At 71.1% G+C, this 57,671-nt stretch carries 50 protein-coding genes and 1 pseudogene (2 of these 51 cut by a window edge); 12 read left to right on the forward strand and 39 right to left on the reverse strand.

Going from position 1 to position 57,671, the window contains the following annotated elements:
• The 12 genes from EDF28_RS10750 to hrcA form a co-directional block, all read right to left on the reverse strand.
• Nucleotides 1-1,339, reverse strand: the 5' portion of a protein-coding gene (locus tag EDF28_RS10750; RefSeq protein WP_123938273.1) for an ABC transporter permease. Its footprint begins 62 nt before the window's first position; only the first 1,339 of its 1,401 coding nucleotides appear in the window; its start codon is at nt 1,337-1,339; its stop codon lies off the left edge, out of view.
• A complete protein-coding gene (locus EDF28_RS10755; protein WP_111085736.1) occupies nt 1,336-2,088 on the reverse strand; it encodes an ABC transporter ATP-binding protein in 753 nt (250 codons plus the stop codon). The genes EDF28_RS10750 and EDF28_RS10755 overlap by 4 nt, the downstream gene beginning before the upstream one ends.
• Nucleotides 2,089-2,199: 111 nt before the next feature.
• Nucleotides 2,200-2,889 carry a response regulator transcription factor gene (locus EDF28_RS10760; RefSeq protein WP_111085737.1) on the reverse strand — a complete coding sequence of 230 codons (690 nt, stop codon included), beginning with the start codon at nt 2,887-2,889 and terminating at the stop codon, nt 2,200-2,202.
• A complete protein-coding gene (locus tag EDF28_RS10765; protein WP_260154869.1) occupies nt 2,886-4,196 on the reverse strand; it encodes a sensor histidine kinase in 1,311 nt (436 codons plus the stop codon). The genes EDF28_RS10760 and EDF28_RS10765 overlap by 4 nt, the downstream gene beginning before the upstream one ends.
• Nucleotides 4,197-4,263: 67 nt before the next feature.
• Nucleotides 4,264-5,202 (reverse strand): GTPase Era, encoded by a 939-nt coding sequence (era, locus tag EDF28_RS10770; RefSeq protein WP_123938274.1) that lies wholly within the window; start codon nt 5,200-5,202, stop codon nt 4,264-4,266.
• Nucleotides 5,199-6,518: a hemolysin family protein gene (locus EDF28_RS10775; protein WP_123292553.1), complete on the reverse strand. Its 1,320-nt coding sequence runs from the start codon at nt 6,516-6,518 to the stop codon at nt 5,199-5,201. Before EDF28_RS10775 ends, era begins: the two co-directional genes overlap by 4 nt.
• A gap of 3 nt (nt 6,519-6,521) precedes the next feature.
• The gene (gene ybeY, locus EDF28_RS10780) at nt 6,522-6,983 is read right to left on the reverse strand and encodes an rRNA maturation RNase YbeY (protein ID WP_111085740.1); all 462 of its coding nucleotides are present in this window, start codon (nt 6,981-6,983) and stop codon (nt 6,522-6,524) included.
• Nucleotides 6,980-8,122: a PhoH family protein gene (locus EDF28_RS10785; protein WP_123938275.1), complete on the reverse strand. Its 1,143-nt coding sequence runs from the start codon at nt 8,120-8,122 to the stop codon at nt 6,980-6,982. Before EDF28_RS10785 ends, ybeY begins: the two co-directional genes overlap by 4 nt.
• Complete coding sequence (locus EDF28_RS10790) at nt 8,112-8,465, reverse strand: histidine triad nucleotide-binding protein (RefSeq protein ID WP_123292550.1); 354 nt, start codon at nt 8,463-8,465, stop codon at nt 8,112-8,114. The genes EDF28_RS10785 and EDF28_RS10790 overlap by 11 nt, the downstream gene beginning before the upstream one ends.
• 40 nt (nt 8,466-8,505) lie before the next feature.
• On the reverse strand, nt 8,506-9,243 hold the full coding sequence (locus tag EDF28_RS10795) for a 16S rRNA (uracil(1498)-N(3))-methyltransferase (RefSeq protein ID WP_123938276.1): 738 nt from the start codon (nt 9,241-9,243) through the stop codon (nt 8,506-8,508).
• Entirely contained in the window at nt 9,243-10,355 is a 1,113-nt protein-coding gene (gene dnaJ, locus EDF28_RS10800; RefSeq protein ID WP_111085744.1) for a molecular chaperone DnaJ, read from the reverse strand. The genes EDF28_RS10795 and dnaJ overlap by 1 nt, the downstream gene beginning before the upstream one ends.
• Nucleotides 10,356-10,404: 49 nt before the next feature.
• Entirely contained in the window at nt 10,405-11,427 is a 1,023-nt protein-coding gene (hrcA, locus tag EDF28_RS10805; RefSeq protein WP_123340397.1) for a heat-inducible transcriptional repressor HrcA, read from the reverse strand.
• A gap of 88 nt (nt 11,428-11,515) precedes the next feature.
• Between hrcA and EDF28_RS10810 the strand changes: the two genes are divergently transcribed.
• A complete protein-coding gene (locus EDF28_RS10810) occupies nt 11,516-11,923 on the forward strand; it encodes a DUF4870 domain-containing protein (RefSeq protein ID WP_248703468.1) in 408 nt (135 codons plus the stop codon).
• Nucleotides 11,924-11,932: 9 nt separating this feature from the next.
• On the opposite strand, the gene hemW is transcribed toward EDF28_RS10810, so the two are convergent.
• On the reverse strand, nt 11,933-13,174 hold the full coding sequence (hemW, locus tag EDF28_RS10815; RefSeq protein ID WP_123938277.1) for a radical SAM family heme chaperone HemW: 1,242 nt from the start codon (nt 13,172-13,174) through the stop codon (nt 11,933-11,935).
• A gap of 28 nt (nt 13,175-13,202) precedes the next feature.
• On the opposite strand from hemW, the gene EDF28_RS10820 reads away from it, so the two are divergent.
• The gene (locus tag EDF28_RS10820) at nt 13,203-13,895 is read left to right on the forward strand and encodes an HAD family hydrolase (protein WP_185094213.1); all 693 of its coding nucleotides are present in this window, start codon (nt 13,203-13,205) and stop codon (nt 13,893-13,895) included.
• A gap of 107 nt (nt 13,896-14,002) precedes the next feature.
• On the opposite strand, the gene EDF28_RS10825 is transcribed toward EDF28_RS10820, so the two are convergent.
• On the reverse strand, nt 14,003-14,650 hold the full coding sequence (locus tag EDF28_RS10825) for a DUF1990 family protein (protein WP_111085748.1): 648 nt from the start codon (nt 14,648-14,650) through the stop codon (nt 14,003-14,005).
• A 140-nt stretch (nt 14,651-14,790) separates the two neighbouring features.
• On the opposite strand from EDF28_RS10825, the gene EDF28_RS10830 reads away from it, so the two are divergent.
• Nucleotides 14,791-15,282 carry a hypothetical protein gene (locus EDF28_RS10830; RefSeq protein WP_123292545.1) on the forward strand — a complete coding sequence of 164 codons (492 nt, stop codon included), beginning with the start codon at nt 14,791-14,793 and terminating at the stop codon, nt 15,280-15,282.
• A gap of 7 nt (nt 15,283-15,289) precedes the next feature.
• Here the strand turns inward: EDF28_RS10830 and lepA are convergent, their stop codons facing one another.
• Together lepA and EDF28_RS10840 are read right to left on the reverse strand one after the other, a co-directional pair.
• Nucleotides 15,290-17,137, reverse strand: a complete 1,848-nt coding sequence (lepA, locus tag EDF28_RS10835; protein ID WP_111085750.1) for a translation elongation factor 4 — start codon at nt 17,135-17,137, stop codon at nt 15,290-15,292.
• Between the two features lie 144 nt (nt 17,138-17,281).
• Complete coding sequence (locus EDF28_RS10840; protein ID WP_123938279.1) at nt 17,282-18,448, reverse strand: pyridoxal phosphate-dependent aminotransferase; 1,167 nt, start codon at nt 18,446-18,448, stop codon at nt 17,282-17,284.
• Between the two features lie 200 nt (nt 18,449-18,648).
• On the opposite strand from EDF28_RS10840, the gene rpsT reads away from it, so the two are divergent.
• The gene (gene rpsT, locus EDF28_RS10845; RefSeq protein WP_111085752.1) at nt 18,649-18,909 is read left to right on the forward strand and encodes a 30S ribosomal protein S20; all 261 of its coding nucleotides are present in this window, start codon (nt 18,649-18,651) and stop codon (nt 18,907-18,909) included.
• 222 nt (nt 18,910-19,131) lie between these two features.
• On the opposite strand, the gene holA is transcribed toward rpsT, so the two are convergent.
• The 13 genes and pseudogenes from holA to EDF28_RS10910 all read right to left on the reverse strand — a co-directional run bounded on the left by holA (nt 19,132) and on the right by EDF28_RS10910 (nt 36,193).
• Nucleotides 19,132-20,151: a DNA polymerase III subunit delta gene (holA, locus tag EDF28_RS19570; RefSeq protein WP_123938280.1), complete on the reverse strand. Its 1,020-nt coding sequence runs from the start codon at nt 20,149-20,151 to the stop codon at nt 19,132-19,134.
• A 619-nt stretch (nt 20,152-20,770) separates the two neighbouring features.
• Nucleotides 20,771-22,603: pseudogene (locus EDF28_RS19575) on the reverse strand (ComEC/Rec2 family competence protein); the annotation flags it as partial.
• Nucleotides 22,604-22,606: 3 nt separating this feature from the next.
• Nucleotides 22,607-23,392: a ComEA family DNA-binding protein gene (locus EDF28_RS10860; protein WP_260154874.1), complete on the reverse strand. Its 786-nt coding sequence runs from the start codon at nt 23,390-23,392 to the stop codon at nt 22,607-22,609.
• A gap of 138 nt (nt 23,393-23,530) precedes the next feature.
• On the reverse strand, nt 23,531-26,125 hold the full coding sequence (gene leuS, locus EDF28_RS10865) for a leucine--tRNA ligase (protein WP_254066816.1): 2,595 nt from the start codon (nt 26,123-26,125) through the stop codon (nt 23,531-23,533).
• Nucleotides 26,122-27,810: a thiol reductant ABC exporter subunit CydC gene (gene cydC / locus EDF28_RS10870; protein WP_123938284.1), complete on the reverse strand. Its 1,689-nt coding sequence runs from the start codon at nt 27,808-27,810 to the stop codon at nt 26,122-26,124. Before cydC ends, leuS begins: the two co-directional genes overlap by 4 nt.
• A complete protein-coding gene (cydD, locus tag EDF28_RS10875; protein ID WP_123938285.1) occupies nt 27,807-29,465 on the reverse strand; it encodes a thiol reductant ABC exporter subunit CydD in 1,659 nt (552 codons plus the stop codon). Before cydD ends, cydC begins: the two co-directional genes overlap by 4 nt.
• A 10-nt stretch (nt 29,466-29,475) precedes the next feature.
• Complete coding sequence (cydB, locus tag EDF28_RS10880; RefSeq protein WP_123340389.1) at nt 29,476-30,480, reverse strand: cytochrome d ubiquinol oxidase subunit II; 1,005 nt, start codon at nt 30,478-30,480, stop codon at nt 29,476-29,478.
• Nucleotide 30,481: 1 nt separating this feature from the next.
• Nucleotides 30,482-31,894 (reverse strand): cytochrome ubiquinol oxidase subunit I, encoded by a 1,413-nt coding sequence (locus tag EDF28_RS10885; RefSeq protein WP_123292497.1) that lies wholly within the window; start codon nt 31,892-31,894, stop codon nt 30,482-30,484.
• Nucleotides 31,895-32,168: 274 nt separating this feature from the next.
• Nucleotides 32,169-33,089 carry an ABC transporter substrate-binding protein gene (locus tag EDF28_RS10890; protein WP_123340387.1) on the reverse strand — a complete coding sequence of 307 codons (921 nt, stop codon included), beginning with the start codon at nt 33,087-33,089 and terminating at the stop codon, nt 32,169-32,171.
• Nucleotides 33,086-33,814, reverse strand: a complete 729-nt coding sequence (locus EDF28_RS10895) for an ABC transporter permease (protein ID WP_111085762.1) — start codon at nt 33,812-33,814, stop codon at nt 33,086-33,088. The genes EDF28_RS10890 and EDF28_RS10895 overlap by 4 nt, the downstream gene beginning before the upstream one ends.
• Complete coding sequence (locus EDF28_RS10900; RefSeq protein WP_123292494.1) at nt 33,811-34,527, reverse strand: ABC transporter permease; 717 nt, start codon at nt 34,525-34,527, stop codon at nt 33,811-33,813. Before EDF28_RS10900 ends, EDF28_RS10895 begins: the two co-directional genes overlap by 4 nt.
• Complete coding sequence (locus tag EDF28_RS10905; protein WP_123938286.1) at nt 34,524-35,447, reverse strand: ABC transporter ATP-binding protein; 924 nt, start codon at nt 35,445-35,447, stop codon at nt 34,524-34,526. The genes EDF28_RS10900 and EDF28_RS10905 overlap by 4 nt, the downstream gene beginning before the upstream one ends.
• Nucleotides 35,448-35,662: 215 nt before the next feature.
• Nucleotides 35,663-36,193 (reverse strand): TetR/AcrR family transcriptional regulator, encoded by a 531-nt coding sequence (locus EDF28_RS10910; protein WP_248703474.1) that lies wholly within the window; start codon nt 36,191-36,193, stop codon nt 35,663-35,665.
• A gap of 256 nt (nt 36,194-36,449) precedes the next feature.
• Here EDF28_RS10910 and EDF28_RS10915 point away from each other — a divergent pair, with 256 nt between their 5' ends.
• Nucleotides 36,450-37,514: an App1 family protein gene (locus EDF28_RS10915; protein WP_111085765.1), complete on the forward strand. Its 1,065-nt coding sequence runs from the start codon at nt 36,450-36,452 to the stop codon at nt 37,512-37,514.
• A gap of 97 nt (nt 37,515-37,611) precedes the next feature.
• Nucleotides 37,612-39,543, forward strand: a complete 1,932-nt coding sequence (locus EDF28_RS10920) for a glycoside hydrolase family 15 protein (protein ID WP_123938288.1) — start codon at nt 37,612-37,614, stop codon at nt 39,541-39,543.
• 102 nt (nt 39,544-39,645) lie between these two features.
• On the opposite strand, the gene EDF28_RS10925 is transcribed toward EDF28_RS10920, so the two are convergent.
• The 6 genes from EDF28_RS10925 to EDF28_RS10950 form a co-directional block, all read right to left on the reverse strand.
• Nucleotides 39,646-41,019, reverse strand: a complete 1,374-nt coding sequence (locus EDF28_RS10925) for a glucose-6-phosphate dehydrogenase (RefSeq protein ID WP_123938289.1) — start codon at nt 41,017-41,019, stop codon at nt 39,646-39,648.
• Between the two features lie 233 nt (nt 41,020-41,252).
• A complete protein-coding gene (locus tag EDF28_RS10930; RefSeq protein ID WP_111085768.1) occupies nt 41,253-41,669 on the reverse strand; it encodes a cytochrome c oxidase subunit 4 in 417 nt (138 codons plus the stop codon).
• A 4-nt stretch (nt 41,670-41,673) separates the two neighbouring features.
• Entirely contained in the window at nt 41,674-43,410 is a 1,737-nt protein-coding gene (gene ctaD / locus EDF28_RS10935) for a cytochrome c oxidase subunit I (protein ID WP_173168381.1), read from the reverse strand.
• Between the two features lie 11 nt (nt 43,411-43,421).
• Nucleotides 43,422-44,324 carry a cytochrome c oxidase subunit II gene (coxB, locus tag EDF28_RS10940; RefSeq protein ID WP_111085770.1) on the reverse strand — a complete coding sequence of 301 codons (903 nt, stop codon included), beginning with the start codon at nt 44,322-44,324 and terminating at the stop codon, nt 43,422-43,424.
• A gap of 268 nt (nt 44,325-44,592) precedes the next feature.
• Nucleotides 44,593-44,964, reverse strand: coding sequence for an iron-sulfur cluster assembly accessory protein (locus EDF28_RS10945; protein WP_111085771.1), 372 nt, complete (start codon nt 44,962-44,964; stop codon nt 44,593-44,595).
• 58 nt (nt 44,965-45,022) lie between these two features.
• Nucleotides 45,023-46,450 carry a dipeptidase gene (locus EDF28_RS10950; protein WP_123938290.1) on the reverse strand — a complete coding sequence of 476 codons (1,428 nt, stop codon included), beginning with the start codon at nt 46,448-46,450 and terminating at the stop codon, nt 45,023-45,025.
• A gap of 53 nt (nt 46,451-46,503) precedes the next feature.
• Between EDF28_RS10950 and EDF28_RS10955 the strand changes: the two genes are divergently transcribed.
• Nucleotides 46,504-47,079: a DUF3043 domain-containing protein gene (locus EDF28_RS10955; protein ID WP_260154877.1), complete on the forward strand. Its 576-nt coding sequence runs from the start codon at nt 46,504-46,506 to the stop codon at nt 47,077-47,079.
• Between the two features lie 410 nt (nt 47,080-47,489).
• Here the strand turns inward: EDF28_RS10955 and EDF28_RS10960 are convergent, their stop codons facing one another.
• From EDF28_RS10960 to hisD, 3 genes are read right to left on the reverse strand one after another with little or no spacing between them, the layout of a single operon-like run.
• Nucleotides 47,490-48,566, reverse strand: coding sequence for a quinone-dependent dihydroorotate dehydrogenase (locus tag EDF28_RS10960; RefSeq protein ID WP_123938291.1), 1,077 nt, complete (start codon nt 48,564-48,566; stop codon nt 47,490-47,492).
• On the reverse strand, nt 48,563-49,084 hold the full coding sequence (nrdR, locus tag EDF28_RS10965) for a transcriptional regulator NrdR (RefSeq protein ID WP_123938292.1): 522 nt from the start codon (nt 49,082-49,084) through the stop codon (nt 48,563-48,565). The genes EDF28_RS10960 and nrdR overlap by 4 nt, the downstream gene beginning before the upstream one ends.
• 13 nt (nt 49,085-49,097) lie before the next feature.
• The gene (gene hisD / locus EDF28_RS10970; RefSeq protein WP_123292487.1) at nt 49,098-50,405 is read right to left on the reverse strand and encodes a histidinol dehydrogenase; all 1,308 of its coding nucleotides are present in this window, start codon (nt 50,403-50,405) and stop codon (nt 49,098-49,100) included.
• 52 nt (nt 50,406-50,457) lie between these two features.
• Here hisD and EDF28_RS10975 point away from each other — a divergent pair, with 52 nt between their 5' ends.
• The 5 genes from EDF28_RS10975 (at nt 50,458) to EDF28_RS10990 (ending at nt 57,357) form a co-directional block, all read left to right on the forward strand.
• Nucleotides 50,458-51,870 (forward strand): hypothetical protein, encoded by a 1,413-nt coding sequence (locus EDF28_RS10975; protein WP_123938293.1) that lies wholly within the window; start codon nt 50,458-50,460, stop codon nt 51,868-51,870.
• A complete protein-coding gene (locus tag EDF28_RS10980; RefSeq protein WP_123938294.1) occupies nt 51,867-53,345 on the forward strand; it encodes a glycosyltransferase family 2 protein in 1,479 nt (492 codons plus the stop codon). The genes EDF28_RS10975 and EDF28_RS10980 overlap by 4 nt, the downstream gene beginning before the upstream one ends.
• Nucleotides 53,345-55,990 (forward strand): glycosyltransferase, encoded by a 2,646-nt coding sequence (locus tag EDF28_RS10985; protein WP_185094214.1) that lies wholly within the window; start codon nt 53,345-53,347, stop codon nt 55,988-55,990. The genes EDF28_RS10980 and EDF28_RS10985 overlap by 1 nt, the downstream gene beginning before the upstream one ends.
• Nucleotides 55,991-56,092: 102 nt before the next feature.
• Nucleotides 56,093-56,248, forward strand: a complete 156-nt coding sequence (locus tag EDF28_RS19250; protein ID WP_165900991.1) for a hypothetical protein — start codon at nt 56,093-56,095, stop codon at nt 56,246-56,248.
• 41 nt (nt 56,249-56,289) lie between these two features.
• Nucleotides 56,290-57,357 carry a glycosyltransferase gene (locus EDF28_RS10990; protein WP_123938296.1) on the forward strand — a complete coding sequence of 356 codons (1,068 nt, stop codon included), beginning with the start codon at nt 56,290-56,292 and terminating at the stop codon, nt 57,355-57,357.
• Between the two features lie 43 nt (nt 57,358-57,400).
• Here EDF28_RS10990 and EDF28_RS10995 read toward each other — a convergent pair whose 3' ends face one another.
• Nucleotides 57,401-57,671, reverse strand: partial view of an SGNH/GDSL hydrolase family protein gene (locus EDF28_RS10995; RefSeq protein WP_185094215.1) — the 3' end only. It continues 425 nt past the right edge of the window; the window shows 271 of its 696 coding nt (coding positions 426-696); its start codon lies off the right edge, out of view; the stop codon is at nt 57,401-57,403.

The raw sequence follows: 57,671 nt of genomic DNA on the forward strand, positions 1-57,671 counted from the left end.
TCGCGACGACCGCCAGCACGAGCGCCCCGACGACGACGATCCCGATGGTGAGCGGCGGCAGCACGGGCGTGACCGGGTGCCCGAGCGACCCGAGCAGCGTCTGCCCGCCGACCCAGCCGTAGAAGGTGCCGAGCACGAGCCCCGAGACGACGGCCGCGACGACCATCTGCACGGCCTCGGTCACGATCATCCGGCGGACCTGCGCCCCGGTGAGACCGAGCACCCGCAGCAGCCCGAGCTCGCGTCGGCGCTGCAGGACCCCGAGTGCCAGCGCGTTGACGACCCCGACGGCGGCGATCACGGCCGAGAACCCGACGATGACGCTGACGACGGCGTTCAGCTGGACGAAGAAGTCGCGCTGCGCCTGCACCATCTCGGTCGTCGTCTGGCCCTGTCCCATCTGCTCGAGCTGGGCCTCGAGCACGTGCTGCATGATCCCCAGTGCGACGGCGAAGGTGACGAGCAGGGTGACGCCGATGACGAGCCCGATCGTCGCCCGCGAGGACCGACCCGGCGCACGCATGGCGTTGCGGCCGGCGAGCAGGACGACGGGGTCGTGCGAGCCGATCCGACCGATGAGCTGCAGCACCGGCGGCATCACGATGGTCGCTCCGACGGCGACGCCGGCGAACGACACGAACCCGCCGAGGGCAGCCGGCAGCACCGCGATCGGCGAGCTCGCGCTGACCGCGAGCCCGATGAGCATGAGCGCCGCGCCGCCGGCCATGAGCACGATGGCCCAGACCTTGCGGGCGGTGCCCGAGCGGACGTCGTCGTGGCTCGGTTCGACGCTCGAGGAGAGCGCCTCGAGCGGGGTGACGGTCAGCACCCGGCGGGAACCCGCTGCGAACGCTCCCCAGGTCGCCAGGACCACAGCCACGACCGGGAGCACGAGTTCCCACGGCAGGAGCGTGTAGTCGATGTCGGGCAGGAACCCGTTGCCGCGCAGGACGATCACGAACACCGCGGACAGCCCGGTACCCACGACGGCGCCGATCAGTCCGCCGAGCACCCCGACGACCAGTCCGGTCCGGGTGATCCGGGCCCGGAGCGTCGCGCCGGTGGCACCGACGAGCCGCTGCAACGCGATGATGCGGGTCTGCCCGGCGATGAGGGTCGCGCAGGTGTTGGCGGTGACGATCGCGCCGACGTACAGCGCGATGCCGAGGAACAGCCACCCGACGACGGACAGGATCGCCCTGACCGGCCCGAGGTCGGCGAGCCCGGCGGCGCCGAGCGCCTCGGTCACGATGCCCGGGGCGATGACGAGTGCCGAGCCGAACGTGGTGCCGAGCGCCGCCACCAGCACGGTGGGGGCGAAGGAGCGGACGCCGTTCACGCTGCCGCCTCCATCCCCAGCATCGTGGTGGAGATCGCGCCGGCGTCCATCGCCGGGCGGTCGGCGACGACCCGGCCGTCGGCGAGGAACAGGATCCGGTCGGCGTTGGCGGCGGCGACGGGGTCGTGCGTCACCATGACGACGCTCTGGCCCCACTCCTGCACGGCCCCGCGCAGTATCGCGAGCACGTCACGGCCGGTGCGCGAGTCCAGGGCACCCGTCGGCTCGTCGGCGACGACGACTGCCGGCCGCGAGGCGAGTGCCCGGGCGATGGCGACGCGCTGCTGCTGCCCACCCGACAGCTGGTGCGGGCGGTGCGAGAGCCGGTTGCCGAGTCCGAGCTGGTCGACCAGGCGGTCGATCCACGCGCTCTCGTCCTTCGACGGCTTGTGCCCGCCGAGCAGGAACGGCAGCCGGATGTTCTCGCTGACGTCGAGCGTCGGCACCAGGTTGAACGACTGGAACACGAACCCGAGCCGGCGGCGACGGAGCTCGGTCAGGTCTTTGTCACCGAGCCCCGTGATGTCGACCCCGTCGATCTCGATGCGGCCCGCGGACACCGCGTCGAGGCCCGCGGCGACGTGCATGAGCGTCGACTTGCCGGACCCGGACGGCCCCATCACGGCAGTGAACTCCCCCGCGCCGATGTCGACGCTGACGTCGTCGAGCGCGGTCACCCGGCGCGCGGCGTCGCCGTAGTGCTTGGACACGTGGTCGAGTCGGATGATCGGAGCGTGGCTGGTGGTCATGCACCAACGATGGCGTCCGGGAGGCCCGCCCCGCGTCCGTCGGGCGGCTCCTGTGGATGAGCCGCTCGGCTCGACTTCCTGTGGACAGGTCATCCGATCGGATGACGTCCGTCAGTCGGCCTTGCTCACCAGCCCGTGCTCGTGCGCGAACACGACGAGGCGCACGCGGTCGCGGAGTCCGAGCTTCGTCAGGACCCGCGAGATGTGGGTCTTCACGGTCGCCTCGCTGACGTACTCGTGCTGCGCGATCTCGCTGTTGCTGAAGCCGCGGGCCGCCAGGTCGAAGATCTCGCGCTCGCGCGGGGTGAGGTCGTCGAACGTCGCCGGCACGGTGGCGGCCTGCTCGACGGAGTCGTCGTAGCGCCGCAGGAGTTCCCGCGTCGCCGAGGCCGCGAAGACCGCGGTGCCGGCGTGCACGGTCCGCACGGCGGCGAGCAGGAACTCGGGGTCGGCGTCCTTCAGCACGAAGCCGCTCGCCCCCGCCCGGATGGCCTTCGCCGCGGCCTCGTCGAAGTCGAACGTGGTCAGGACGAGCACCTTCGCGCCGTCGGTGCCGGCCTGCTCGACGATGTGCGCGGTCGCCGTGATGCCGTCCATCACGGGCATCCGGACGTCCATGAGCACGACGTCCGGACGGGTGCGCCGGACGAGTTCGACGCCCTCGGCACCGTCGCCCGCCTCGCCCACGAAGTGCAGGTCGGGTTGAGAGCCGATGAGCATCCGGATGCCGGTGCGGAAGAGTGCCTGGTCGTCGACGAGGGCGACGCGGATGCGGCCGTCGGCCGGCGGGGTGGTGGTCATCGGGCGGTGCGCTCCTGCTCTGTCGGACTGATGGTCGGGGCGGGGGCCGACTCGGCGGTCGGGCCCGCAGCCGGGCTCGCGGCCCGGCTCGCGGTCGGGGTGATGCGCCCGCGGGGCATCTGCCCGCTCGCGGGGACGGCGGGCATGCGGACGGCGACCTCGAAGTCGGGGCCACGGACCCCGGCGGTCATCGTGCCGCCGGTCATGGTGGCACGCTCGCGCATGCCGACCAGGCCGTGCCCGGTGCCGGGACCCCGGGTGCCGTCGTCGGCGCGGCGGTTCACCACCGCGATCTCGACGGTGTCCGGGCGGTAGGTCAGTGATGCGTGCACCGGCGTCCCGGGCTCACCGTGCTTGTAGGCGTTCGTCAGGCTCTCCTGCACGATCCGGTACACCGCGAGCTGCGTCGTGGTGGGGAGGCCGGTCGGGTCGCCCTCGCGCTCTACCCGGACGTCGAGGCCGACCTGGCGCATCTCGCCGACGAGCCGGTCGATGTCGTCGATCTCCGGCGTCGGGACGGTCCCCTGCTCGTGTCGGAGCGCGCCGAGGAGCTCGCGGACGTCGCCGAGGGCCCGGCGGGCGGTGGTCGAGATGGTGCCGAGGGCCTGGTCCGCGACGGCAGGGTCGGCCTTCAGTGCGTAGCGGGCTCCGTCCGCCTGGGCGATGACGACCGCGAGTGAGTGCGCGACGATGTCGTGCATGTCCCGGGCGATGCGCACGCGCTCCTGTTCGACCGCGACCGCTCGGTCGGCTCGGGCGGCGTCGCGCTCGGCGAGCAGCTGGGCCTCGCGGCTCATGCTCGCCGACCGGCGGGTACGGACCACGAGGCCCGCCAACCACGGCAGCAGCAACAGGAGCAGGACGACGGCGAAGTACGAGACCGTGACCTGCACCGACTCCTGGAACGGGGTCGACGCGGTCTCGATCGTCAACCGGTTCCGGTAGTCGTCGACACCGATGTAGAGCGCCGCGGTGACGGACCCGACGATCGCCGAGACGAGTCCTGCCAGCCGCACCCGCCGACTGCCGTAGGCGCTCGTCGTGTAGAGCACCGCGGCGATGAAGGCGTTCGACAGGTCGGGCATCTGGCCCGTGACCATCTCGAAGACCGCGAACACCCAGGCGACGGCCAGAGCGAGTCCGGGCGACAGCCGTCGAAGTGCGAGGGCAGCTGTCATGCCGACGACCGTGACGATCGCGAGCGGGGAGTCCATGCCCCGCGCCGAGGTGATCAGCACGAGCGAGCCGAGCACCACGGCGATGACGACGTCGGTGATGACCTGCGCGCGCAGCATGGGACGGAACACGCGTCCACGGTACGGCGCTCGGCTCACGGGCGCGTCCCTCGTGTGGATGACTCCTGGCGCCGGACGCTCAGAAGCCGAGGCGTCCGAGCTGCTTGGGGTCACGCTGCCACTCCTTGGCGACCTTCACACGGATGTTGAGGTACACGTGCCGACCGCCGAGCAGCGACTCGATCTCGACGCGAGCGCGGGAGCCGACGTCCTGCAGGCGCTCCCCCTTGTGGCCGATGACGATCGCCTTCTGGCTGTCGCGTTCGACGAACAGGTTCGCGAAGATGCGCAGGGGCCCGTCGGCGTCGTCGTCCTCGTCCGGCTCGACGATGTCCTCGATCACGACGGCGAGCGAGTGCGGCAGTTCGTCGCGGACGCCCTCGAGCGCGGCTTCGCGGATGAGTTCGCTGATGCGCTCCTCGTCGGTCTCCTCGGTCACGGCCGACGAGTCGTACAGCTGGGGCGACTCCGGCAGCAACGAGGTGATCTCGCCGAGGAGGTCCTCGAGCTGCAGGCCCTTCGTGCCCGACGTCGGGATGATCGAGTCCCAGTCGCGGAGCCGGGAGACGGCCAGCAGCTGCTCGCCGACCTTGTCCTTCGAGGTGCGGTCGATCTTGGTGACGATCGCGACCTTCTTGGCCCGCGGGTACTGGTCGAGGGTGTCGTTGATGAAGCGGTCGCCCGGGCCGATCGGCTCGTTGGCGGGGACGCAGAACCCGATGACGTCGACGTCACCGAGCGTGGACTGCACCAGGTCGTTGAGCCGCTCGCCGAGCAGGGTGCGGGGACGGTGCACACCCGGGGTGTCGACGATGATGACCTGGCCGTCGGGCCGGTGCACGATGCCGCGGATCGCGCGACGGGTGGTCTGCGGCTTCGACGAGGTGATCGCGACCTTCTGGCCCACCAGCGCGTTCGTCAGCGTGGACTTGCCCACGTTCGGACGCCCGACGAACGAGACGAAGCCCGCGCGGTAGGGCTTGCCCGAGGCGGTGGGGGTGGAGTCGGAGTCGGTCATGCGTGCGTGGTTCCCGTCGTGGTGGTGGCGTCGTCGAAGGCGTCCTCGACACCCGCGAGGGCGTGAGTGCGTTCGGCGAGCACGGTGATGAGGTGGCGGCGCTTGCCCTCGACCCGGTCGGCCGTCAGGACGACGCCGGACACCGTGACCGTGTCGCCGGACACCGCCAGGTGGCCGAGCTCCTTGGTGAGCAGACCGCCGGCGGTGTCGACGTCGTCGTCGTCGAGCTCGATGCCGAACAGGTCGCCGAGCTCGTCGACGGGCAGTCGGGCCGAGATGCGCCAGAGGCCGGGCTCGACCTCGACCCGGTCGACCACGGCGCGGTCGTACTCGTCGGAGATGTCCCCGACGAGCTCTTCGATGAGGTCCTCCATCGTGACGAGACCGGCGACGCCGCCGTACTCGTCGACGACCAGGACCAGGTGGTTCTTCGCGACCTGCATGTGCCGCAGGGTGTCGTCGGCGGCCTTCGACTCCGGCACGAACTCGGCCGGACGCAGCAGCCGGGTGACCCGCTCACTGCCGGACCCCGGTCGCTCGTACAGCGCCCGCGACACGTCACGCAGGTACAGGACGCCGAGGACGTCGTCGCTGTCCTTGCCGGTGACGGGCATGCGGGACACCCCGGCGGCGAGGAACTGCTCCATGCCCGCGGCGAGCGTGTCCGAGCCGTCGACCGTGAGCATGTCGGTGCGCGGCACCATCACCTCGCGCACGAGGGTGTCGCTGAACTCGAAGACCGAGTGGATGAGTTCGCGGTCCTCGTCCTCGAGCACGTTGCTCTCGGTGGCCTCGTCGACGAGGGACAGCAGTTGTTCTTCGCTCGACACCGTCGAGGCGCTGCGGCCGCGGCCCGGGGTCACGCGGTCACCGATCCGGACGAGCAGACCGGCGAGCGGACCGAGCACGATCCGGACGGCGCGGACCAGGCCGCCGGTGGACGCCAGCAGCCGTTCGGCGTGCGCCCGTCCGACGCTGCGCGGACTCGACCCGACGAGCACGAACGACACGGCCGTCATGATCGCGGCGGAGACGATGAGCGCCACCCACCAGCTGTCGAACGCCCGCACCAGGGCGATCGTGACGAGCACGGCCGCAGCGGTCTCGGCGAGCACGCGGAAGAAGTTCAGGGCGTTGACGTGCGCGCCGACGTCGTCCGCGATCGCCTCGAGCGCACGACGACGCTCGTTGCCGCGGGCGATCTCGTCGAGGTCGGCACGGGACACCACGGAGAGCGCGGCGTCGCTCGCGGCGAGGAGCCCGCCGAGCACGACGAGCCCGAGCGCGACCGCGAGCAGACCGACGACGACGAGCATCGGCTACCGACCCCGGCGCTGGGCCGCGAAGGCCGTCAGGATCTCGCCCTGCAGCCCGAACATCTCGGCCTTCTCGTCCGGCTCGGCGTGGTCGAACCCGAGCAGGTGCAGGATGCCGTGGCAGGTGAGCAGCAGCATCTCGTCGGTGCTGGAGTGCCCGGCGGTCTTCGCCTGTTCCTCGGCGACCTGCGGGCAGAGCACGATGTCGCCGAGCAGGCCGGCGGGCGTGGGGTCCTCTTCGGTGCCCGGTCGGAGCTCGTCCATCGGGAAGCTCAGGACGTCGGTGGGGCCGGGCTCGTCCATCCACCGCACGTGCAGCTGTTCCATCGCGCCCTCGTCGACCAGGACGATCGCGAGTTCGGCGTCCGCGTGCACGTGCATCGCGTCGAGGGCGAACGCGGCGAGGCGCTGGATGGCTGCCTCGTCCACCTCGACCCCGGACTCGTTGTTGAGCTCGATGCTCACCGGCTGCCTCCTCGGGCGTCGTTCTGGGGGTACGGGGGTCGCTGGCGGTCCTGCGGCGGCCGACCACGGCGCTCGGCACGGTTGGCGCCGTCGGGGTTGCCGACCGGCGCGGTGCCCCGGCCACCGGGACGGTGACCGGCCTGCTCGGCGAGGCGCTCCTCGTCGTAGACGGTGTAGGCGTCGACGATGCGACCGACGAGCGTGTGCCGCACGACGTCCTCGCTGCCGAGGCGGGCGAAGTGGATGTCCTCGACCGTCTCGAGGATCCGCGTCACGAGCCGGAGTCCGGACACGTTGCCCGGCAGGTCGACCTGGGTGATGTCACCCGTGACGACCATCTTCGAGCCGAACCCGAGACGCGTCAGGAACATCTTCATCTGCTCGGGCGTCGTGTTCTGCGCCTCGTCGAGGACGACGAACGAGTCGTTGAGCGTCCGGCCGCGCATGTACGCGAGCGGCGCGACCTCGACCGTGCCCGCAGCCAGCAGCTTCGGGACCAGCTCGGGGTCCATCATCTCGTTCAGGGCGTCGTACAGCGGCCGCAGGTACGGGTCGATCTTGTCGGTGAGCGTGCCCGGCAGGAACCCGAGCCGCTCGCCGGCCTCGACCGCGGGACGGGTCAGGATGATCCGGGTGACCTCGCGCCGCTGCAGGGCCTGCACGGCCTTCGCCATCGCCAGGTACGTCTTGCCGGTGCCGGCGGGGCCGATGCCGAACGTGATGGTGTGCTCGTCGATGGCGTCGACGTAGGCGCGCTGCCCGTCGGTCTTCGGCCGGACGGACTTCCCGCGGCTCGACACGATCGGCGTGCCGAAGGTGTCGGACGGCTTGCGGTCGTCGTCGAGGATCCGTGCCGACATCGGGATGTCCGACGGGCCGATGTCCTGCCCGCGCTTGACCATGCCGACGAGTTCGTCGACGAGCGCCTTCGCCCGCGCGACCTCGCGCTCGGGCCCGGTGAGCGTGACCTCGTTGCCGCGGACGACGACCTTGACGCCCGGGTACTGCCGTTCGACGGTCTTCAGCAGGCGGTCCTGGGGACCGAGGAGCTGGACCATGGCGATGCCGTCGACCTGGAGGGCGACGGAGACGACCTGGTCGTCGTCGGTGGTGGGCTGTGCTGGTTCGTTAGCCGGCAAGGGTGCCTTCCTGCAGTTCACCTGCGAGTACGTGCGCGTGCACGTGGAACACGGTCTGACCGGCGGCTTCGCCGGTGTTGAAGACGAGACGGAACTGGCCGCCGGCGCGCTCGTCGGCGATGCGCTGCGCGGTGGCGACCAGGTGGGCGAGGAGGTCGGGGTCACCGGCCGCGAGTTCGGCGACGTTCGCGTACTGCTCGGTCTTGGGGATGACCAGCACGTGGACGGGTGCCTTCGGGGCGATGTCCTCGATCGCGATCACGCGGTCGTCCTCGGCGACGACGGTCGCCGGGATCTCGCGCGCGATGATCTTGCTGAAGACGCTGGGCGTGCTGGTGCTCATGACTCCATCGTAGAACGCGGGACCGACCTCGGGCCTTCCCTCACCAGCGCCCGAGTCCGGCCTGCAGGATCGCGAGTGCCGCGGGACCGGCGGTCGACGTCCGAAGCACGCTGTCACCGAGCCGGACCCTGATCGCTCCCGCGGCTTCGAGCCGCTCGAGCTCGGAGCCGTCGATGCCGCCCTCCGGCCCCACCACGAGGGCGATCTCGTCGAGGTCCGCCGTCGGTTCCCAGGTCGCGAGCCGCAGGGTCGCGGTGGGGTCGAGCACGAGCACCGCAGCACCGGCACCGAGCGCGGGGACGAGCTGCGCCGTCGTGACGAGCGGCCCGACCTCGGGCACCCGCGAGCGGATCGCCTGCTTCGCGGCCTCGTGCGCGATGGCCGTCCACCGCGATCGACCCTTCTCGACCTTCGGGCCCTCCCACCGGGAGACACTGCGCGCGGCCGACCACGGCACGATCCGGTCGACGCCGATCTCCGTCGACGCCTGCACCGCCATCTCGTCGCGGCCGCCCTTGGCGAGGGCCTGCACGAGCGTCAGCGACGGGACCGGCAGCGGGTCGACGGACAGCGATTCCACGGACAGCACCAGCGAGTCGCGGTCGACGGATTCCACCGCACCGGACACGACGGTCCCCCGTCCGTCCGAGAGCCGCAGCGTCTCACCGACCCGCACGCGCGAGACGGTCACGGCGTGCCGCCCTTCTGCCCCGTCGAGCGTCACGGAGCCACCGACGGCGACCCCGTCGAGCGACTCCACGACGTAGAGCGATGCCATCAGAAGTTGAAGAAGCGGTCGCGGAGCTTGCCGAACATGCCCTGCTGGAACCGGGCGAGCTGCGGCGCCGACGCCTTGTGCGACTTCGCGAGCTGCTCGACGAGCTGGCGTTCCTTGTGCGAGAGCTTCGTCGGGGTGACGACCTGCACGCCGACCCGGAGGTCGCCGCGGCCGCTCCCGCGCAGCTTCGTGATTCCGCGGTCCTTGATCACCAGGACGTCCGCGCTCTGCACCCCGGGACGGATCTCGAGCTCGACGGGCCCGTCGAGTCCGTCGATCGTCGTGGTGGTGCCGAGCACGGCGTCGGTCATCGCGACCTCGAGGGTGGCGAGCAGGTCGTCACCGTCGCGGCTGAAGACGTCGTCGTGCCGCACCCGGATCTCCAGGTACAGGTCGCCGGAGGGGCCACCGGCGGGGCCGACCTCGCCCTGGCCGGGCATCTGCAGGCGCAGGCCCGAGTCGACGCCGGCGGGGACGTCGACCGGCACGGTGCGACGGGCGCGGACGCGACCCTGACCCTGGCAGGTCGGGCAGGGGCTCGGGATGACGGTGCCGTAGCCGCGGCAGGTGCCGCACGGGGCGCTCGTCACGACGTTGCCCAGCAGCGAGCGGACCTGGCGCTGGATGTTGCCGGAACCGCCGCAGATGTCGCAGGTGCGCGGGCTGGTGCCGGGTGCGCAGCACGACCCGTGACAGGTCTCGCACAGGACGGCGGTGTCGACCTCGACGTCCTTGTGGGTGCCGAAGACGACCTCGTCGAGGTCGACGTCGATGCGGAGCAGGGCGTCCTGCCCGCGCTCGGCACGGCTGCGGGGACCACTGCCCCGGCCGCCACCGCCACCGCCGCCGAAGAAGGCGTCGAAGATGTCGCTGAACCCGCCGGCGCCGCCACCGAAGGGGCTGTCGGCCTGGGGCCCGGCGTCGTACCGGCGCCGCTGCTCCGGGTCGCTCAGGACGTCGTACGCGTGCGTGACGTCCTTGAACCGCTCGGCTGCCTCTGGGGCAGGGTTCACGTCCGGGTGGAGCTCACGCGCCAGGCGGCGGTAGGCCTTCTTGATGTCGGCATCGGAGGCGTCTCGCTGGACGCCGAGGACGTCGTAGTGGTCTGCCACGTATCCCTCAGTCGGTTGTGTTCGGTCGGTCGGTCGGTGTTGCAGTCGATCAGTGTTCGCCCAGGAGCTTGGACAGGTACCGTGCGACGGCCCGGACGGCAGCCATGTTCGTGCCGTAGTCCATCCGGGTCGGTCCCAGGACACCCAGGCGTGCCACCTCGCCGCCACCGGCGAGGTACCCGCCGGCGACGATGCTCGTGGCGTCGAGCCCGTACTCGGCGTTCTCGACGCCGATGCTGGCCGCCACCGCGATGTCGTCCACCTGCATCTCCCCGAACAACCGGAGCAGGGTGACTTGTTCCTCGATCGCTTCGAGCACCGGGAAGAGGCCGCCGGAGAAGTCCTGCTCGCTCTTCGCCAGGTTGGCGGCGCCGGCCATCACCAGGCGGTCCTGACGGTTCGCCGCGACCTGCTCGATGAGGGTCGCCACGACGACCCCGCCGAGCGCCTGGGCGTCGGGCCGGAGCTGTTGCGGCACCGCACGGAGCGCGGTGGGCACGTCCTGCAGCAGGAGCCCCACGGCCGCGCCGTTCAGCACGGTACGGAGTTCGGTCAGCAGCGGCTCGTCGAGCGCGACGTCGGTCTCGACGACGCGTTGTTCGACCCGGGCGGTGTCGGTGATGAGCACGACCATGAGCCGCGCGTCGCCGAGGCGTACCAGCTCGACGTGCTGCACCCGGGCGCGCACCATCGAGGGGTACTGCACCAGGGCGACCTGGTTCGTGAGCTGGCTGAGCAGGCGCACGGTGCGGCCGAGGACCTCGTCGAGGTCGTTCGGGGCGCCGAGGAAGGTCTCGATGGCGTGCCGCTGGGCGCTCGTCAGCGGCCGGGCTGCGGCGAGGTGGTCGACGAACAGCCGGTAGCCCTTGTCGGTCGGCACCCGGCCGGACGAGGTGTGCGGCGCGACGATGAGCTGCTCGTCCTCGAGCAGGGCCATGTCGTTGCGGATCGTGGCGGCACTGACGCCGAAGGCGTGCCGCTCGACGATCGTCTTGGAGCCGACCGGTTCACGGGACGCCACGTAGTCGCGCACGATGGCCTTCAGGACCTCGAGGCTGCGTTCACTGACCACGAGCGCTCCTTCCTGGTCGACCTGGCACTCGGACGTGTCGACTGCTGATCCTACGCCCGCACGACTGCACCCCCGATACGCTTCCGGCATGACCTACGGACAGCAGCCCGGTGGCCCGCAGAACCCCAACGGGCCCCAGTACCCGGGCGGGTACACCCCGCCGCAGCCGATGAGCCCGGAGGACCAGCGCCTCTGGGCCACGCTGACCCACATCGGCGGGATCTTCTTCAACTTCGTCGCCCCGCTCGTGGCGTACCTGGTGCTGCGCGACCGCGGCGGCTTCATCCGCGAGCACACCCGGGTCGCACTGAACTTCCACATCACGATGGGCATCGCCTACGTGGTATCGGGGATCCTCACGCTCGCGCTGATCGGGGCACTGTTGCTCCCGATCATCGCGATCCTGACGATCGTCTTCGGCATCATGGCGGCGGTCGCCGCGAACCAGGGCCAGTTCTACCGCTACCCCCTGTCGATCGAGTTCATCAAGCAGTAGGGACGCCGGTCAGTCCAGCAGCTCCCGCACCACCGCGTCGGCCAGCAGGCGACCCTGCAGGGTCAGGTCGATGCGTCCCCGCACCGCGGCCGACCCGTCCACGAGACCGCGTGCGATGAGGCCGGCGACCCGGCCACGGGCCTCCTGGCGGATCTCGCTCGTCGCGAGCTCCCCGCGGACCCGCGCGGCGAGGAGCAGGCGCTCGACGTAGCGGGTCTCGTCGTCGATGACCTCGCGCCCGGCGGCCGGCGACTCGCCGGACAGCACCCGGTTCGCGTACGCGGCCGGGTGCTTCACGTTCCACCAGCGCGTGCCGGCGACCGCGGAGTGCGCGCCGGGGCCGACACCCCACCAGTCGTGGCCCTTCCAGTAGGACAGGTTGTGGCGACTCGTATGCGCGTCGCCGCGCGCCCAGTTCGACACCTCGTACCAGGAGTACCCGGCATCGCCGAGCACCTGGTCGGCGAGCTCGTACATGTCGGCGGCCAGGTCGTCGTCGGGGGCGGGGAGCTCCCCGCGCGCCACCATGCGGCCCATGGCGGTGCCGTCCTCGACGATGAGCGAGTACGCCGACACGTGGTCGGGCTCGCAGGCCAGCGCGGCGTCGAGCGAGGTGCGCCAGTCGTCGAGGGACTCCCCCGGCGTCGAGTAGATGAGGTCGAGGGAGACGTCGAGGCCCTGCTGCTTCGCGAGGTCGACGACGACCGGCACGCGCAACGGGTCGTGCGTGCGGTCGAGGGTCGCGAGCACGTGCGGGACCGCGGACTGCATGCCGTAGCTGATCCGGTTGAACCCACCCTCGCGCAGTGTCTGCAACGAGGACGCGTCGACCGAGTCCGGGTTCGCCTCGGTCGTGACCTCGGCGCCGGGCAGGATCCCCCACGTGTCGTCGATGGCCCGCAGGATCATCGCCAGGTCGGACGCCGGCAGCATCGTCGGGGTCCCGCCACCGAAGAACACGGTCGACACGGGCCGGCGCGGGACGCCGGAGCGGTCGAGCACGGTCGCGGCCCACTCGATCTCCCGCACGGCGTGGCCGGCGTAGTCGTCGCGGCGCACGCCGCGGAGCTCGGACGCCGTGTACGTGTTGAAGTCGCAGTAGCCGCAGCGCACCCGGCAGAACGGCACGTGGACGTAGACCCCGAACGGCACGGCCGCCGGGTCGGAACCGGCGGCGGAGCCCGCCGCGGCTCGCGGCACGATCAGTCCGTCAGCGGGTGCCGGATCGGCGATCGGGAGAGCACTCGGCATGGAGTCCATTGTCCGTCATGATGGACGCATGGAGCACCACCCCGTCCCCACCACGGTCCTGTGGGACATCGACGGCACCCTCGTGATGAACGCGTCGTCCCCGGGCAACCTCTACCACCTCGCGCTCGAGCGGGCGGTCGGCCGCGACCTCACCCTGCGCGTCGGGCACCAGCACGGTCGGACCGATGCCGGGCTCATCGCCGAGCACGTCCGTGCGCACGCGTTCGAGGACACGATCATCCCGACCGTCAGCGGCCACCTGCGCGACCTCACCGCCGAGCGGCACGCCTCGGGTGACCACCGGTCCCCCGTCCCCGGCGCCACCGCGCTGCTCACCCGCTTCGCGGAGCTCGGGTGGCGGAACGGCCTGCTCACCGGGAACTCCGAGTACCGCGCACGCGTCAAGCTGGCCGGTGCCGGGTTCGACGAGGGCCTGTTCGACTGGAACCACTCCTACTTCGGCGACACCGAGGTGGAGCGTGCGGACGTCACCACCCGCGCGGCGGCGGAGCTCGCCGGCACCCGTGCCGTGATCGTCGGCGACACCCCGCGTGACGGCGAGGCCGCGGACGCCGCCGGCATCCCGTTCCTGGCGGTCGCCACCGGGGTGTTCGACGTCGAGGCGCTGCGGGTCACCAACGCGGTCACGGTCGCGCGGGACTGCCGGGTCGACGCCGCGCTGATCGAGGACGCCATCGCGGCGTTGCCGCCACTGCGCTGACCCAGCGTGCAAGCGCACAAAGCACACGCACGCACGCAAGCACGCACGCACGCACGCACGCACGAAAGCACGCACGCACGCACGCGCACGCAAGCACGCGCTCCCCGCTAGTCGCCCCGCAGCGCCGCCAGGTACTGCTCCGCCATCACCTTCTGCTGCCGTCGCAGCAGCGGCGCGACGAACTGCCACTTCCGGCTCGACGGCTGCGAGAACTGCCGGATCTGCAGCCACACGGAGCCGTCCGACGTGCGCTCGACGACGAACGACTCCTCGCCGGAGAGCGGGTGCCCCTCGAGCGTGCCGTACGCGAAGCCCTTGCGGTCGTGCTCGTCGATGATCGACACGACGCGCACGGGCGCCTGCACGGTCCGCCCGAAGGCGTGCATCGTGAGCGTCGCCGACGTGCCGGCGGTCACCAGCGGGGTGCCGTCCGGCGCGAACTTCTCGACCCGGGGCGTGCCGATCGAGGCCGGGGCGATCGGGACGCCGTCGTCGTCGAAGGTCACCGGGTTGTACCGGACCTCGTCGTCGTCGGGCTGTTCCTCGACGCGCACACGGATGCCGCTGCGCTCCTGGATCTGCCACGTCAGGGCCTGCGTCACCGCGGTCTCGAACCGCTGGTCGCCGTGCCCGATCCGGGCACGCGACTCGGTGGGGGTGAACCCTTCGGGCGGGTACGTCATGAGGTCCGACGCCTGGGTCGCCCCCACCGCGCCGTAGGTCAGGGCGGTCCGGTAGCTCCCGCGGATGCTCATGCCGCCAGCCTACTTGCGCCTGCCCCGTCGGATCGAACCGATCACCGCTCAGGTCGCGTCGTCCGGGTCGCGTCGTCCGGTTCGCGTGCACCCCGAACTGGAGGCCCGACACCCGCCCGCCCCGCCCCTATCGTTGCAGCGTGCCCCGCTCCACCCCCGCGCCCTGGCGGTCCGTCGACCGTCGGACCGCGACGCTCGCCGCGCTCACGCTCGTCGCCTTCGGCGCCGCCGCACTCGCGCGTGTCCTCGTCGACGCGACGACGGCGAGCATCGGCTCGTCGACGCGGTACGTCACCGTGCCGGCCGCGCAGTGGGACACCTTCGACACCGCGAACGCGATCGCCGCGGTCGGTGCGTGCTGCGCCGGAGCCGGGGTCCTGCTGTTCGGCGCCAGCCTCGTGTCCGCCGTGCGGCGGCACCGGGCCACGCGGATGCCGCAGTGGCTCGGCGCCGTGACGATCGCCCTGGCCCTCGGCGCCGTCGTATCCGGGATCGCCGCGACCCAGCAGACGGACTTCGGTGCGGCCGCCGGGCTGGTCATCCTGCGGACCGCACTGGCGGGACTGGCCGCCGCGAGCCTCCCGGCCCTCTGCCTGGCCGTGCTGCGGGCGCGGGCCGCTCGGACCCGCTGACCCGTCGCTACTTCTTCTTCTCTTCCACGTCGCCGGAGAGCGCTGCGATGAAGGCTTCCTGCGGGACCTCGACCCGGCCGATGGTCTTCATGCGCTTCTTGCCCTCCTTCTGCTTCTCGAGGAGCTTGCGCTTTCGGGTGATGTCACCGCCGTAGCACTTCGCCAGGACGTCCTTGCGCATCGCGCGGATGCTCTCGCGGGCGATGATCCGCGCGCCGATGGCCGCCTGGATCGGGACCTCGAACTGCTGGCGCGGGATGAGCTTGCGCAGCCGCTCGGTCATCAGCGTGCCGTAGGCGTAGGCCTTGTCGCGGTGCACGATCGCGCTGAACGCGTCGACCTGGTCGCCCTGCAGCAGGATGTCGACCTTGACGAGGTCGGCCGCCTGGTCGCCGATGGGCTCGTAGTCGAGCGAGGCGTAGCCCTGCGTCTTGCTCTTCAGCTGGTCGAAGAAGTCGAACACGATCTCGCCGAGGGGCATCTCGTAGCGGATCTCGACGCGGTCCTCGCCGAGGTACTCCATTCCGAGCAGCGAGCCGCGGCGCGACTGGCACAGCTCCATGATCGCGCCGACGTAGTCCTTCGGGGCGAGGATCGCCGCGCGGACCATGGGCTCGCGGACCTCGACGATGCGGCCGCCGGGGAACTCGGACGGGTTCGTGACCTCGGTCACGGAGTTGTCCTCGTTCGTGACCTCGTAGATCACGCTGGGCGCGGTCGTGATGAGGTCGAGGCCGAACTCGCGCGAGAGCCGCTCGGTGATGATCTCGAGGTGCAGCAGGCCGAGGAACCCGCAGCGGAAGCCGAAGCCGAGCGCCACCGACGTCTCGGGCTCGTACACCAGGGCCGCGTCGGACAGCTTGAGCTTGTCGAGCGCGTCGCGGAGGTCCGGGTAGTCCGACCCGTCGATCGGGTACAGGCCCGAGAACACCATCGGCTTCGGGTCCGTGTAGCCGGGCAGCGCGTCGGTCGCGGGCTTCTGCGCGCTCGTGACGGTGTCGCCGACCTTGGACTGGCGGACGTCCTTGACGCCGGTGATGAGGTACCCGACCTCGCCGACGGAGAGCCCCTTCGTCGGGATCGGCTCGGGGCTCGACACCCCGATCTCGAGGATCTCGTGCGTCGACTTCGTCGACATCATCTGGACCTTCTCGCGCGGCTTGATGGAGCCGTCGATCATCCGGATGTACGTCACGACACCGCGGTAGCTGTCGTAGACCGAGTCGAAGATCATCGCGCGAGGCGCGGCCTCGACGTCGCCGACGGGGGCCGGCACACGCCGGACCACCAGGTCGAGGAGTTCGGGCACGCCGACACCGGTCTTGCCGGAGACGCGCAGGACGTCCTCCGGCTTGCCGCCGATGAGCTGCGCGAGCTCGGCCGCGTACTTCTCGGGTTCCGCTGCCGGCAGGTCGATCTTGTTGAGCACCGGGATGATCTCGAGGTCGTTCTCGAGCGCCAGGTACAGGTTGGCCAGCGTCTGCGCCTCGATGCCCTGGGCGGCGTCGACGAGCAGGATCGCGCCCTCGCACGCCGCCAGGGAACGGGAGACCTCGTAAGAGAAGTCGACGTGTCCGGGGGTGTCGATCATGTTGAGCGCGAAGGTCTCACCGTCGAGTTCCCACGGCATGCGCACGGCCTGCGACTTGATCGTGATGCCGCGCTCGCGCTCGATGTCCATGCGGTCGAGGTACTGCGCGCGCATCGCGCGCTCCTCGACGACGCCGGTCATCTGCAGCATGCGGTCGGCCAGCGTGGACTTGCCGTGGTCGATGTGCGCGATGATGCAGAAGTTGCGGATCGCGCCGGCCGGGGTCGCGGCGGGCTCGAGCGGAGCGGATGCTTGTGGGCTCACGGTTCCTCAGGTGGGTCGGACGGTCGGCCCAGTCTCCCATGCTTCACCCGCTCTGGAGGCACGGCGCGGCTGCGCGACGTGCGATGCGGAACGCGGGGCGGGCCTCCCGTGCGTCACCCGCCCCGGTCCGGACGGTCGCCGCCGTCAGACGGAAGCGTGCGCCGGCGCCGGCAACGCGCCCAGCCCGCGCCGCAGGTCGTCGGGAGTGGCGGCCAGGCAGACGCGGATCCAGCCCTCGCCGGTGCGGCCGAACGCGCTGCCGGGCGCGACCGCGACGGCCTCGCGCTGCAGGAGGCCGAGCGCCCACGCCGCGACGTCGCCGTCCGAGGCGTGCGACACGTCGACCCAGAGGTAGAAGGCGCCGCGCGGGTCGAGGTACCGGATGCCGGCGGCGTCGAGGACCTCCTTCGCGACCTCGAGGTTCGCCCGGTAGTGCTCGCGGGCGTCGCGGACCGCGGAGTGGTCCCCCACGATCGCCGCCAGCGCCGCGTACTGGTCGGGCTCGGCGACGCAGCTGATCATCGCCTCCTGCGTGGTGCGCATCGTCGCGCCGAGGCCCTTCGGCGTGACGAGGTACCCCACCCGGACGCCCGTCATGGCGTAGGTCTTGCTCAGCGAGAACGCGGAGAACACCCGGTCGTCCTCGTCGAGCGCGGCCAGGCTGACGTGACGGGTGCCGTAGGTGAAGTACTCGTAGACCTCGTCGCTTATCACCCACAGGTCGTGCCGCTTCGCGAAGGAGAGCAGCGCGCGGAGGGTGTCCTCGCCGAACACCGAGCCGAGCGGGTTCGACGGCGAGTTCACCACGAGCACGCGCGTGCGCTCGGTGACGCTCGCCTCGAGTGCCTCGAGGTCTGGTTCGAACCGGTGCTGCGGTTCGAGCCGGTACGGCACTGGCGTGGCCCCGAGGATGTGCGCGTTCATCGTGAAGGTCGTGTAGCCGGGGTCCGGCACCAGGACCTCGTCGCCGGGACTCAGCGTCAGCGTCATCGCCTGGAACAGGGCCTGCGTCGCACCGATCGTCATCCAGATCTGTTCGAGGTCGGCCTCGATGCGGTTCTCGCGGCGGAGCTTGTCGCGGATCGCCTCGCGCAGGGGTGCGATGCCGCCGTTCGGCGTGTAGTCGGTGCGGTCCTCGGTCCACGCGCGGCGGGCCGCGTCACCGATGTGCGGTGCCACGGGCACGTCCGGTTCGCCGATCACGAGCATCGTGACCGGGGTGCCGGCGGACTGCAGCAGCGCTGCCTGCTCGAAGACCCTCCGGATGCCGGAGGCGGGCACGGTGTCGATCCGAGGAGCGAGGGATGGCATGCCCGACACCGTATCCGGTGCGTGTTGCCGCGAGATCACGCCGATCCGGCGGTGTTTCGTGCTTTGGTGGCGGGCCGTTCGCCTGGTAATGTTGGTGGCTGGCTTGCGCGTTCCCCGCCCACGGGTGGAACGCGATGCGACCGAGGGCCCCTCTACCCCGCGGTCGCGCCCACCCGTACGAGACGAAGCAGGAGCTACACATGGCGAACATCAAGTCGCAGATCAAGCGCATCAAGACCAACCTCAAGGCCACCGAGCGCAACAAGGCCTACAAGTCGGAGCTGAAGACGTTCATCCGTCACACCAACGACGCCGTTGCCGCTGGCGACAAGGACAAGGCCGTTGCCGCCCTGGCCACCGCGTCGAAGAAGCTCGACAAGGCCGTGAGCAAGGGTGTCATCCACCGCAACCAGGCAGCGAACCGCAAGTCGGCCATCGCGAAGAAGGTTGCGTCGCTCTGATCTCCTGAGCGCTGCACGAAGGCCCCGCACCGAACGGTGTGGGGCCTTCGTCGTGTGCGGGGGTGGGGCGTGGGCGGTGGGCGTCTGGGTGGTGGCGGCGGCGGGCCGCACGCTTCGTGAGCAGAAATGGTCGGGTGGCCGGTCGGCACTCGACCATTTCTGCTCACCAAGTGCGCGGGTGTGGGCGCGCGAGCGCGCGACGACCGGGAGGCGCGGGTCGTCTCAGCGCGCCTCGCCGCGTCGGGCGATGGTGCGGACCATGACCTCGAGTGCGTAGTGCGCGTCGCGCGAGCCGCCCTTCACCGCGGTGTCCGCCTCAGCGATGCTCGTGATCGCGTTCGCGAGACCCGTCTCACTCCACGAGGCGACGTCACGCTGCGCGCGCTGCACCTGCCACGGGGCCATGCCGAGCGCCGACGCCGCCTGACCGCTCGGCCCGCGGAACGCGCTGACCTTCGCCATCGTGCGGACCTTGCTCGCGAACGCCGCGACGATCGGCACCGGTGCTTCGCCCGTCGCCAGCGCGTGCCGCAACTCGACGATCGCCGGAGCGGACCGTCCGGCCAGGGCGATGTCGGCCACCTTGAACGCGTTCGTCTCGACGCGACCGCCGTAGTACTTGTCGACGACCTTGTCGGTGATCTCCTGCGCTTCGTCCGCCAGGAGCTGCCGGCACGCGGCGGCGAGCTCAGCCAGGTCGTCCGCGAAGGCGACCACGAGGGTGCGGACCGCCGACGGCGCGATCTTGCGTCGGGCGGCGCGGAACTCGGCGTTCACGAAGTCGATGCGGTCGGTCTCGCGCTTGAGTTCGTCGCACAGGACCTCGACCCCACCGCCGACCCCGCTGCGGATCGTGTCGAGCAGCTTCTTGCCACGCACCCCGCCGCCGTGCCGGAGCACCAGGGTGACGTCGTCGGCCGGGGCCTGCAGGTACGAGATGGTCTCGGTGATGAAGGCGTCGGTGCACTTCTCCACGTTGGTGACCCGGACGAGTCGCGGCTCGCCGAACAACGACGGGCTGGCGAGGGTCGCGAGCAGCCCGGGAGCGTACTGGTCGGCCTCGAGGTCGTGCACCTCGAGCGCCGGGTCCTCGCCCACGAGCAGGTCCTTGAGCACACTGCTCGCCCGGTCGGCCAGGAACGCCTCGGGCCCGGTGACGAGCACGACCGGGGCCGGGCGGATCCCCGACCAGGGGACCTGGTCGATCTTCGCTGCGGCGCGCGCGGGCTTCTTGGCGGGCATGCGGTCCTTCCGGTGGTGCCGACCCGGACGGTGCCGGTGCGACGAGTGCTCCGACGATCCTACGGGCGGCCACCGACGGCGTGTGCTCCGTCCACACCCGCAGGTCGTCGATGGCCGTCCGGCCCACCACGACGGTGCCGAGTTCGTCGGTCCGGTACGAGGCGGTCCCCGACGATGCGAGCATCGACAGCGCCGACCGTGTCGGGTGGCCGTACGTGTTGTCCGCGCCGACGCCGATGAGTCCGACGCGGGACGCGAGCTGCCGGTACAGCAGCGGGTCCTGGTCGGCCGAACCGTGATGCGAGACCTTCACGACGTCGACGCGCCCGTCGGGGAGTGCACTGCCGGAGCGGACACGGCGCTGGGCGGTCTCCCCCAGGTCGCCGAGGAACACCCCGGACAGGCACGTGGGGCAGTCGTCGCCGGGCGGCGGCTCGGTCACGAGCACGATGCTCGCGTCGTTGCCGGCGTCCGGGCTGCCCGCGCGCGGCCACACCACGCGCCAACCGAGCGGCCCGAGCACGCCGGACACCCGGTCGTCGGCCTGCCGGACGTCGACGCCACCGCGCTGCAGGTCCTGCACGACGCGGCTGTCCGACGCACGGCCGACGGGTCCGACGAGCGCCGTGTCGACGATGCCCGCGACCTCGTCGACCGCCCCGACGTGGTCGCGGTCGAAGTGCGTGAGAACGAGCAGGTCGATCCGGCGGACCCCCAGCAGGTCGAGGCAGGCCCGGAGACGATCCGGGTCGTCACCGGTGTCGATCAGGGCCGTGCTGTCGCCGCCACGAACCAGCACGGCGTCGCCCTGTCCGACGTCGCACGCCGCGACCGCCCAGTCGCGCGGGACGGTACCGCGCACGACCAGCACGGGAACCGCGACGGCGGCGACACCGACCACCACGACGACTCCCGCGACGAGCAGCAGGCGGCTCCGCACCGTCGGAGTGCTCAGCACGGCGACCGCGAGGCACGTGCTCACGACCACGGCGCCGACCACCCCGACGGTCCCACCCGGCCACGGCGCCGACGCGTACGGCAGCAGCGCTGCACCGTGGGCGATGCCCCCGACCGCCGACGCGGGGGCCCAGGCGACGGCTGCCAGCACCGACCCACCCCACGGCCAGACCGGCGCGAGCAGACACGCACCGAGGCCGACGACGGTGACGATCGGTGCCAGGGGCTCGGCCAGCAGGTTCGCCGGCACCGCGTAGGTCGGCAGCGCCGCGGACAGCGGAATCGTCACGGGCCAGCAGGCGACCTGTGCTGCCACCGGAACGGCGAGGGCAGCGGCCGCCGGGGTCCACAGCCGTCGGGCGAGGAGCCTGGTGAGCGGTGGCCCGAGCACCACGATGCCGCTCGTGGCGAGCACCGACAGCGCGAACCCGAACGACCGCGCGAACCAGGGGTCGACCACCAGCATGCCGATCGCGGCCAGGGCGATGAGCGGCACGCCGCGCACGGGGCGGCCGGACAGGTGCACGACCAGCACGACGACCGCCATCACCGTGGCCCGGACGATCGACGGGTCTGGCCGTACGAGCACCACGAACGCGAGCAGCACGGCGACGGCAGACGCCGCCCGGAGCCCCCGAGGCACCCCGCAGAGTCGCCCGACCACCACGACGAGGCCGACGATCACCGCGCAGTTCGCCCCGGACACCGCGGTCAGGTGGGTCAGCGCCGAGGTCTCCATCGCTGCCTCGGTCGCGGCGTCGAGGCCGGACCGGTCGCCGATCGCCAGGCCACGCAGGAGCGCAGCCCCGGGCTCGGGCAGGTCCGCCGTCGCGCGGACGAAGGCCCGGCGCGCGGTGTCGGTGGCTCCGAGCAGTCCCCCGGGTGGCTCGGTGGCGGGCACACCCCGGAGGAACAGCACGAACGCGGTCGCGGAACCGGGGACGTCGGCCTCGATCGTCCCGGTGCCGGTCACCCGCGTTCCCGCGGCCAGCACGCGGTCGTGATCGTCACCCGGCGGGACGAGCGCACCGTCGCCCGGCGGGACGAGCCGGACCGGTACCCGGAGCGCACGCTCCGTGTCGGCACGCTCGAGCGTCGCGAGCACGGAGCGGTCACCCGGGCCCAGGTCGCGCGACAGGACTGCGTCGAACGAGACGGTGCCCGGTCCGGAGGCGAGTGCCCGGAGCACCTCCGGCGTCCGTCGGGTCTCCCCCACGGTGACCGACACCGCGAGCAACGCGGTCAGCGCCGCCGCGACGAGCACCGGGCCGGCACCGGCGGTCACGGTGCGGCAGCGACGGCCCGAGCGACGACGACCAGCGACGACCGCACTCCCTCCGGCGAGCACGGCCAGTACGGCCAGCACGGCGGCCACGATCCCGACCACCGGCGCTGCCGTCGGTCCCCCGACGAGCACGGTCGTCACGATCCAGGCGATCGCCACCGGCACCGCAACCCGCAGGTCCGTCGCACTGGGTCGCAGCTGCAGGGGCACGGCTCAGACCCGCACGCGGTCACGCAGCTCCGCGAACCGGACGTCGCCGATGCCGCTGACGTCGAGCAGGTCCGCGACCGCGGTGAACCGGCCGTGTTCGTCGCGCCAGGCGAGGATCCGGCCGGCCAAGCCCGGGCCGATGCCGGGCAGGGTCTCGAGCGCAGCCTGATCGGCGCTGTTCAGGTCGACGACGGAGTCGGCGCCGGTTCCCGAGGCAGCCGCGGCACCCGTACTGCTGCCCCCGCTGCTGCCCGCCGCGGCCGCACCGCCGTCGACCGGATCGAGCGCCGCCGGCACCTCGTCCTCGCCCACGCGCGGCACGTACAGCCGCTCGCCGTCGGTCAGGACCCGTGCCAGGTTCAGTCGGTCGAGGTCCGCGTCCGGAGTCGCGCCGCCGGCCCGCTCGATCGCGTCGGTGACCCGGCTCGACGGCGGCAGGCGCACCACGCCGTCGCGCTCGACCGCCCCGAGCACGTGCACCACCACACGCGCCGCACCAGTGGCAGCCGCTTCCCCACCGGATGCAGGACCAGCAGTCGACGGCCCAGCGGTCGGCGCGCCAGCGATGGGCGCACCGGCGGTCGGCACCCCGGCAGTCGGCGCGCCGGCGGTGGGCGCACCACTGACGACGACCCCGCCCGCCCCTGCACCACCGCGGCCCGTCAGCGACCCGACCAGGACCACCACGAGCGCCACAGCCACGACGACCCCGGCCAGCACCACCGCGGCCCGCGGCGACAGCACCAGTCGCGACCAGAGCACGCGTCCCGATGCGGGCGCGCCGTCCACTGACCGAGGGTCCGGTGACGAGGGCGACGACATGCCCCGAACGCTACGGAGCCCGGCCGATCGGCCGGGCTCCGGAGTGCTGGTCTGTGGACAGGTGCGTCGGACGCCCACCCTGTGGACGGCCGCGCCGCCCGAGGACTACCCCTTGATGGCGATGTTCACGAGCTTCGGCGCCCGCACGATGACCTTCACGATCTCGCGGTCACCGATGTACCGCTGCACGTTCGCAGAAGCCCGCGCGAGTGCCTCGAGCTCGGACGGCTCGATCGACTTCGACACCTCGAACGAGTCGCGCACCTTGCCGTTGACCTGCACGACGGCGGTGAGGGTCTCCTGCACCAGCAGCGTCGGGTCGGCCTTCCGCCAACCGTGCAGCGCGACGGTGGCCTCGTACCCGAGCTGCTCCCACATCTCCTCGCCGGTGTACGGCGCGAACACGGCGAGGCCGAGCGTGACGGTCTCGACGGCTTCGCGCACGGCGGGGTCGGCGGCACCGGGGCCGCTGTCGATCGCCTTGCGGGTCACGTTGACCAGGTCCATGAGCCGTGCGATCACGACGTTGAACTTGAACGACTCCATCAGGCCCGGCGCATCGGCCAGGAACCGGTGCGTCACCTGGCGCAGGGCGCGGTCGCCCTCGGCCCAGACGACGTCGGGCGTCGACGTGACGTCGGTCGCCAGGCGGTAGGCACGGGCCAGGAAGCGTGCCGAGGCGGACGGCGAGACGTCCTCCCAGTTGATGTCGTCCTCGGGCGGCCCGGCGAAGCCCATCACCAGGCGGATCGCGTCGACGCCGTTCGCGTCGAGCTCGTCCCCGAGCGAGACGCCGCCCTTGGACTTCGACATCTTCGAGCCGCCGGACAGCACCATGCCCTGGTTGAGCAGTGCCGAGAACGGCTCGGTGAAGTCGAGGTAACCGAGGTCGAAGAGCACCTTGGTGACGAAGCGCGCGTACAGCAGGTGCAGGATCGCGTGCTCGATGCCGCCGATGTACTGGTCGACCGGCGCCCACTTGCGAGCGACCGCGGGGTCGAACGCCTGGGTGTCGTCGTTCGCCGCCAGGAAGCGCAGGAAGTACCACGACGAGTCGACGAAGGTGTCCATCGTGTCGGTGTCACGGAGCGCGGGCGTCCCGTCGACGGGGTTCGGGACGTTGACCCAGTCGGTCGCTCCGCCGAGGGGCGAGGTGCCCTTGGGCTTGAGGTCGAGCCCCTCGGTGTCGGGCAGCCGCACCGGTAGCTGGTCGAGCGGCACGGGGTGCTCGCTGCCGTCGGCGCCGTGGATGATCGGGATCGGCGTGCCCCAGAAGCGCTGGCGCGAGATGAGCCAGTCGCGCAGGCGGTAGGTCTTGGCGGCGCGACCGGTCCCGCGTTCCTCGAGCAGGGAGATCGCGGCGGTGATCGCGTGCTGCTTCGACATGCCGTCGAGGGGGCCGGAGTTCATCATCCGGCCCTGACCCGTGAGCGCCTCGCCCGTGGTGGCGGGGTTGAGGTCGGGCAGCTCGGTGTCCTCGGTGATCACCGGGATCGCTCCGGTGACCGCGGCGTTGGTGTCGACGACGACCTTCACGGGCAGGTCGAACGCCCGGGCGAAGTCGAGGTCGCGCTGGTCGTGCGCCGGGACGGCCATGACGGCGCCGTGACCGTAGTCGGCCAGCACGTAGTCGGCGGCCCAGATGGGCAGGCGCTCCCCCGTCAGCGGGTGGATCGCGAAACGGCCGAGCGGCACACCGGTCTTCGGGCGGTCCGCGTTCTGCCGGTCGATCTCCGACGTCTTCTGCGTGGCGACGAGGTAGGCATCGAAGTCCGCACGGACGGAGGAGGACGCAGAAGCGACCAGCGAGGCAGCCAGGTCCGAGTCCGGTGCGACGACCAGGAACGTCACGCCGTGGATCGTGTCGGGACGCGTCGTGAACACCGTGACGGGCTCGTCACGGCCCTCGATCACGAAGTCGACGTCGGCGCCGACCGACCGGCCGATCCAGTTGCGCTGCTGCGCGATGACCTTGGCGGGCCACCGTCCCTCGAGCTGGTTGAGGTCGTCGAGCAGGCGGTCGGCGTACTCCGTGATCTTGAAGTACCACTGCGTGAGCTTCTTCTTGACGACGACGGCGCCGGAGCGGTCCGAGGTGCCGTCGGGCAGGACCTGCTCGTTCGCGAGCACGGTCTGGTCCACCGGGTCCCAGTTGACCCAGCTGTCCTTGCGGTACGCCAGGCCCTTCTCGTACATCTTCAGGAACAGCCACTGGTTCCACTTGTAGTACTCGGGGTCCGAGGTGTGGATCTCGGTGCTCCAGTCGAACGACGGCGCGTAGCGCTTGAAGGACGCCTTCTGCTGCGCGATGTTCGCGTAGGTCCAGTCCTTCGGGTCCACCCCGCGCTTGATCGCGGCGTTCTCGGCGGGCAGGCCGAAGGAGTCCCAGCCGATGGGGTGCAGGACGTTGAAGCCCTGCTGACGCCAGTAGCGCGCCACGAAGTCGCCGAGGGCCCAGTTCTCGGCGTGCCCCATGTGGAGGTCGCCGGACGGGTACGGGAACATCTCGAGGATGTACTTGCGCGGACGCGTGTCGTCCAGGTCGGTGGTGAAGAGCCCGAGCTCTTCCCAGCGGGGCTGCCACTTCTCCTGGATACGACGGAAGTCGTAGGCGTTCGGGTCCTCGGCGTGCTGCTCGGTGGTCACGGACGTCAACGATACAAGCCGGGAGGCCCGTCCAGCGTCCGCCTGTCGGGTCATCCGACGAGCAGGCGGCCGGCGGCCATCCGCAGGGTGCGGTCGACCAGGTCCGCCCGGACCGGCACGTGCGACACGATCACGACCGTCCGGCCCGCTGCGCGGGCCGTCGTGACGAGGTCGTGCAGGACGGCGTCGCCGAGGTCCGGGTCGATGTCGGCCGTGGGTTCGTCGAGCACGAGCACCGGGAACGCATGTAGGAGCGCGCGTGCCAGGGCGAGCCGGTGCGCTTGTCCGCCGGAGACGAGGCCACCGCGCTCCCCCACCGACGCATCGAGCCCGCCGCGACGTCCGACCCACTCGCCGAGGCCGACCCGGTCGAGCACGGCGAGCAGCTCGTCGTCGGTCGCGGTCTCGCGGGCGAACAGCAGGTTCTGCCGGACGGACTGGTCGAAGACGAACGGGTCCTGCTCGATGAGCCCGATGCGGGCACGGACGGCGTCGGGGTGCATGTCCTTCGCCGAGACCCCGTCGAGCGTGTACGAGCCCTGGTGGTCGACGAACCGGACGAGCGCGTCGACGAGGGTGGACTTCCCCGCGCCGCTCGGCCCTTCGAGCACGACGACCTCGCCGGGGTGCAGGTCGAGCGAGACCCCGTCGACCGCCGGCGTCGTGGCTCCGGGCCACTGCACGGTCAGGTCGCGCACCGCCACGGTGACCGGACCGGACACCGCCAGTTCGGCCGGGTCGGCGTCCTGCTCGGGTTCGGGCACGATGCCCGCGGGCACCCGGGCCGGGACGACCTGCTCGACCCGCTCAGCGGCGGCGCGCACGCGGCGCAGCGTGAGGACGGCGAGCGGGACCCCGCCGACGACCTCGAACAGGGCGAGCGGCACGAACACGGTCAGCGCCCAGAGCGGTCCGTCGAGCGCCCCGGACACCACGACCGGTGCACCGACGGCCAGGATCCCGATGACCGCGCCGCCGCCGACCAGCCCGACCAGGGCACCGACGAGCGCCTCGACCGTGCCACGGCGGCGCACTGCACGGGTGACGCCGGCGTCGAGACGGGCGATGTGCGCCAGCCGCTCGTCGAGGGTGCCGTAGGCCGCGAACACGTCGAGCGTCCGCACGGTGTCGAGCACGAGGTCGGCGACCCGACCACGTTCCGCCGCGGTCTCACGGTCGGAGCGCTCGGCGATCGACCGTGTCACGACCGACCCGAGCAGCGCCGCGACCGCCAGGCCGAGCAGGAGCACGAGGGCGGCCGGCACCGACACGATCGCCACCGCGACGACGGACAGCAGGGCGACCACCCCGGCGGACACCAGCGGCCCGACGACGCGGATGGGCAGGTCCTGCAGCCGGTCGGTGTCGGTGACCAGGCGGGTCATCAGGTCGCCACGGCCGGTGCTGCCGAGCCCTGCCGGTGCGACCGAGGCGAGCCGCCGGTACATCTCGGTGCGCACCACCGCGAGCTGCCGGAAGGACGCGTCGTGCCCGGCGAGCCGGTCGACGTAGCGCAGCGCCGCACGCCCGAGTGCGAACGCCCGCACGCCGACCATCACGAGGGTCAGGTAGAGGATCGGCGGGTGCTCCGCGGCACGGGTGATGAGGTAGCCGCTCGCGGCGAGGAGGGCCACGGCGCAGACCGCACTGAGCGCACCAGCGGCAACCGCCTTCGCCCAACCCGACCCGTGCGGCATCGCGAGGCGCAGGACGGACGCTCCACGGCCCTGGCGGCTCATGCGCGCACCCCCGTCCGGACGGTGACCGACCCACCGGTGCCGATGTCGACCCGGACGTCGGCCGCGGCGACGACCGCCGGTCGATGGCTGGCCACCACGACGACCGCGCCGTCCGCCGCCAGGCCGCGGATCGCGGCGACGACGTGGGCCTCGGCCTTGGCGTCGAGCGCCGACGTCGGTTCGTCGAGCAGGACCAACGGTGTGCCGACGCGGCGGGCGCGGTACAGCGCCCGCGCGACGGCGACGCGCTGCGCCTGGCCGCCGGACAGTCCGCTGCCGCCGGCGCCGATCGGGAGGCCCGGGTCGACCCCCAGCCCCGCGTCGCGCAACGCAGTCTGGACGTCCACGGCGTCGGGGGTCGCGCTGAGCGCGACGTTCTCGGCGACGGTCCCGCGCACGAGGCGGGGTCGCTGGTCGGCCCAGGTGGTGCGGCCGGCGGCGGTCGTACCGGCGGCGCCCGGGACGACCACGGTGCCGTCGTGCGGCAGGACGCCGCGGAGTGCGGCGATGACGCTCGACTTGCCCGAGCCGCTCGGGCCGGCGAGCACGACGACGGTGCCGGGGTCGGCGTGCAGGTCGAGCGGGCCGATCACCACGTCGGGCCGGCGGACGGTCAGACCGTGCACGGCCAGCGCCGTGGCAGCCGGAGCGGTCGCCGCGGGGTCCGTGTCGTGGTGCGGCGCGGGCTCCGTGTCGTCGTCGAGGACGTCGAGGACCGCTGCCGATGCCTCGACGCCGTCCTGGGCGGCGTGGAAGTCCGCGCCGACCTGGCGGATGGGGGCGAACGCTTCGGGGGCGAGGACCAGGACGAACATCGCGGCGCCGAGCCCGAGCGAGCCGTCGACCAGCCGGATGCCGATCGACACCGCGACGAGGGCGACGGACAGGCTCGCGGCGAGCTCGAGCGCGAACCCGCTGACGAACGACAGCCGGAGCACCCCGAGCGTGCCACGACGGTACTCGTCCGTGACGGCGCCGATGCGGCCGACCTGGCGCCGGGCGCGACCGAACACCTTGAGGGTGGCCAGGCCCTCGACGGCCTCGAGGAAGGCGCCGCCCAGCTTGGCGAGGGCGTCGGACTGCTTCCGCTGCAACGACTGGGTCGCGAGGCCGATCAGGATCATGAACACCGGGATGACCGGCAGGGCGAACAGGATGATCAACCCGCTCGTCAGGTCACCGAGGCCGATCGCGACCAGCAGCAGCGGTGTGGCGATCGCGGTGAGTGCGAGCTGCGGCAGGTAGCGACCGAAGTAGGCGTCGAGCGCGTCGAGGCCCGGCCCGAGGGTGGTGGCGAACCCCGCGCTCGACCGGCCCGCCAGCCAGGACGGACCCCGCTCGGCGGCGCGGGCGAGCACCGTGGTGCGCATCTCGCTCTTCACCTTCGCCGCGGCGCGGGCCGCCAGGTCGTCGGTCGCCCAGGCCGCCACGGCACGGAGCACGAACGCGCCGCCCAGCAGCGCGAGTGCCTGCCCGAAGGCGCCCGGGACACGGCCGTCCTGGACCGCGTCGATGCCGAGGGTCACGGCGGCGGCGATCCCCCACGCGATCGCGATGGTCGCGACCGTGCGGAGGACGCCGGTGCCGGCGGCCGCGACGATGAAGCCGCGCGCCGTCCGCGACAGGCGCAGGAGTCGCGGATCGAGCGGCTTCACCGTCGCCTGCCTAGTGCGCGGCCTGGGTGACCTGGGCCCGCGAGACACGCTTGCGGAACACCCAGTACGTCCAGGCCTGGTACGCGAACACGAGGGGCACGAAGATCAGCGCCACCCAGCTCATCACCGTCAGCGTGTACGAACCGCTCGAGGCGTTGTACACGTTCAGGCTGTTCGCCGGGTCGTTGGTGGCGGGCATGACGTCCGGGAAGATCGCCGTGAACATGGCGAGCACGATCGCGGCGATGGTGACGGCCATGAGCGTGAACGCCCGGCCCTCCTTGCCCCAGGCGTTGCACAGCACGGCCAGGACGAGCGCGAGTGCCGCGACCACCGAGAGCACGAGCGAGGCCGGGGTCGCCCGGACGAACGCCATCCAGACCAGGAACGCGGCACCGACGACGATCGTCAGGATGCCGGCCCGGGTCGCCAGGCGCTTCGCCCGCTCGCGGATCTCGCCCTCGGTCTTCAGCGCGACGAACACGACGCCGTGCGTGAAGAACACCAGCAGCGTCGCCACGCCGGTCAGGAGCGCGAACGGGTTGAGCAGGTCGAAGAGCGTGCCCGTGTAGTTGTGCCCGGAGTCCATCGGGATCCCGCGGACGACGTTGCCGAACGCGACGCCCCAGAGGAACGACGGCAGGGCGGAGCCGACGATGATCATCAGGTCGAAGCGACGCTTCCACTCGAGGTGCTTGTTCTGGTGGCGGTACTCGAACGAGACACCGCGCAGGATCAGCGCCGCGAGGATGAGCAGCAGCGCCAGGTAGAACCCGGAGAACATCGTGGCGTACCACTCGGGGAACGCCGCGAACAGGCAGGCGCCGGCGACGATGACCCACGTCTCGTTGAGGTCCCAGACCGGGCCGATCGTGTTGATGAGCACCCGACGGTCGGTGTCGTCCTTGCCCAGGAAGGGCAGGGACATGCCGACCCCGAAGTCGAAGCCGTCGAGGACGAAGTAGCCGACGAAGAACACGCCGACGATCGCGAACCAGAGGACAGGCAGATCCATCTCAGTACACCGTCACTTCGTGCTTGACCTCGCCGGTCTCCTCGTCGACCTCTGCCGGAGCGGCAGGGCCCTCTTGCGCGACCTTCTTGATGAGCTTGAACTCGACCACCGCCAGCGAGCCGTAGATCACGGTGAACACGACGAGCGAGATGAGGACCTCGAGCCCGGTCACGTTCGGCGAGACGCCGTCGCTGGTCTTGAGCAACCCGAACACGAGCCACGGCTGGCGACCCATCTCGGTGAAGATCCAGCCGACGATCATCGCGGCCATCGGGAGCGGGACGGTCCAGGTGGCGACGCGCCAGATCCAGCGCTTCGTCGGGAACCGGCCCTTGCGGGTCAGCCAGAGGCCGGCGAGCGACACCATGACCGCACCGACGCCGAGCGCGATCATCCAGCGGAACGACCAGTAGGTGACCCAGATGATCGGCTTGTAGTCGCCGGGCCCGTACACCTGGGTGTACTGCGCCTGCAGGTCGTTGATGCCCTCGACCGTGCCGTTGAAGGTGTGCGTGGACAGGAACGACAGCAGGTAGGGCACCCGGATCGAGAACAGTTCGTGCACGCCGTCGGGGGTGCCGAGGGTGAAGATCGAGAACGAGGCGTCCTTGCCGGTCGCCGTGTTGTACAGCGCTTCGGCTGCGGCCATCTTCATCGGCTGGGTGTCGACCATGGTCAGGCCGAGCTGGTCGCCGGTGAGCACCGTCAGGGCACCCGCCGCCACCATCGTCCACATGCCGAACTTGAGCGCCGGCATCATCGTCTCGAGGTTCTGGTTCCGCGCCAGGTGGTAGGCCGCGACCGAGATGATCACTGCTGCGGCGACCATGAAGCAGGCGAACAACGTGTGCGGGAAGGCGGCGAGGGCGACCTTGTTGCCGAGGACCGCCCAGATGTCGGTGAGCTCCGCGCGCCCCTTGGCCTCGTTCATCGAGAAGCCGACCGGGTGCTGCATGAACGCGTTCGCGGCGATGATGAAGTACGCCGACATGATCGTGCCGGCGCTGACGCACCAGATGCTCGCCAGGTGCAGTCCCTTCGGCAAGCGGTCCCAGCCGAAGATCCAGACGCCGATGAACGCGGCTTCGAAGAAGAAGGCCAGGATCCCCTCGAGCGCGAGCGGGGCGCCGAAGACGTCACCGACGAAGCGCGAGTAGTTCGACCAGTTCATGCCGAACTGGAACTCCTGCACGATGCCCGTCACGACGCCCATCGCGAAGTTGATCAGGAAGATCCGTCCGAAGAACCGGGTCAGCTGCAGGTAGTGCGCGCGCCCCGTCCGGTACCAGGCGGTCTGGAACACGGCCACCACGGCGGCCATGCCGATCGTCAGCGGGACGAAGAGGAAGTGGTAGATGGTCGTCAGACCGAACTGCCACCGCGACAGGATGAGCGGGTCGAGGAGGTCGGTCATGCGGCACTTCCCAGTCGGGTCGCCGCGCGCAGTCGGTGCACGTCAGTGTCTTCCTGTGGAACGGATACATCAGATGTCACAGCCGTTGGGACTCTTCAACGGTACCGCGTCACCACCGACTTCGACAACTTGTAGAAATGTTCCGTGCACGAACGTGCAAGGGTGCTGCACGGCACAACCGTGCGGCACGGATGTGCCGATTCCTGCTCCGCCGAACGACGACAGGCGCCGGGCAGTTGCCCGACGCCTGTCGTCTAACGCACGAGCACTGTTGTTACAGCAGGCCCTCGTCGGTCAGGAACTCCTTGGCGATGGTGGACGCCTTCTCCTTGTCCGCCGTGCTCTTGGTGTTGAGCTCGATCAGGGCCTCGGGCGTCAGCTTCTCGTTGACCGAGTCGATCGCGTCCGCGGCCTTGTCGTTCACCTTGTCGGAGACGACGGGGATGACGTTCTGCGGCAGGATCAGGTTCTCCGGGTCCTCGAGCGTGACGAAGTCGTTCGCCTTGATGCTCGGGTCGGCGCTGTAGATGTCGGCAAGCTGGACGGTGCCGTCCTTCAGCGCCTTGACTGTCAGGGCCCCGCCGGAGTCCTCGACCGCCTTGAAGTCGACGTCGACGCCGTAGACCGACTTCAGGCCCTTCGGACCGTACGGACGGGTCTGGAACTCGGAGTTCGCGCCGACGGTGAGCTTCGACGTGACGTCCTTCAGGTCGGCCAGGCTCGTCACGTCGTTGTCCTCGGAGAACTTCTTCGTGACGGTGTAGCTGTCCTGGTCGGTCGCCTCGGCCTCGTCGAGGACCCGGAGGCCCTTCGGCAGCGCCGTCTCGAGGCCGTCGTCGATCTGGTCGGCGGTCTTCGCCGTGGAGTCCTTGTCGAAGTACTGCAGCAGGTTGCCGCTGTACTCGGGCATGACGTCGATCGCGCCCTTCTCGAGCTGCGGGATGTAGACCTCGCGCTGCCCGATGTTGAAGTTGCGCTTGACCTCGAAGCCGTTCTTCTCGAGGACCTGTGCGTACAGCTCGGCGATGATCTCGTTCGAGTAGTACTGCTGCGAGCCGACGACGATCGTCTTGGAGTCGGACGACGCGCTGGAGCCGCTGTCGAGCGGGTCACTCGACGCGCAGCCGGTCAGGGCGGCGGCGACGCCCAGTGCGAGCGCTGCTGCGACGCCCGCACGGATCTTTGCTGTGATCACGATGGATTTCCTTCCGGGATGGGATTGCGGGCTCGCTCGCGCGATCCCTGGCGCTGCCGGGCCGACGGGTCGGCGGTGCCCTTGGGCACCGACGCCCGCTGCAGCACGGCGAACACGATCTCGAACGCGATCGCGAGTGCGATCACGAGGATGGAGGCGCCGAGCATCTCGGCGTAGTCCTGGGTCTTCAGACCGAGGAAGAAGTAGCCGCCGAGGCCGCCGGCACCGACGTACGCGGCGAGCGTCGCCGTGGCCACGACCTGCAGCACGGCTGCGCGGAAGCCGCCGATCAGCAGGGGCAGGCCGAGCGGGACCTCGACCTTCCACAGGATCTGCCAGCCCGTCATGCCCTGGGCCTTGGCGGCGTCGACGGTCACGGGTTCGACCGACTCGATGCCCGAGTACGCACCAGCCAGCACCGAGGGGATGGCGAGCACGACGAGCGCCAGGAGCGGAGCCTGCAGGCCGATGCCGAGCAGGAGTCCGAACAGGGAGAGCACGCCGAGCGTCGGCAGTGCGCGGATCCCGCCGGACACGGCGATCGAGAAGCCCCGTGCGCGGCGCGTGTGGCCGATGGCGTACCCGATCGGCACGGCGATCACCGAGGCGATCACCACGGCGAGCAGCGTGATCCAGATGTGCTCCCAGAGGCGGCCGGGGATCGCGTTGTACCCGGAGTAGTTGGTGGGGTCGAAGACCCAGGCGAAGGCCTGTCCGATGATCACGAGGCGACCTCCGCTGCTTGCAGGACACGGCGGGTCCGGCGGCGCGACACCGAGGTCGTCCGGGTCCACGGCATGACGATCCGGCCGAGCAGCACCAGGATCCCGTCGAGCACGAACGCCAGGACGAGGACCATGACGATGCCGGAGATGATCTCCTCGTAGATCCCGCGCCCGAGGCCGTCCGTGAACAGCGACCCGAGGCTCTGGATGCCGAGGACGGCGCCGACGGTGGTCAGCGAGATCGTGGACACCGAGACCACCCGCAGCCCGGCGAGCAGCACCGGCCCGGCCAGCGGCAGTTCGACGCGGAAGAACCGCTGCGCCGACGAGTACCCCATCGCGGTCGAGGCCGACTTCGTCCCCGAGTCCACCGAGGTGAGCCCGTCGACGGTCGACCGGACCATGAGCGCGAGGCCGTACAGGGTCAACCCGATCACGACGTTGACCGGGCTCTGCAGCCCGGTGCCGATGATGCCCGGCAGCGCCACGAACAACGCAAGGGACGGGATCGCGTAGAGCAGTCCGGCGAACGTCACGATGCCGCTGCCGACACCCGAGGCGAACCGCGATCCGCCGGGTCGCTGGAGTCGGACGACGAGCCAGCCGATGGGGATGGACAGCAGGAACGCGATGATGATCGGCGGGATGGCGATGGCCAGGTGCGCGACCGTGGCGTCACGGATCGTGTCGAGGTTCGCGAGGACCCACTTCACCGCGTGCCCTCACCCTGCGCCGGAGCACCCGGGGCGTCGAATGACGCTCCGGCCTGGTTCGATGCGGGGTCGGCCTGTACCGCTGCGGCGGCGTCGACGACGTTGACCGGTCCGGTGAGGACACCGGCTGCACGCCCGTCGCCGTCCACGACGATGGGGCCCGTGGGCGTGTGCTCGACGCGCAGCGACCGACGCCCTCGGCCGACGCCGATGAAGTTCGCGACGAAGTCGTCCGCCGGCTCGGCGAGGATCTCGGACGGCGTGCCCTGCTGGGCGATCTCGCCGCCCTTCTTCAGGATGACGACCTGGTCGCCGAGCTTGAACGCCTCGTCGATGTCGTGCGTCACGAACACGACGGTCTTGCCGAGTTCACGCTGCAGGCGGATGAGCTCGTCCTGCAGGTCGTTGCGGACCAGCGGGTCGACGGCGCCGAAGGGCTCGTCCATGAGCAGGATGTTCGGGTCGACGGCGAGGCCGCGGGCCACACCGACGCGCTGCTGCTGCCCGCCGGACAGCTGGGACGGGTACCGGTCGGCGAACGCCCGGTCGAGTCCCACGGTGTCCATGAGCTCGAGCGCACGCGTGCGGGCGTCGGCCTTCGACACCCCGGTGAGCAGGGGAACGGTCGCGATGTTGTCGACGACCTTGCGGTGCGGCAGCAGACCGGAGTTCTGCATGACGTACCCGATGCTCCGCCGGAGCTTCACGGGGTCGACGCCGGAGACGTCGGATCCGTCGATCTGCACGGAACCCGAGGTGGGGTCGACCATGCGGTTGATCATCCGGAGCAGCGTCGTCTTGCCGCAGCCGCTGGAGCCGACGAAGACGGTGGTGGTCCGGGACGGGATCACGAGGTCGAAGTCGTCGACCGCGGTGGTGCCGTCCGGGTAGGTCTTTCGTACCGAGCGGAACTCGATCATGGGTGCCCTTCTGTTCGGAGGTAGCCCGACTCCGGATGAGAGTACCCGTCGGGTCCGACAGCGGTTCACCCGTTCCGGCACGCGGCGCGTCCCGGACAGGTGCGCACCGCCGTGGACCGGACCGAGCGCACGACGGAACCAGCGCGGACGACGACGCCCGCGCCTCCTGTTCGGAAGCACGGGCGTCGTCGGATGGGTGCGGGACCCCGCGGCGGTCAGCCGGCGGCGACCACGGACTCCATGTGGGCACGGCTCATCGTGCGGTACTCGGCGATGAGCGCCGTGTCGGGGTGCTCGCGGTCGCGGTGCGCCCGCGCCAGCACGGCGTGGCCGGACTCGGCCAGCACCACCCAGGCACGTGCGATGCGCTCGTTGTCGGGCAGCCCGAACCGGTCGCGCATGATCTGCCCGACGGCGGCGCCGAGCGCCCCCATGCGGTCCTCGGCGTCACCGGTGCCGGTGTCCGCGGTGTCGCCGAAGCGGATCGCGCGGAAGCCGGGCTCGGTGCGGTACAGCTCGGCGGTCTCGTCGATCAGTGCGTCGCAGGCCTGCTGCCAGGTCTCCGCGCCGCTCGCGTCGAGCGCCGCGACGAAGCGCGCTGCGAGCCGCTGCGTGCAGCGGATGGCGAGGGCGTCGACCACGGCGATGCGGTCCGGGAAGTAGCGGTAGACGGTGCCGATGGACGCTCCGGCACGCTCGGCGACCATCGCGGTCGTGAGTCGCTCGAACCCGATCTCGTCGATCACCGCGGCAGCAGCGTCGAGCAGACCCGCGAGGCGCGCCGAACTGCGGGCTTGGACCGGCTCGTTCCTGAGCAGTGATGATCCCCCCGGCAGAGCGTTCGTTACCTCGGTGACGAGCACGTGTTCTCCTCTTGCGCTCCAGCGCGGTTCGTTGGTGTGACGAGGATGATTTTCGCAGAGACCGGCTGGAACATGGCTGCGACTCACCACAGGTGCCGCGGGACGTGGACTTCCGGGTCCTGCATGGGATGATGGGGCGATGCCCGACCCGACGCCCCACGAGCCGTCGTTGGCCGAGCCGCTCCTGCACCGCGCGGCCCGCATCGAGGACGCCGTCCAGGAGTTCCGCGAGCACCGCGCCCGAAGCCGTGGCCTGGTCCCGACCGTCGTCCCCTACACCGGCTACGGCGCTCCCGGATGGGTCCGCATCCTCTGCCGCGTGCTGCTGACCCGCCGTGGCCTCGCCTCAGACGTCTCGTACGCCGGTGTCCGCGGGTGGAAGAGCTTCACGAGCGTCGCGGTCGACCACGCCGAGGTCACCGTCACCGCCGGTGGGGTCTCGCACGTCGTCGAGACCGACCGTGGCGGGGTCGTCGACACCATCGTGCCGATCGACCTCGAGCCGGGCTGGCGCACCGTCCGGTTGTCGGCCGGCGGCGGGCGCGACGTCGAGGCGGACGTGTTCGTCGTGCACCCCGACACCCGCTTCGGGTTGCTGTCCGACATCGACGACACCGTCATGGTGACCTCGCTCCCCCGTCCGATGCTGGCGGCGTGGAACTCCTTCGTCCTCACCGAGCACGCCCGCCGCCCCGTGCCGGGCATGTCCGTGCTGTACGAACGCGTGCAGGCGCAGCACCCCGGCTCCCCGACCGTGTACCTGTCCACCGGTGCCTGGAACGTCGCGCCGACCCTGCAGCGCTTCCTGACCCGCAACATGTACCCGTCCGGCACGCTCCTGCTCACCGACTGGGGGCCCACGCACGACCGCTTCTTCCGGAGCGGGCAGCTGCACAAGCAGCAGAACCTGCGGCGCCTGGCGAAGGACTTCCCGGACGTGCAGTGGCTGCTCGTCGGCGACGACGGCCAGCACGACGAGTCGCTGTACGGCGAGTTCGCCCGCGAGCACCCGGAGAACGTCGCGGGCGTCGCCATCCGGCAGCTGTCCACGAGCGAGGCGGTCCTGGCCGGCGGACGCTCCCGGGCGCAGGAACGCTCCCGCGACACCTCGGCGCCGTGGGTCTACGCACCCGACGGTGCCGGGCTCTGGTCCGAACTCGCGCGGGTCGGGCTCGCCGAGGCGGACGCCTCCGACCCGGCCTGAGCGAGGCTTCAGGCACACCGACGGCACACGGCCGCCAGACGGCCGGCGGCCCGTCCGCGCGGCCACGACGCTCGGCCTCCGGGTGTTCGATCGGGGCATGAGCACCGACACGGACCGGACCGCCGACACCGAGCGAGCACCCGCGCCCCCCGCGACTCCCCCGAACCTGATCGAGGACCACGCCGTCATCGGCGACACCTCGACCGCCGCACTCGTCGGCCGCGACGGCACGATCGACTGGGCGTGCCTGCCGCGGTTCGACAGCGCCGCCACGTTCGCCTCGCTGCTCGGCACCGAGGACCACGGGCACTGGACGCTCCGACCGACCGACCCCGCGGCGACGGCGCACCGGAAGTACCACGGCGACACCCTCGTCCTGTCGACGGTGTGGACCACGGCAGACGGTGCCGTCGAGGTGACCGAGTTCATGCCCGTCGGCGCGCACCGCCCGTCCATCGTCCGGCGTGTCCGCGGATTGAGCGGCACGGTCGAGGTGCAGCAGACCCTGCGGATCCGGTTCGACTACGCCCTCGCGCTGCCGTGGGTGCGCCAGATCGGCGGCGACGATGACCCGGCACTGCTCGCCACCGCCGGCCCCGGGTCGGTCATCGTGCGCGGCCCGCGCTTCCGGGCCTCGGACCACCGGCACACGGCCACCGTGACGATCCACGACGGTGACGTGCTCGACACCGTCCTCACCTGGTACCCCTCGCACCGCGAGCCCCCGGAACCCGTCGACGTCGACGCCGAACTCCACCGCACCGTGACGTGGTGGACCGACTGGATGGCGACGGCACGCACCGAGGGACGCTACGCCGACGCCGCCCGCCGCTCGCTCTTGCTGCTCCGCGCGATGACCCACGGCGAGACCGGCGGGGTGGTGGCCGCCGTGACCACGAGCCTGCCGGAGGACCCGGGCGGCGAACGCAACTGGGACTACCGCTACGTCTGGCTCCGCGACGCCTCCCTCGCCCTCGCCTCGCTCATCGCGCACGGCTACCGCGACGAGGCGGCGCACTGGCGCGGCTGGTTGCTCCGCGCCATCGCCGGCGACCCCGCCGACGTGCAGATCATGTACGGCATCGCCGGGGAGCGCGAACTGCCGGAACGGGAGCTCCCGCACCTGCCCGGGTACGCCGGCTCGACGCCCGTCCGGGTCGGCAACGGCGCGTACACGCAGTACCAGGGCGACGTGTTCGGCGAGGTCCTGGCCGCCCTGCACGACGCCCGCGAGCTCGGGGTCGAGGAGAACGCCGACTCGTGGGCCCTGCAGCGCGCCCTGCTCGGCTACGTCGAGGAGCACTGGCAGGAGCCCGACAACGGCATCTGGGAGATGCGCGGCCCGCGACGGCACTTCACGCACTCGCGCGCGATGATCTGGGCCGCGTTCGACCGTGGGGTCGCTGCGGTCGAGGAGTTCGGTCTCGAAGGGCCCGTGGACCGCTGGCGCACCCTGCGCAACCAGGTCCGGGCCGAGATCGAGGAGCACGGCTGGAACGCTGCACGCGGCAGCTACCGGCAGCACTACGACACCGACGAGGTCGACGCGAGCCTGCTCGTCCTGCCGCAGATCGGCTACGTCTCCGCCCACGACGCCCGCATGACCGGCACCGTCGCCGCCATCGAGCAGGACCTGTCCACCGGCTCCGACGGTCTCGTGCTGCGGTACCGGACGTCGTCGGGGTTCGACGGGCTCGCCGGCGCGGAGCACCCGTTCCTGGCGTGCTCGTTCTGGCTCGTCGAGCAGTACGCGGCCTCAGGGCGGATCGACGACGCCGAGCGCCTCATGGACGTGCTCGTCGGGTACGCCAACGACGTCGGCATGCTCTCCGAGGAGATCGACGTCGCCACCGGACACCACGTCGGCAACACCCCGCAGGTGCTGTCGCACCTGACGCTCGTGTCCGCGTCGGACGCGATCGCGCGGGCGCGGGGCGCGTCGACCGGGCACCGCACGCGGCTGCCCGTGCACGACGGCGGCACCCGCTCGTGGACCGGCGAGGGCGAGCGGGCGGGCACCCCCGCCTGACGCGGTGGTCCTGACCACGAAACGGACGGGAGGCGCGGTGCCAGCTGGCTCCGTGCCTCCCGTCCGCAGTTCCGCCCGTTCAGGGCGCGACGGTCACGTCCGTCAGGACGACGACTCCCAGTCCGCCGGGCCGCGCGAACCGGCGCGGTACTCCTCGAGCGGGACCTCGTCGGCCTTCCAGGCCTTGACGACCGGCTCGACGATCTCCCAGCAGCGCTCGGCCACGTCGCCGCGGATCGACAGCAGCGGGTCGTCGTGGAAGATGCCGTTCAGGACCTCGCCGTAGGGGGTCAGCTCGCCGTCGCTGAACGACGACGACAGGGTGACCTGGCCCATCTCGAACGGGTTGCCACCGCCGTTGGCCGACACGGTCAGCTCGATCTCGTCCGGGTTCAGGACGATGCGGAGCGTGTCCGCCTTCGGGCGACCGCTCAGGCCGGAGGGCAGGCGCGTGACCGGCTTGAAGGTGATCAGGACCTCTTTCCGGCTGTTGCCGAGTGCCTTGCCGGACCGCAGCGTGAACGGGACGCCCTTCCAGCGGGCCGTGTCGACCTCGACCGAGATCTCGGCGAGCGTCTCGGTGCTCCGCGACTTGTCGACGCCGTCCTCGTCCTGGTACGACGGCAGCTCCTTGCCGTCGATCGTGCCGGCCGTGTAGACGGCGCGGCGCGACGCGATCTTCGCGTCGTCGCCCTTGAGCCGCGTCGAACGGAGCACCCGGGCCAGGGACGAGCGGAACTCGACCGCGTCGATGTCCGCCGGGGCGTCCATCGTCACGATGCCGAGGATCTGCAGCAGGTGCGACTGGATCATGTCGACCATCGCGCCGGCCTCGTCGTAGTACTGGGCGCGGTTCTCGAGACCGAGGGTCTCGTCGTAGAAGACGTCGACCTTCTCGATGTTGTCCGCGTTCCAGATCGGCTCGAACAGGCGGTTCGCGAAGCGCAGACCGATGATGTTCAGGACCGTGGTGCGTCCGAGGAAGTGGTCGGTGCGGTGCACGCGCTCTTCCGGGACCAGCTTCAGCACGGTCTCGTTGAGGGCCTGGGCGCTCGCGACGTCGGTGCCGAACGGCTTCTCGAAGGCGAGGGTGGTGCCAGCGGGGAGCTCGACCTGCTGCAGTGCCTCGCAGATGTCGGAGGCGATCTGCGGGGGCAGGGCGAAGTAGAGGATCGGCTCGGCCTCGGCCGCCTCGAGCAGTGCCGTGAGGTGCTCCGGGTCGGTGGGGTCGCCCTGGATGAACTGGGTCGACGCGAGCGTCGCGTCGACCTCGGGTCCCTTGACGTCCTGCGACGCGAAGGACTTCGTGACGATGTCCTTCCACTGCTCCTCGCTGCGGGCGCTGCGGCCCGTGCCGATGAGCTGGACGGGAACCGCTCGACCGCTCTGCAGGAACGTGCCGAGTCCCGGCAGCAGCAGGCGGGAGGCGAGGTCGCCCGTCGCGCCGAAGATGATGAGGGTGCGCTTGTCGGTCACCTGAGGTGACTCCTTTCGCTGTGGTGGGAGGTCCGCTCCAGTCAAGCCGCGGGCGGGCCCGTTTGTTCCGGATCGGGGACCGGAGATCGTGGGGCGCTGTGGTGTGCAGCGCCGGGTCGTGCGCTGCATTGCCAGCGCAGGGTCGTGTGCTGTGGTCGTGCAGCGCCTGGACGCACTTCGGGCGGCACCGGATGTGGTGCCGCCCGAAGTGTCAGGTGCGTTGCAGCGTCAGGTCAGTGCCCGAAGTTGCCGCGGTAGTACTCGTAGACCCAGCCGACCAGGGTGACCGCCACCAGGGCGAGTCCGATCGGGACGATCCACAGCCCGGCTGCGACACCGAGGAAGCAGACGGCGACCGCTGCTGCCAGCAGGATGGGCCACCACGACCACGGGCTGAAGTGCCCGAGCTCGGCGTCGCCGTCCTCGATGTTTGCGTCGGGGCGGTCCTCGGGCAGCACGCCGCCCTGGGACGCCATGACCTTGCCGAGGTAGAAGGCGATGAACGCGGACATGATGCCGGTCAGGCCGATCGCCACGGTGCCGACCCACTCCGGGTGGCCGTAGTAGAGCAGCGCCCAGATCGTGTACGCGGCGTCCGCGAGGATGAAGAACCCGAAGAGGATCCAGAACAGGTTGGTGTTCGCGCGCATCGGCTTACTTCACCTCGCCCTTCGCGGCGTCGTAGGTCGGGGCATCCGGGGCGTCCTTCGCGGGGCCGACACCGATCGGCACACCTGCCTCGGGGTGGTTCAGGTCGAAGGCCGGGGACTCGGAACGGATCCGCGGGATCGACGTGAAGTTGTGGCGGGGCGGCGGGCAGCTGGTGGCCCACTCGAGCGAGCGGCCGTAGCCCCACGGGTCGTTCACGGCGACCTTCGGTGCGTTCCGGGCCGTCACGTAGACGTTGAAGATGAACGGGAGGAACGAGATCGCGAGGATCATCGAGCCGATCGTCGACAGCTGGTTCATCCAGGTGAAGCCGTCGTTCGGCAGGTAGGTCGCGTAACGACGCGGCATGCCGATGACGCCCAGCCAGTGCTGGATGAGGAACGTGGTGTGGAACCCGATGAACAGGAGCCAGAAGTGGATCTTGCCGAGACGCTCGTTGAGCATCTTGCCCGTCCACTTCGGCCACCAGAAGTAGAAGCCGGAGAACATCGCGAAGACGACGGTGCCGAAGACCACGTAGTGGAAGTGCGCCACGACGAAGTACGAGTCGGACACGTGGAAGTCGAGCGGCGGCGACGCCAGGATCACACCGGTGAGGCCACCGAACGTGAACGTGATGAGGAAGCCGACGGCCCACAGCAGCGGGGTCTCGAACGTCACCGAGCCACGCCACATGGTGCCGACCCAGTTGAAGATCTTCACGCCGGTCGGGACCGCGATGAGCATCGTCATGAGCGAGAACCAGGGCAGCAGCACGCCACCGGTCACGTACATGTGGTGCGCCCAGACCGTGACCGACAGGGCCGCGATCGCGATGGTCGCGTAGACGAGGGTCTTGTACCCGAAGATCGGCTTGCGGCTGAAGACCGGGAAGACCTCGGACACGATGCCGAAGAACGGCAGCGCGATGATGTACACCTCGGGGTGCCCGAAGAACCAGAACAGGTGCTGCCAGAGCAGCGCACCGCCGTTGGCCGGGTTGAAGATCTGCGCGTCGAACACCCGGTCGAGCCCGAGGCCGAACAGCGCGGTGGCGAGCACCGGGAAGGCCATCAGGACGAGCAGCGCCGTCACGAGGGTGTTCCACGTGAAGATCGACATGCGGAACATCGTCAGACCCGGGGCACGCATCGTGATGATGGTGGTGATGAAGTTCACCGCGCCGAGGATCGTCGAGAAGCCGGTCATGCCGAGTCCGAAGACCCAGAGTGTGCCGCCGAGCCCTGGTGTGAACGTCGTGTCACTCAGTGGCGCGTAGGCGAACCAGCCGAACGAGGCCGCACCCTGCGGGGTGAGGAAGCCGCCGACCGCGATGAGCGAGCCGAACAGGTAGAGCCAGAACGCGAAGCCGTTGAGTCGCGGGAAGGCGACGTCGGGAGCACCGATCTGGAGCGGCATGATCGCGTTCGCGAAGCCCGAGAAGAGCGGCGTCGCGAACATCAGCAGCATGATCGTGCCGTGCATCGTGAAGAGCTGGTTGTACTGCTCCTTCGTCGCGACCACGTGCAGGCCGGGCTCGAACAGCTGGGCACGGATGACCAGGGCCATCACACCCGCGAGCAGGAAGAAGACGAACGACGCGATCAGGTACATGTACCCGATGGTCTTGTGGTCGGTGGAGGTGATCCACCGGACGATGATGTTGCCCTTCCGGCCCACCTTCGACGCCTGGAAGTCCGGCGAAGCAGTCTGGGTCGGTTGGCCGACGAAAGACGTTGTCATCTGACGAGCCCCTACTTGTTCTCGCTGGACGCCTCGACCGGCGCCTTGTTGTTCGGTTCGTTCGTGTTGGTGTTGTACTCGTCGCCGAGGAGCCCGACCTTGCCCTGGTCCTTCAGGGTGTCGAGGTAGTCCTGGTACTGCGCCGGCGTGACGACCTTCACCTGGAAGAGCATCAGCGAGTGGTACTCACCGCAGAGCTCCGCGCACTTGCCCTGGTACGTCCCGAGCTTCTCCGGGATGAAGTACTCCCAGTTCGTCTTGCCGGGGAGCATGTCCTTCTTGTACAGGAAGTCGATGATCCAGAAGGAGTGGTCGACGTCGCGCGAGGAGAGCTCGATCGCGACCTTCTTGCCCTGCGGCAGGTAGAGGGTCGGCAGCTGCGACTCGTCGATGGCGCCCTTGGCGTTCTCTTCTTCCTGGGCCTGGATGCCCTGGTAGTAGACGCTGTCCTCGGGGTTGTCCTTGTTGATGTAGTTGAAGTCCCACGCCCAGCGCTTGCCGTACACGTGCACGGTGGCGTCGGGGTCGTCGAACGGCTTCTCGATCGCGGCCTGGTCCTTCGCGGTGAAGGCGAAGAAGCCCAGCACGAGGATGAGCGGCACGATCGTGTAGAAGATCTCGAGCGGCATGTTGTAGCGCATCTGCACGGGCAGGCCGGTCTGGCCCTTCCGGCGGCGGTACACGATGGCGGCCCAGATGATCAGGCCCCAGACGATGAGACCGACGGCGAGGAGCACCACCCAGCTGGTGGTCCACAGGCCGACGATGCGGCTCGTGTGGTTGGTGACGTCCTTCGTCTCCTCCGTGCCGGGGAGCCATCCGTTCATCTGCTGCTGCGTGCAGCCAGCCAGTGCGATGACCAGACCGACGGCCACCGGGACGGCCGCCCAACGTATACGGCGATTCGAACGCACTGTTACCTCTCGCAAAAGACGTGAGCCCGGAGCCGAACCCGCCGAGCCGCACGAAGGCGACACTTGGCTGGCTCCCAGCTTGATTGGAACACTCCTAGCTTACTCGCAGCTCGGTACCGCTCGCGCACACCCGACACGCTCATCGCCGCGATCCGCACTCCTGACCGGCCGTTTTCCCCGGTCACACTGCGACCGCACCCCGCGACGAACGCGAGCGGGGAGCGACCGTGTCGGTCGCTCCCCGCTCGCGTGTCGGATCGGCTGGTGATCAGTGGAAGCTGTCACCACACGCGCAGCTGCCCTGCGCGTTCGGGTTGTCGATCGTGAAGCCCTGCTTCTGGATGGTGTCCTCGAAGTCGATCGTCGCGCCGTCGAGGTACGGGACGCTCATCTTGTCGACGACGACCTCGACCCCGTCGAACTCGGCGGTGACGTCACCGTCGAGCAGGCGCTCGTCGAAGTACAGCTGGTAGATCAGACCCGAGCATCCCCCGGGCTGGACGGCGAGGCGCAGGCGCAGGTCGTCGCGGCCCTCCTGCTCGAGGAGACTCGCCACCTTGCCGGCCGCGGCGTCGCTCAGGAGGACGCCGTGCGAGGCCGCCTCGGTCACCGGTGCGTCGGTGGTGATGGTGTCGCTCATCGCGCGTCTCCCTCCGGGCGGTGCGGTTCACCGCGCCTGGCGTCGATTGTAAGCACCGTCAGCTGCGCGTCGCGAGCCTGGCGAGCAGGATCGCCTCGGACGCGATGGCCCGGTGCAGGACGCCGAGGTGCTGCGACTCGTTCGGGCTGTGGGCGCGGGTGTCCGGGTCCTCCACCCCGGTGACCAGGATCTGGGCCTCCGGGAACTCTGCCGCGAGGTCCGAGACGAACGGGATCGAGCCGCCGATGCCCTGCTCGACCGCCTCGGCCCCCCAGCCCTCGCGCATGGCCGTGCGGGCCTCCTGGACGGCCCAGCCGGCCGTGTCGACGAGGAAGCCGTCGCCGCTGTCCGGCTCGGAGATCTCCAGGCGGGCGCCGAAGGGCACGTGTGCCCGAAGGTGCCGCTCGACGGCCGCGTACGCCTCCGTGGCGGGCTGACCGGGCGCGACCCGCACCGACACGCGGGCGGAGACGGTCGGCAGCAGCGTGTTGGAGGCGTTCGCGACGCTCGGCACGTCCATGCCGGTCACGGTGATCGACGGCTGGAACCACATGCGCGACAGGACCTCGCCGGTTCCGATCGGTCGGACGCCCTCGACCAGGGCCGCGTCCACGGCGAGCTCGTCGTCGGTCCGTGCCGGGACGTCGGCATCGTACGAGGTGAGCCCGTCGACGGCGACCGAACCGGCGTCGTCGTGCAGCGACGCGAGCAGCTTGACCATCGGGATCATGGCGTCCGGCGCCGCTCCCCCGAACATCCCGCTGTGGCTGGCGTGTTCGAGGGTCGTCAGGGTGAGCTTGAAGGTGACGTTGCCGCGGAGCGAGACCGTGATCGACGGCACGTCCACCGACCAGTTGTCACTGTCGGCGACCACGATGACGTCGGCTGCCAGGCGCTCCTTCTGGTCGGCGAGGAAGGTGCGGAAGGACCGGGAGCCGAACTCCTCCTCGCCCTCGACGAACAGGACGACACCGAGGTCGAGGTCGTCGCCGAACTGCGCGTGGATCGCTCGGAGTGACGCGATGTGGGCCATCACACCGGCCTTGTCGTCCGAGGCGCCGCGACCGTACAGCCGGTCACCGCGGAGGGTCGGCTCGAACGGCGGCGTCTCCCACAGGGCGTCGTCGCCCTGCGGCTGCACGTCGTGGTGGGCGTAGAGCATGACGGTCGGCTTGCCGTTCCGGGCCGGGCGGACGGCGAGCACGGCGGGCTGACCGAGCTCGAGCGGCTCGTCGTCGCTGATGGCCGAACGGATGATCTCCACCTGGTCCTCGGCGAAGACACCGGTGCTCAGCGCCAGGTCCGCCACGGCACGCGCGCTCGCGAGCACGTGCGACTCGTCGAACGCCGACCACGACACCGACGGGATCCGCACCAGCGCGGACAGATCGGCGATCGTCGTGGGCAGTGCACCCTGCACCTGTTCGCGCAGGGCGTCGAGGAGAGCGGGGTCGGTCGCGGAGCTGGGCTGTGCGGTGTCGGTCATGCCCGGTAATCTAGAGGACGATCCCGCACGCACAACGCCGTTAGGAACGCACCGTGGCGAAGGCAGCCCCCAAGACCAACACGACCGTGAACCCCACCGAGGAAGAACTCCTCGAGCAGGGCAAGGGCCGCCCGACGCCGTCCCGCCGTGAGCGCGAGGCAGCGAACCGCCGCCCCCTCGTCGGCAACACGCCGGTCGACAAGAAGGCCGCCCGCGCGCGTCTCAACTCCGACCGCGAGCGTGCCCGCGTCGGCATGGCCAACGGCGAGGAGCGCTACCTGCCGGCGAAGGACCGCGGTGAGCAGCGTCGCTTCGTCCGCAACTGGATCGACGCGCGCTGGAACGTCGGCGAGATCATGATGCCGGTGCTCGTGCTGTTCCTGATCGTCGGGTTCGCCGCCTCGCAGACCGCGATCGCCTCGTACTCGCTCCTGCTCGTCTGGGCGTTCGTGGCCCTGTTCGTGCTCGACTGCGTGGTCCTCTGGCTGTCGATGCGTCGCAAGCTCACCACCAAGTTCGGCGAGATGCAGCGCGGCACGTTCCTCTACATCCTGACGCGCGCGTGGCAGCTGCGGTTCCTGCGCCTGCCGAAGCCCCAGGTCAAGCGCGGGCAGTACCCCGCCCTCTGACCCCAGGGTCGCTGTCCGAAGCGCCGTCCGGCCTCGCCGGGCGGCGCTTCGTCGTCTGGCGTGCGAGGGGCGGTCGGCGACGTTCCACGACTCGCCGCATGCGCGTCGCCGAGGTTCCACAGACGGCCCGCCCGCGCGCCGAGGTTCCGAGATCTCGGACACTCAGCGGCCGCGGCCGGGCGTGGCCACGCACCGGCGGACGGGAGGCCCGTGACGGGATCGCACCGGGCCTCCCGTCCCATGGGTGGTCGGCGAGGTTCCACGACTCGCCGCATGCACGCCGCCGAGGTTCCACAGACGGCCGCTGAGGGACGCGAGATGCCGAGATTTCGGAACCTGGAGGGCGCCGGGCGGGACGCGCCGGGCGGGACGCGCGGGCAGGACGGGACGGACGGGACGCCCGCCCGCGCTCAGCGCGCGGCGCGGCGCAGCCGCTTGCTACGCAAGCGGTTGATGCGCGTGGCCCAGCTCGGCCCCTCGTAGAGGAACGCCGTGTAGCCCTGCACCAGGGTGGCACCGGCGTCGATGCGGTCCTGCACGTCCTGCTCGGTCGTCACCCCGCCGACGGCGATGACGCAGAACTCGGCGGGCACCGCGGCACGGACCCGACGCAGCACCTCGAGCGAACGCGCGGCGACCGGAGCGCCGGAGAGTCCCCCGGCACCCATGGCTTCGACGTCGGCCGGGTCCGCGGTGAGCCCCTCACGGGAGATCGTCGTGTTGTTGGCGATGATGCCCGACAGCCCGAGCGACACCGCGAGGCCGGCGATGGCGTCGACCTGCTCGTCGGTCAGGTCCGGCGCGATCTTCACCAGCACGGGCGTGTCGCCGGCGGCGTCGCGGACGGCGGACAGCAGCGGTCGGAGCTGGTCGAGTTCCTGCAGGCCGCGCAGGCCGGGCGTGTTCGGGGAGCTGACGTTGACCGCCAGGTAGTCGGCGAACGGCGCGAGGCGTCGTGTCGACTCGAGGTAGTCGTCGATGGCGTCCTCGACGGCGACGACCCGGCTCTTGCCGATGTTCACGCCGATGACCGGGCGACCCGGGTTGCGTCGGGCGCGCTCGAGCCGTCGGGCAGCAGCACCGGCGCCGTGGTTGTTGAAGCCCATCCGGTTGATGAGGGCGCGGTCCTCGATGAGACGGAACAGGCGCGGACGCTCGTTGCCGGGCTGGGGCTTCGCCGTGATCGTGCCGACCTCGACGTGACCGAAGCCGAGCAGGCCGAGACCGCCGATGCCGCGGGCGTCCTTGTCGAACCCGGCGGCGAGGCCGAAGCGCGACGGGAAGTGGATGCCCATCGTCGTGATGCCGTCAGCAGCTGCCGGGCGGGAGTACCGCTCGACCAGACCGCCCACGAACGGCACGTGCGGCAGCGCCTTGATGACGGCGAACGCAAGGTGGTGCGCCCGCTCGGGATCCATCTTGGCGAAGACCGACCGGAAGACGACGGCGTACCCGGAGCGGACCAGGCCTTCCGCGACGCCGCTCACGCGCCGGCACCGGCCGACGAACCGGCGGCACCCGCAGGCGAACCGGCGGCACCCGACGCCGCGCCCGCAGCGTGGTGGTCACGGCGGAGCTGGCTGATGGCGTCCTCGAAGTCCTCGAGCGAGTCGAACGCCTGGTACACGCTGGCGAACCGCAGGTACGCGACCTCGTCCAGCTCACGGAGCGGCGCGAGGATCGCGAGGCCGATGTCGTTCGCGTCGATCTGGCTCGAACCGGACGACCGGACGGTCTCCTCGACCCGCTGCGCGAGCACGGCCAGGTCGCCGTCGGTGACCGGGCGCCCCTGGCAGGCCTTGCGCACGCCGGAGACGATCTTGTCGCGGCTGAAGGGTTCGGTGACGCCGTTGCGCTTGACGACGTTGAGCGACGCGGTCTCGGTGGTCGAGAAGCGTCGTCCGCAGTTCGGGCACTGTCGACGGCGGCGGATGGAGGTTCCGTCGTCGCTCGTCCGTGAGTCGACGACGCGGGAGTCCGGGTGGCGGCAGAAAGGGCAGAACATGTCGTCGCCCAGGCTATCGGTTCGTGCGCTCCGTCACGGCGGCGCCGTGCGCGGGGAGCTGCTCCTCGGTCGACAGCGCGACGATGTGCGCGGCGACCTCGTCGAGCGCCGACGCCGAGTACCGGATGACCTGCTGCGGCCGCAGGAACGTCGACGCGGACAGCCCGGAACCGAAGCGCGCCTGGCCGCCGGTGGGCAGCACGTGGTTCGACCCGGCCAGGTAGTCCCCCAGGCTGACGGGCGTGCTCGGCCCGACGAACACCGCTCCGGCGGCGTCGATGTCGGCGAGCACCGCGTCGTCGTCGGCCGTCTGGATCTCGAGGTGCTCCGGCCCGTACGCGTTGCTCACGGTCGCGGCGTCGGCGAGCGAGTCCACCAGCACGATCGCGGACTGCGGTCCGTCCAGGGCGGTCTGGAGGCGCGCAGCCGTCCCGAGCACCGCCGTGCGTTCCGGGATGGCGGCTTCGACCGCATCGGCGAACGTCGCCGACGTCGTCACCAGCACACTGCCGGCCTGCTCGTCGTGCTCGGCCTGGCTGATGAGGTCGGCGGCGACGAACCCGGGGTCGGCTGTCTCGTCGGCGATCACGAGGATCTCGGTCGCGCCGGCCTCGGCGTCGATGCCGACGACACCGCGCACCAGGCGCTTCGCGGCGGCGACGTAGTTGTTGCCAGGACCGGTGACCAGGTCGACGGGCTCGAGGTCGATCGCGGGGACGCCGTACGCCAGCGCGCCGATCGCCCCGGCACCGCCCATCGCGTAGACCTCGTCGATGCCGAGCAGTCCGGCCGCGGCCAGGATCGTCGGGTGGACCGCACCGCCGTGGTCGCGCTGCGGCGGGGACACGAGTGCGATCGACCTGACCCCGGCGACCTGTGCGGGCACGACGTTCATGACGACGCTCGACGGGTAGACGGCCTTGCCGCCGGGCACGTAGAGGCCGACGCGGCGCATCGGCTGCCAGCGCTGGTGCACCTCGGCGCCGTCGGCAAGCGTGGTGACGGAGCCGGCCGGCACCTGTGCGGCGCTGGCGGCGCGGACGCGGAGGATGGCTTCGTCGAGCGCTTCCCGTAGTTCGGGGGTCAGCCCGGCCACGGCTGCTGCGATCTCGGCGACCGGCACCCGGACGTTCGCCGGGGCGCCGCCGTCGAAGCGTTCGGCCTGGTCGTGCAGTGCGTCCGCTCCGCGGTGTCGGACGTCCTCGACCAGCTCGCGGGCGGCGTCGACCGCGTGCGAGACGTCACCCACGGCGCGCGGCATGAGTCGGAGGAGTTCGGCACGGGCGGGCAGGCCGCCACGGAGGTCGATTCGCTGCATCATCAGGGGACAAGCCTACCGAGGTGCTCCCCCACGCCCAGTAACGTGAGGGTCGATGAACTTCGAGAAGGCACGGCGCCTCGTCAGCGACCTCGTCCGGGTGAACGAGCGGTACGCGCGGGACGGCCACTACCGCAACGACGTCCGCGAACGACTCGGGCGCACGGTGTCCCGCGTGGACGTCGGCGTGGCCCGGCGCGAGCGTGACCGCGCACCACTGGCTGCCCGACCGTTCGAGGGGCTGGTCGAGACGAGCCTCGCCCTGGCGGGCATCCGGACGGTCGACCGGGAGCCCGAGGTCGTGCTCGTCGTCGACGAGCTCCGCGAGGGCGCGGCGTTCGCCGGGGTGCAGACGGCGCTGGCCGTCGCGATCGCGCTCGGCGCACGCCTGGGCCGGTCGGTCCGGGTCGTCATGGTCCGCTGGACCACGCCCGGCAACAGTGCGGCCGCGGCCGAGGCGCTCGTGGCGGACCGGTTCCCAGAGTCGCGGGTCGACGGCCGCCCGGGGGTCCGCGTGGTCCGACGCGAGGACGTCCTGGACACCGAGTTCGGCCGCGACGACGTCTGGATCGCCACGCACTGGAAGACCGCGCACCCGATCGACGTCGCCGTGACCGCCGGGGTCGTCCCGCGCGACCGGGTGGTGTACCTGGTGCAGGACTACGAGCCCGGCTTCAGCCCGTGGTCGACCGAGTACGCCGTCGCCGCCTCGACCTACCGTGCCGGCTTCCGGGTGCTCGTCAACTCGGAGCCCCTGCGGAAGTACCTGGCCGACGTCGAGGACCTGGACGTGCCGGCGGAGCGGACCTTCGCACCGCACCTCGACGTGGAGCTGCTCGAACGCGTCGCCACGGCCCGACGGCACGAGGACGTCGTCCGGGTGCTGTTCTACGGCCGCCCGAGCAAGCACCGCAACCTGTTCCGGCTCGGTGTCGCCGCCCTGCGCGTCGCGGTGCAGGAGCTCGCGGCCGACGGGATCCGGGTGGAGTTCCACTCGGCCGGCGAGCAGCACGGCGACGTCGAGCTCGACGGCGGCAGGGGCGACGTCAAGCTCGTGAGCCACGGCACGATGCCCTGGGACGACTACTTCCGCTTCATCGCCTCGACCAACGTCGTGCTCTCGCTCCAGCACAGTCCGCACCCGAGCCACCCGCCGTTCGACGGTGCGATCTCCGGCGCCCGCGTGGTCACGAACGAGTTCCGCGGCACCCGTGCGCACCTGCACCCCAACCTGACGGCCGTGCCCGCCGACGCCCGGTCGCTCGGCCTGGCCGTCGCCGACGCCGTCCGCCGCGCCGCGGCCGAGGGCCCCACCGGCTTCGCCCCGCTCGCCGAGCACGCGCTCGGCGGTCCGCTCGACGCAGCCGTCGACGCACTCGCGAACGCGCTCGAGCACGACAGTCGCGACAGCCGCGACAGCCGCGACAGCCACGACGACCAGCACGACCACGAGGAGCCCGCCCGATGACCCGCACCACCCTCGTCGTCGTCCCCGTCTACGGAGACCTCGAGTCCCTGCTGCGCTGCGTGGACGGACTCGTCGAGCACCTCGACACGTCCGTGCACCGGGTGCTGCTCGTCAACGACTGCGGCCCTGACGCCGACGCGATCGAACGCGCCCTGCTCGAGCGGATCGACGGTCGGCCGGGGTTCCGGTACGAGCGCAACGACCGCAACCTCGGGTTCGTCGGCACGTGCAACCGCGCCGTCCTCGAGCTCGACCGCGGCACCGGCACCGGCACCGGCGACACCGGCACCGGCGACACCGGAGAGGCCGTCCTGCTGCTCAACAGCGACGCCGTGCCCACCGCGGGCTTCCTGGACGCCATGCTCGACGTGCTCGACGAGGACCGCACCGGTGTCGTCACGTCACGGAGCGACAACGCCACGATCGCGAGCATCCCGTACCGCCTGACCAACCGGGGTGCAGCACGCACCGAGGAGCGCACGCGGGCCGTCTGGGGAGCGATCGCCCCGCTCCTGCCGATCTCGCAGGTCCTGCCCGTCGCGATGGGCTTCTGCTTCCTCACCCGCCGCGAGCTGATCACCGAGCACGGGTTGTTCGACGACGCCTTCGCCCCCGGGTACGGCGAGGAGAACGACTACTGCCTGCGCCTCGCCGAGCACGGCTGGACGTCGCGGATCGCCAACCGTGCCCTGGTCCTGCACGCCGGTGGCAAGAGCTTCTCGGGCAACCGCAACGCCCTCCGCGCTGCGCACCAGCGCGAACTCGAGCGCCGCTACCCGTTCCTGCCGGACGCCGTCGCCGCCTACCAGCGGCACGGCTCGACGGCGACGGAGCGCTTCGCCGACGCGCTGGTCCCCGCGGGTCCCCCGCCCCGCCTCGCCGTCGACCTGCGGCACGTCGAGGACGCCGGTGGCCTGGTCCGCGAGATCGACGCGGCCTTCGCGGACGGCTTCGACCTGGAGGCCCGGCTCGCCCCCGGCACGGCGGCCCCCGGTGGGTGGACGGTCACCTCCGACGCCCCGAACCCGGACGACCTCGTCACCGTCACGGTCCTCGTGGACCCCACACCCGCCGAGGTCGTCGCCGCCAACCGGCGGTCGCTGGAGCTCGTCGTCGTGCGGTCCGCGCCGACCACGCTGCCGTGGTCGTCCCCGGCGCACCGAGCCGGAGCCGACCAGGTCGCCGTGCTGCTGGACCCGCACGTCGTCGCCACGACCCGCGGCGGACTCGTCGCGGCGCGCGAGCAACTCGACCGTCGCCTGACCGCGCCGCTCGCGTCGCGCTCCGAGGCCCTCGAGAGCCGATGGGCAGCGCTCCTCCCCCTCGACCTCACCGCCGCCGAGGTCGCGGCGGGGAACGCCTCCGACGAGGTCACCCGGCTCCGCCGCGAGCTCGACGACCTGCGCGCGAGCCGCTCGTTCCGCACCGGCCAGGCGATCGCCAAGGTCGCCGCACGGCTGCCGGGTCGCCGCTGATGGCCGAGGCGAAGGGCCTCGGCCGCGTCGCGCGACGCCTGGCGCGCCCGTTCCGTGGCCCCGAGAAGCCGTTGACCGTCACGGACCGGCTCGACCGCTGGGCCCGGCGGATCGCCGAGTTCGGTGTGCTCGACCGCGCGTACTTCGAGGCCCAGACCGGACGGACGTTCGACAGCGACGCCGACGCCATCGCGTTCTACGTGCACAACGACGGGCAGCGAGGACTCTCGCTGCACCCGCTGATCGAGCACGAGTGGATGCGCGAGCACCAGCCCGTCCCGGCGATGTCCTGGTACGACGCCCTGCACCAGGAGGGCCCGGAGCTCTTCCAGACCGGACCGCTCTTCGACGCCGGCGTGTACGCCGCCTCGGTGCCGGAAGCCGACCGCCCGGCGTCCACGCTCGATGCGCTCCGCGACTTCCTGCGGAACGCGACCGACGCGACCACGCTCCCCGTGCCTCCCGGCCGCCGTGGCCACGCACCGACCTGGGGCGCCGCACGCGACGCAGCCGTCTCCGCTGCCCGCGCCTTCGCCGACGCGCAGCACCGGACCCGGCGCCGCTACCGGGCCACGTGGGACGGGCCCGACGTCGCCGAGGCGCTCGGCCGGTACCCGCGCGGTGTCGCGCGACGCGACGCGGAGCAACCGCTCGTGTCGATCGTGATGCCGGTGTACCGGCGCGCCGACGTCGTCGGTGCGGCGATCGCCTCGGTGCGCGCGCAGCAGCACGCGAACTGGGAGCTCCTCGTCGTCGACGACGGATCCGGTGACGAGACCGCCGAGGTCGTGCGCCGGATCGCCGCCGACGAACCGCGCGTCCGCCTGGTCGAGCGGGAGAACGGCGGGGCGGGAGCCGCGCGCAACACCGGACTCGCGGCGGTGCGCGGCGACTTCGTCGCGTTCCTCGACGCCGACAACACCTGGCGACCCGAGCACCTGTCCGCCGCACTCGCCGGGCTGCTCGAGACGGACGGCCCCGGCGTGCACACCGGCGTCCGGATGATCGGCGCGAACAACGCCGACGACTCCACCGCCCCCGCCGAGACGTACCGCGGCGAGGACGGCACGCTCGACGACCTGCTCGCCGGCAACTTCATCGACCTGAACGCGCTCGTCGTCCGTCGTGACGTCGCCGCTGCCGTCGGCCCGTTCGACGAGACCCTGCGCCGCTGGATCGACTGGGAGTGGCTGCTGCGCATCGGGAAGCGCTCCGGCGTGCCCGCGTACGTACCCGTGATCGGTGTCGACTACGACAACGTCCGCGACCCGCGGCGGGTCTCCTCCGCCCAGCCCGCCTCGTGGCAGGAGGTCGCGCTCGCCCGCCACCGCATCGACTGGGACGCCCTTGCCGAGGCAGCACCGGCGCGCGACGCCGGACTCGTCTCCGTCGTCGTGCCGGTGTTCCGCGACTGGACGATGACCCGGCGCGCCGTGGACGCCGTGCTGCACGCCGCCGACCACGAGGGCGACCGGGTCGAGGTGGTCCTGGTCGACAACGGCTCACCGCGCTCGGTCTCGGCCGTGCTCGGCGCCTGGTTCGGCGACGAGCCGCGGGTCCTGCTGCAGCGCGAGGACCGGAACCGGAACTTCGGGCTGGGCAGCGACCTCGGCCTGGCCCGGTCCACCGGCGGCACCGTCGTCATGCTCAACAACGACACCGAGGTCACGACCGGGTGGCTGCGGCCGCTGGTCTCCGCGCTGGACGACCCGTCCGTGCTCGGCGCGCAACCGCTGCTCGTGTACCCGGACGGGGTCGTGCAGGCAGCGGGCACGGTGTTCGGCGGGGACAAGGTGCTGCCCTGGCACTTCCTCGGCGACCACCCGCGGCACGATGCTTCGCGGGCGTTGGCGGGTGCCGGGACCGACGCCGCCCGGCTGGGTGCTGCCGGTGGTCGCCGCTTCTCGGCGATCACTGCTGCTGCCGCTGCGTTCCGGGCCGTCGACCTGATCCGCTGGCACGGGTTCGACCCGGTGTTCGCGAACGGGCTCGAGGACGTCGACCTGTGCCTGCGGGCCCTCGATGCGTCGCCGGACGGCTCGGCGTTCGCCGTGGTGCCGTCATCGGTCGTCGTGCACCACGAGAGCCGCACCCCCGGTCGCGACGACGCCCGGGTCGACAACCGGCGGGTGTTCGACGAGCGCTGGCGTGGGCGGTACCCGGCAGCGGACGCTGGAGCACACTACGAGGCGGCCGGGCTGCGGTGGCTCGGTGTCGAGCCGGGGCTGCCGAAGGGGCACGCCGTGATGGTGCGGTCGTCGCGGCCGATCGTCGTCAGGGACCTCGCTGGAGCTGCCGGTGCTGCTGGTGCTGCCGGCGGTCCCGGTGCTGTCGGTCTCCGGGTCGCGGTGAAGCACGACGGGACTCGGATGGCAGACGTCACCGCGCTGGTGACGGCGCTCGAGGCGGTCGGGCACGCCGTGCAGGTCGATGTTCCGACGTCGTGGTACCGGGGGTCGAGCGGACTCGACGACGTCACGGTGCTGGTCGGCGGCGGCACAAGGTCGGACGTCTCGTCGTTCGTGCCGCAGCCCGGCGCGCGGAACGTCGTGTGGCTCGCGGCGGGGCAGGTCGTGGCGGGCGGGGACTTCGCCGAGGTCGTGCCGGCCGGTGCCGGTGTCGAGCAGGTCGTCCGGACGCTCTGACCCGAGGCTTCGTCGCCTCCCAGGCACATTCTTCGGGGTCGTTCACCCGCTTCCGAGGCGATCGCTCCCCGTTGTTCACCTTCGGCGCGCAGCATGTGCCGTATGTCGCTCATCTCAGACGTCGTGCGGTCGACCTTCACGACCAAGTGCTCGGTGTGCGGTGCAGTCATCCTGAAGCGCGATGCGCTCGACCACGAGGGCCAGGCGTTCTGCTCGGTCCTGCACGAGGCCGAGTACATCGTCGCCACGCTCGACTGACGCCACCCCGCTCTCCGGCCGAGTCCCCGTAGGATCGGTCGGTGCCCGATCGCCTCCTTGCGGTGTTCCCTGCCTACCGCGACAACCCGTACCTCAACCTCATGCTGCTGGCCCCGCGGGCACGCGGCTGGATCGTCCTCGAGAGCCTGCGTCTGGAGCAGCTCGAGCAGCACCTCGGCCGGCTCGGTACCGGCGACGTCTTCCACATGCACTGGACGTCCCCGATCGTGCAGCGACACGACGACGACCTCGACGAAGCGCAGGCGCGGCTCGATCGCTTCCGCGCCGCCGTCGACGCGGCGCGCACGCGCGGAGCACGTCTCGTCTGGACCATCCACAACGTCCTCCCCCACGATGCACGGCACCTCGAGCTCGAACTCGACCTGAACCGCTACCTGGCCGGCGCCGCAGACGTCGTCCACGTGATGAACAGGGACACACCCACGGCCGTGTCCTCGTACTACGAGCTCGACCCGGCGAAGGTCGTGCACCTCCCGCACCCGAGCTACCAGGGCGTGTACCCGGACTCGGTGTCGCGCGAGGAAGCGCGTGCGTCGCTCGGACTCACTGACCTCGACCACGCCGTCCTCGCCTTCGGCCAGATGCGCCCGTACAAGGGCATCGACGTCCTGGTCGAAGCCGTCCGTGCGCTCGCCCCCGCTGAGCGTCCGGTTCTGCTCCTCGCCGGCAGGACCTCCGACGAGGACCGCGCCGTCATCGATTCGCTGCTCGGCGACGACGTCCGTGCTGTGCGCGAGCACGACCACGTAGAGGACGTGGACGTGCAGCGGTGGTTTCGGGCGGCCGACCTCGCGGTGTTCCCCTACCGCCGCGTCCTCAACTCCGGCGCACTGCACCTCGCCGCGTCGTTCGAGGTGCCGGCCGTGCTACCGGACGAGCCGTACCTGCGTGCGGAGTTCGGGGGCGAGGAATGGGTCCGGTGGTTCGATCCGTCGGACGCGGCATCGTCGCTCACTCCGGGATCGTCTCTCGCCTCGCTGTTGATGGGTCCGGCGGCGGCGGTGGGAGCGGACGTGTTCAGCCGACGGCTCGCGCCGTTCAGGCGGTCGCGAGCGTACGCGGAGCTGCTGGAGCGGGTCCGGGGCTGAGCGTCGGGCGGGGGGGCATGCTCCTCGGCGAGCGCGCCACTCGTCAGGAGTCCGCCAGCGCTGTTGACGGTCGGTGCTCGAGGATGAGCTGGCGGAACGCGTGACCGAGCACCGCGTACTGCTGTGGCCCGGCCGGGTGGATACCGTCGGCGCTGAAACCCGGCGCCCAGGCGTCCCCATCGCGCGCCGCGGTCCACGGATCCACCCACGTCCAGCCCCGCTCCCGTGTGAGAACGCGGAGGTCGCGGTTGTAGGCGAGGGCCTCGGCCGCATGTGCCCGATACGGCGGGATCGCCGCGACGAGGACGCGATCG

Source organism: Curtobacterium sp. PhB137 (assembly GCF_003814955.1).
Lineage (GTDB): Bacteria > Actinomycetota > Actinomycetes > Actinomycetales > Microbacteriaceae > Curtobacterium.

Coding starts and splice junctions, on each gene's coding strand:
- EDF28_RS10755 (WP_111085736.1), bottom strand. CDS start 2,088: ATGACCACCAGCCACGCTCCGATCATCCGACTCGACCACGTGTCCAAG.
- ctaD (WP_173168381.1), bottom strand. CDS start 43,410: ATGACAACGTCTTTCGTCGGCCAACCGACCCAGACTGCTTCGCCGGAC.
- EDF28_RS10980 (WP_123938294.1), top strand. CDS start 51,867: ATGACCCGCACCACCCTCGTCGTCGTCCCCGTCTACGGAGACCTCGAG.
- EDF28_RS10920 (WP_123938288.1), top strand. CDS start 37,612: ATGAGCACCGACACGGACCGGACCGCCGACACCGAGCGAGCACCCGCG.
- EDF28_RS10795 (WP_123938276.1), bottom strand. CDS start 9,243: ATGGCATCGCTCTACGTCGTGGAGTCGCTCGACGGGGTCGCCGTCGGT.
- EDF28_RS10760 (WP_111085737.1), bottom strand. CDS start 2,889: ATGACCACCACCCCGCCGGCCGACGGCCGCATCCGCGTCGCCCTCGTC.
- EDF28_RS10915 (WP_111085765.1), top strand. CDS start 36,450: ATGCCCGACCCGACGCCCCACGAGCCGTCGTTGGCCGAGCCGCTCCTG.
- EDF28_RS10820 (WP_185094213.1), top strand. CDS start 13,203: ATGGAGCACCACCCCGTCCCCACCACGGTCCTGTGGGACATCGACGGC.
- nrdR (WP_123938292.1), bottom strand. CDS start 49,084: ATGTTCTGCCCTTTCTGCCGCCACCCGGACTCCCGCGTCGTCGACTCA.
- EDF28_RS10985 (WP_185094214.1), top strand. CDS start 53,345: ATGGCCGAGGCGAAGGGCCTCGGCCGCGTCGCGCGACGCCTGGCGCGC.
- leuS (WP_254066816.1), bottom strand. CDS start 26,125: ATGACCCGACAGGCGGACGCTGGACGGGCCTCCCGGCTTGTATCGTTG.
- cydC (WP_123938284.1), bottom strand. CDS start 27,810: ATGAGCCGCCAGGGCCGTGGAGCGTCCGTCCTGCGCCTCGCGATGCCG.
- EDF28_RS10775 (WP_123292553.1), bottom strand. CDS start 6,518: ATGCTCGTCGTCGTCGGTCTGCTCGCGGTCGCGCTCGGGCTCGTCGTG.
- EDF28_RS10930 (WP_111085768.1), bottom strand. CDS start 41,669: ATGCGCGCGAACACCAACCTGTTCTGGATCCTCTTCGGGTTCTTCATC.
- holA (WP_123938280.1), bottom strand. CDS start 20,151: ATGCCCGCCAAGAAGCCCGCGCGCGCCGCAGCGAAGATCGACCAGGTC.
- hemW (WP_123938277.1), bottom strand. CDS start 13,174: ATGCCGAGTGCTCTCCCGATCGCCGATCCGGCACCCGCTGACGGACTG.
- EDF28_RS19250 (WP_165900991.1), top strand. CDS start 56,093: ATGTCGCTCATCTCAGACGTCGTGCGGTCGACCTTCACGACCAAGTGC.
- EDF28_RS10945 (WP_111085771.1), bottom strand. CDS start 44,964: ATGAGCGACACCATCACCACCGACGCACCGGTGACCGAGGCGGCCTCG.
- era (WP_123938274.1), bottom strand. CDS start 5,202: ATGACCGACTCCGACTCCACCCCCACCGCCTCGGGCAAGCCCTACCGC.
- EDF28_RS10840 (WP_123938279.1), bottom strand. CDS start 18,448: ATGCCATCCCTCGCTCCTCGGATCGACACCGTGCCCGCCTCCGGCATC.
- EDF28_RS10825 (WP_111085748.1), bottom strand. CDS start 14,650: ATGAGCATCCGCGGGAGCTACCGGACCGCCCTGACCTACGGCGCGGTG.
- EDF28_RS10790 (WP_123292550.1), bottom strand. CDS start 8,465: ATGAGCACCAGCACGCCCAGCGTCTTCAGCAAGATCATCGCGCGCGAG.
- rpsT (WP_111085752.1), top strand. CDS start 18,649: ATGGCGAACATCAAGTCGCAGATCAAGCGCATCAAGACCAACCTCAAG.
- hisD (WP_123292487.1), bottom strand. CDS start 50,405: ATGATGCAGCGAATCGACCTCCGTGGCGGCCTGCCCGCCCGTGCCGAA.
- EDF28_RS10905 (WP_123938286.1), bottom strand. CDS start 35,447: ATGATCGAGTTCCGCTCGGTACGAAAGACCTACCCGGACGGCACCACC.
- EDF28_RS10885 (WP_123292497.1), bottom strand. CDS start 31,894: ATGACCGACCTCCTCGACCCGCTCATCCTGTCGCGGTGGCAGTTCGGT.
- EDF28_RS10810 (WP_248703468.1), top strand. CDS start 11,516: ATGACCTACGGACAGCAGCCCGGTGGCCCGCAGAACCCCAACGGGCCC.
- EDF28_RS10950 (WP_123938290.1), bottom strand. CDS start 46,450: ATGACCGACACCGCACAGCCCAGCTCCGCGACCGACCCCGCTCTCCTC.
- cydB (WP_123340389.1), bottom strand. CDS start 30,480: ATGGATCTGCCTGTCCTCTGGTTCGCGATCGTCGGCGTGTTCTTCGTC.
- EDF28_RS10975 (WP_123938293.1), top strand. CDS start 50,458: ATGAACTTCGAGAAGGCACGGCGCCTCGTCAGCGACCTCGTCCGGGTG.